Origin of the sequence: uncultured Alistipes sp. (assembly GCF_910580175.1) — a bacterium.
Classification (GTDB): domain Bacteria; phylum Bacteroidota; class Bacteroidia; order Bacteroidales; family Rikenellaceae; genus Alistipes.
On record NZ_CAJTXD010000004.1, the window covers coordinates 1 to 57,671 of the forward strand.

At 56.3% G+C, this 57,671-nt stretch carries 47 protein-coding genes, 2 tRNA genes and 1 pseudogene (1 of these 50 running past the window's edge); 21 read left to right on the forward strand and 29 right to left on the reverse strand.

Translation table 11 applies throughout. The features are described from left to right. Positions 1-33: 33 nt before the first annotated feature. From QZ298_RS05885 to QZ298_RS05920, 8 genes and pseudogenes are all read right to left on the reverse strand, one after another. A complete protein-coding gene (locus QZ298_RS05885) occupies positions 34-606 on the reverse strand; it encodes a fimbrial protein (protein WP_296006638.1) in 573 nt (190 codons plus the stop codon). Positions 607-640: 34 nt separating this feature from the next. Beyond that, positions 641-1,507: a FimB/Mfa2 family fimbrial subunit gene (locus tag QZ298_RS05890; protein WP_296006641.1), complete on the reverse strand. Its 867-nt coding sequence runs from the start codon at positions 1,505-1,507 to the stop codon at positions 641-643. Between the two features lie 20 nt (positions 1,508-1,527). Next, positions 1,528-2,865 (reverse strand): hypothetical protein, encoded by a 1,338-nt coding sequence (locus tag QZ298_RS05895; protein WP_296006644.1) that lies wholly within the window; start codon positions 2,863-2,865, stop codon positions 1,528-1,530. 8 nt (positions 2,866-2,873) lie between these two features. Then, a complete protein-coding gene (locus QZ298_RS05900; RefSeq protein ID WP_296006647.1) occupies positions 2,874-3,584 on the reverse strand; it encodes a hypothetical protein in 711 nt (236 codons plus the stop codon). 11 nt (positions 3,585-3,595) lie between these two features. Continuing rightward, complete coding sequence (locus tag QZ298_RS05905) at positions 3,596-4,420, reverse strand: hypothetical protein (RefSeq protein ID WP_296006648.1); 825 nt, start codon at positions 4,418-4,420, stop codon at positions 3,596-3,598. A 385-nt stretch (positions 4,421-4,805) separates the two neighbouring features. After that, positions 4,806-5,177, reverse strand: a pseudogene (locus tag QZ298_RS05910) (ORF6N domain-containing protein); the annotation flags it as partial. 17 nt (positions 5,178-5,194) lie between these two features. Next, the gene (locus tag QZ298_RS05915) at positions 5,195-6,976 is read right to left on the reverse strand and encodes a hypothetical protein (protein WP_296006653.1); all 1,782 of its coding nucleotides are present in this window, start codon (positions 6,974-6,976) and stop codon (positions 5,195-5,197) included. A 15-nt stretch (positions 6,977-6,991) separates the two neighbouring features. Further along, on the reverse strand, positions 6,992-7,534 hold the full coding sequence (locus QZ298_RS05920; protein WP_296006656.1) for a DUF3575 domain-containing protein: 543 nt from the start codon (positions 7,532-7,534) through the stop codon (positions 6,992-6,994). 249 nt (positions 7,535-7,783) lie between these two features. On the opposite strand from QZ298_RS05920, the gene QZ298_RS05925 reads away from it, so the two are divergent. After that, positions 7,784-8,047, forward strand: a complete 264-nt coding sequence (locus tag QZ298_RS05925; RefSeq protein ID WP_296006658.1) for a hypothetical protein — start codon at positions 7,784-7,786, stop codon at positions 8,045-8,047. 416 nt (positions 8,048-8,463) lie between these two features. Here QZ298_RS05925 and QZ298_RS05930 read toward each other — a convergent pair whose 3' ends face one another. After that, positions 8,464-9,264 carry a hypothetical protein gene (locus QZ298_RS05930; RefSeq protein WP_296006662.1) on the reverse strand — a complete coding sequence of 267 codons (801 nt, stop codon included), beginning with the start codon at positions 9,262-9,264 and terminating at the stop codon, positions 8,464-8,466. Between the two features lie 12 nt (positions 9,265-9,276). Continuing rightward, entirely contained in the window at positions 9,277-9,828 is a 552-nt protein-coding gene (locus tag QZ298_RS05935) for a hypothetical protein (protein WP_296006666.1), read from the reverse strand. Positions 9,829-10,893: 1,065 nt separating this feature from the next. Here QZ298_RS05935 and QZ298_RS05940 point away from each other — a divergent pair. From QZ298_RS05940 to QZ298_RS05960, 5 genes are all read left to right on the forward strand, one after another. Next, positions 10,894-11,511, forward strand: a complete 618-nt coding sequence (locus QZ298_RS05940) for a hypothetical protein (protein WP_296006667.1) — start codon at positions 10,894-10,896, stop codon at positions 11,509-11,511. Further along, entirely contained in the window at positions 11,508-12,290 is a 783-nt protein-coding gene (locus QZ298_RS05945) for a nucleotidyl transferase AbiEii/AbiGii toxin family protein (RefSeq protein WP_296006670.1), read from the forward strand. Before QZ298_RS05940 ends, QZ298_RS05945 begins: the two co-directional genes overlap by 4 nt. A gap of 70 nt (positions 12,291-12,360) precedes the next feature. After that, positions 12,361-12,816 (forward strand): ORF6N domain-containing protein, encoded by a 456-nt coding sequence (locus QZ298_RS05950; protein ID WP_296006674.1) that lies wholly within the window; start codon positions 12,361-12,363, stop codon positions 12,814-12,816. 158 nt (positions 12,817-12,974) lie between these two features. Then, positions 12,975-13,937, forward strand: coding sequence for an Abi family protein (locus tag QZ298_RS05955; protein ID WP_296006677.1), 963 nt, complete (start codon positions 12,975-12,977; stop codon positions 13,935-13,937). Positions 13,938-14,182: 245 nt separating this feature from the next. After that, positions 14,183-14,404, forward strand: a complete 222-nt coding sequence (locus QZ298_RS05960; RefSeq protein ID WP_296007117.1) for an ORF6N domain-containing protein — start codon at positions 14,183-14,185, stop codon at positions 14,402-14,404. Between the two features lie 1,184 nt (positions 14,405-15,588). On the opposite strand, the gene QZ298_RS05965 is transcribed toward QZ298_RS05960, so the two are convergent. The 4 genes from QZ298_RS05965 to rd form a co-directional block, all read right to left on the reverse strand. After that, positions 15,589-16,359 carry a hypothetical protein gene (locus QZ298_RS05965; RefSeq protein WP_296006680.1) on the reverse strand — a complete coding sequence of 257 codons (771 nt, stop codon included), beginning with the start codon at positions 16,357-16,359 and terminating at the stop codon, positions 15,589-15,591. A 1,372-nt stretch (positions 16,360-17,731) separates the two neighbouring features. Then, the gene (locus tag QZ298_RS05970) at positions 17,732-19,276 is read right to left on the reverse strand and encodes a hypothetical protein (protein WP_296006682.1); all 1,545 of its coding nucleotides are present in this window, start codon (positions 19,274-19,276) and stop codon (positions 17,732-17,734) included. 430 nt (positions 19,277-19,706) lie between these two features. Further along, on the reverse strand, positions 19,707-20,315 hold the full coding sequence (locus QZ298_RS05975) for a superoxide dismutase (RefSeq protein WP_296006684.1): 609 nt from the start codon (positions 20,313-20,315) through the stop codon (positions 19,707-19,709). 44 nt (positions 20,316-20,359) lie between these two features. After that, positions 20,360-20,521, reverse strand: a complete 162-nt coding sequence (rd, locus tag QZ298_RS05980; protein WP_296006687.1) for a rubredoxin — start codon at positions 20,519-20,521, stop codon at positions 20,360-20,362. A gap of 193 nt (positions 20,522-20,714) precedes the next feature. Between rd and QZ298_RS05985 the strand changes: the two genes are divergently transcribed. Beyond that, positions 20,715-22,091, forward strand: a complete 1,377-nt coding sequence (locus QZ298_RS05985; RefSeq protein ID WP_296006689.1) for a tryptophanase — start codon at positions 20,715-20,717, stop codon at positions 22,089-22,091. Positions 22,092-22,216: 125 nt separating this feature from the next. Here QZ298_RS05985 and QZ298_RS05990 read toward each other — a convergent pair whose 3' ends face one another. The 4 genes from QZ298_RS05990 to QZ298_RS06005 all read right to left on the reverse strand — a co-directional run bounded on the left by QZ298_RS05990 (position 22,217) and on the right by QZ298_RS06005 (position 29,073). Beyond that, positions 22,217-23,212 (reverse strand): aspartate-semialdehyde dehydrogenase, encoded by a 996-nt coding sequence (locus QZ298_RS05990; protein ID WP_296006692.1) that lies wholly within the window; start codon positions 23,210-23,212, stop codon positions 22,217-22,219. 31 nt (positions 23,213-23,243) lie between these two features. Next, the gene (locus QZ298_RS05995; RefSeq protein ID WP_296006694.1) at positions 23,244-25,658 is read right to left on the reverse strand and encodes a transglycosylase domain-containing protein; all 2,415 of its coding nucleotides are present in this window, start codon (positions 25,656-25,658) and stop codon (positions 23,244-23,246) included. Between the two features lie 107 nt (positions 25,659-25,765). Further along, the gene (locus QZ298_RS06000) at positions 25,766-28,723 is read right to left on the reverse strand and encodes a hypothetical protein (RefSeq protein ID WP_296006696.1); all 2,958 of its coding nucleotides are present in this window, start codon (positions 28,721-28,723) and stop codon (positions 25,766-25,768) included. A gap of 2 nt (positions 28,724-28,725) precedes the next feature. Further along, complete coding sequence (locus QZ298_RS06005) at positions 28,726-29,073, reverse strand: translation initiation factor (RefSeq protein ID WP_296006699.1); 348 nt, start codon at positions 29,071-29,073, stop codon at positions 28,726-28,728. A gap of 199 nt (positions 29,074-29,272) precedes the next feature. On the opposite strand from QZ298_RS06005, the gene QZ298_RS06010 reads away from it, so the two are divergent. Further along, positions 29,273-30,355 carry a DUF4435 domain-containing protein gene (locus tag QZ298_RS06010; protein ID WP_296006701.1) on the forward strand — a complete coding sequence of 361 codons (1,083 nt, stop codon included), beginning with the start codon at positions 29,273-29,275 and terminating at the stop codon, positions 30,353-30,355. A gap of 192 nt (positions 30,356-30,547) precedes the next feature. Here the strand turns inward: QZ298_RS06010 and QZ298_RS06015 are convergent, their stop codons facing one another. After that, a complete protein-coding gene (locus QZ298_RS06015; RefSeq protein WP_296006704.1) occupies positions 30,548-31,813 on the reverse strand; it encodes an aspartate kinase in 1,266 nt (421 codons plus the stop codon). Positions 31,814-31,835: 22 nt separating this feature from the next. After that, the gene (locus QZ298_RS06020; RefSeq protein WP_296006707.1) at positions 31,836-33,968 is read right to left on the reverse strand and encodes a prolyl oligopeptidase family serine peptidase; all 2,133 of its coding nucleotides are present in this window, start codon (positions 33,966-33,968) and stop codon (positions 31,836-31,838) included. A 163-nt stretch (positions 33,969-34,131) separates the two neighbouring features. Between QZ298_RS06020 and QZ298_RS06025 the strand changes: the two genes are divergently transcribed. Further along, positions 34,132-34,962, forward strand: coding sequence for a 2,3,4,5-tetrahydropyridine-2,6-dicarboxylate N-succinyltransferase (locus QZ298_RS06025; RefSeq protein WP_296007120.1), 831 nt, complete (start codon positions 34,132-34,134; stop codon positions 34,960-34,962). Positions 34,963-35,033: 71 nt separating this feature from the next. Here QZ298_RS06025 and QZ298_RS06030 read toward each other — a convergent pair whose 3' ends face one another. Both QZ298_RS06030 and QZ298_RS06035 read right to left on the reverse strand, forming a co-directional pair. Then, entirely contained in the window at positions 35,034-36,059 is a 1,026-nt protein-coding gene (locus QZ298_RS06030; protein ID WP_296006710.1) for a glycosyltransferase family 9 protein, read from the reverse strand. Next, positions 36,046-36,648: a DUF4254 domain-containing protein gene (locus QZ298_RS06035; RefSeq protein ID WP_296006713.1), complete on the reverse strand. Its 603-nt coding sequence runs from the start codon at positions 36,646-36,648 to the stop codon at positions 36,046-36,048. Before QZ298_RS06035 ends, QZ298_RS06030 begins: the two co-directional genes overlap by 14 nt. A gap of 74 nt (positions 36,649-36,722) precedes the next feature. On the opposite strand from QZ298_RS06035, the gene QZ298_RS06040 reads away from it, so the two are divergent. The 4 genes from QZ298_RS06040 to QZ298_RS06055 all read left to right on the forward strand — a co-directional run bounded on the left by QZ298_RS06040 (position 36,723) and on the right by QZ298_RS06055 (position 41,389). After that, complete coding sequence (locus QZ298_RS06040) at positions 36,723-37,733, forward strand: glucosaminidase domain-containing protein (RefSeq protein WP_296006716.1); 1,011 nt, start codon at positions 36,723-36,725, stop codon at positions 37,731-37,733. Positions 37,734-38,051: 318 nt separating this feature from the next. Continuing rightward, positions 38,052-38,738, forward strand: coding sequence for a hypothetical protein (locus tag QZ298_RS06045; protein ID WP_296006718.1), 687 nt, complete (start codon positions 38,052-38,054; stop codon positions 38,736-38,738). 48 nt (positions 38,739-38,786) lie between these two features. Next, positions 38,787-40,916, forward strand: coding sequence for a S9 family peptidase (locus tag QZ298_RS06050; RefSeq protein WP_296006721.1), 2,130 nt, complete (start codon positions 38,787-38,789; stop codon positions 40,914-40,916). A 2-nt stretch (positions 40,917-40,918) separates the two neighbouring features. Then, positions 40,919-41,389: a methylated-DNA--[protein]-cysteine S-methyltransferase gene (locus tag QZ298_RS06055; protein ID WP_296006724.1), complete on the forward strand. Its 471-nt coding sequence runs from the start codon at positions 40,919-40,921 to the stop codon at positions 41,387-41,389. A gap of 60 nt (positions 41,390-41,449) precedes the next feature. Here the strand turns inward: QZ298_RS06055 and gltA are convergent, their stop codons facing one another. The 3 genes from gltA to QZ298_RS06070 all read right to left on the reverse strand — a co-directional run bounded on the left by gltA (position 41,450) and on the right by QZ298_RS06070 (position 44,897). Beyond that, positions 41,450-42,844, reverse strand: coding sequence for an NADPH-dependent glutamate synthase (gene gltA / locus QZ298_RS06060; RefSeq protein ID WP_296006726.1), 1,395 nt, complete (start codon positions 42,842-42,844; stop codon positions 41,450-41,452). A gap of 69 nt (positions 42,845-42,913) precedes the next feature. After that, positions 42,914-43,795, reverse strand: a complete 882-nt coding sequence (locus QZ298_RS06065) for a sulfide/dihydroorotate dehydrogenase-like FAD/NAD-binding protein (protein ID WP_296006729.1) — start codon at positions 43,793-43,795, stop codon at positions 42,914-42,916. Between the two features lie 25 nt (positions 43,796-43,820). Beyond that, complete coding sequence (locus tag QZ298_RS06070) at positions 43,821-44,897, reverse strand: DUF1573 domain-containing protein (RefSeq protein ID WP_296006732.1); 1,077 nt, start codon at positions 44,895-44,897, stop codon at positions 43,821-43,823. A 124-nt stretch (positions 44,898-45,021) separates the two neighbouring features. Between QZ298_RS06070 and QZ298_RS06075 the strand changes: the two genes are divergently transcribed. Together QZ298_RS06075 and QZ298_RS06080 are read left to right on the forward strand one after the other, a co-directional pair. Continuing rightward, positions 45,022-45,095, forward strand: a tRNA-Asn gene (locus QZ298_RS06075). 213 nt (positions 45,096-45,308) lie between these two features. Further along, a tRNA-Val gene (locus tag QZ298_RS06080) sits at positions 45,309-45,383 on the forward strand. Between the two features lie 243 nt (positions 45,384-45,626). Here the strand turns inward: QZ298_RS06080 and QZ298_RS06085 are convergent. The 3 genes from QZ298_RS06085 to QZ298_RS06095 are packed head-to-tail and all read right to left on the reverse strand — an operon-like array spanning position 45,627 to position 51,540. Continuing rightward, positions 45,627-47,015 carry a TolC family protein gene (locus QZ298_RS06085; RefSeq protein ID WP_296006736.1) on the reverse strand — a complete coding sequence of 463 codons (1,389 nt, stop codon included), beginning with the start codon at positions 47,013-47,015 and terminating at the stop codon, positions 45,627-45,629. After that, positions 47,012-50,107 (reverse strand): multidrug efflux RND transporter permease subunit, encoded by a 3,096-nt coding sequence (locus tag QZ298_RS06090; protein ID WP_296006739.1) that lies wholly within the window; start codon positions 50,105-50,107, stop codon positions 47,012-47,014. The genes QZ298_RS06085 and QZ298_RS06090 overlap by 4 nt, the downstream gene beginning before the upstream one ends. Beyond that, a complete protein-coding gene (locus QZ298_RS06095; protein WP_296006742.1) occupies positions 50,104-51,540 on the reverse strand; it encodes an efflux RND transporter periplasmic adaptor subunit in 1,437 nt (478 codons plus the stop codon). The genes QZ298_RS06090 and QZ298_RS06095 overlap by 4 nt, the downstream gene beginning before the upstream one ends. A 280-nt stretch (positions 51,541-51,820) precedes the next feature. Between QZ298_RS06095 and QZ298_RS06100 the strand changes: the two genes are divergently transcribed. The 3 genes from QZ298_RS06100 to QZ298_RS06110 are packed head-to-tail and all read left to right on the forward strand — an operon-like array spanning position 51,821 to position 53,475. Next, complete coding sequence (locus QZ298_RS06100; protein ID WP_296006744.1) at positions 51,821-52,279, forward strand: DedA family protein; 459 nt, start codon at positions 51,821-51,823, stop codon at positions 52,277-52,279. Positions 52,280-52,283: 4 nt separating this feature from the next. Further along, the gene (locus QZ298_RS06105; RefSeq protein ID WP_296006747.1) at positions 52,284-52,733 is read left to right on the forward strand and encodes a GNAT family N-acetyltransferase; all 450 of its coding nucleotides are present in this window, start codon (positions 52,284-52,286) and stop codon (positions 52,731-52,733) included. A gap of 16 nt (positions 52,734-52,749) precedes the next feature. Beyond that, positions 52,750-53,475, forward strand: a complete 726-nt coding sequence (locus tag QZ298_RS06110; protein ID WP_296006750.1) for a DUF5131 family protein — start codon at positions 52,750-52,752, stop codon at positions 53,473-53,475. A gap of 93 nt (positions 53,476-53,568) precedes the next feature. Here the strand turns inward: QZ298_RS06110 and QZ298_RS06115 are convergent, their stop codons facing one another. Beyond that, the gene (locus tag QZ298_RS06115; protein WP_296006753.1) at positions 53,569-54,090 is read right to left on the reverse strand and encodes a ferritin; all 522 of its coding nucleotides are present in this window, start codon (positions 54,088-54,090) and stop codon (positions 53,569-53,571) included. 201 nt (positions 54,091-54,291) lie between these two features. On the opposite strand from QZ298_RS06115, the gene QZ298_RS06120 reads away from it, so the two are divergent. From QZ298_RS06120 to QZ298_RS06130, 3 genes are all read left to right on the forward strand, one after another. Continuing rightward, positions 54,292-55,407, forward strand: a complete 1,116-nt coding sequence (locus QZ298_RS06120) for a hypothetical protein (RefSeq protein ID WP_296006756.1) — start codon at positions 54,292-54,294, stop codon at positions 55,405-55,407. Positions 55,408-55,474: 67 nt separating this feature from the next. Beyond that, entirely contained in the window at positions 55,475-56,884 is a 1,410-nt protein-coding gene (gene rlmD / locus QZ298_RS06125) for a 23S rRNA (uracil(1939)-C(5))-methyltransferase RlmD (RefSeq protein WP_296006759.1), read from the forward strand. Positions 56,885-56,978: 94 nt separating this feature from the next. After that, positions 56,979-57,671, forward strand: the 5' portion of a protein-coding gene (locus QZ298_RS06130) for an SIMPL domain-containing protein (protein ID WP_296006762.1). 3 nt of this gene lie beyond the right edge of the window; the window shows 693 of its 696 coding nt (coding positions 1-693); the start codon lies at positions 56,979-56,981; its stop codon lies off the right edge, out of view.

Consider the following 57,671-nt stretch of genomic DNA (forward strand, 5'->3'; position numbering starts at 1 on the left):
GCTTATGGGGTCAAAACAACCTGGCCGCAGGGGTCATCCGCGCCTGGGTTTTCCAACCAGGCGCAGGAGTGTGATCTTCACGTTGGTTCGTCCTTCGTTGATCTTTGCGTTGGCATGCCCCGTCATCGCGAAGCCTCCGGGGCGCAGGGCGTGGGTCGAGACTTCGGCATGCGGGCCGTTGTAGGAGAGGATGTCGGTTTCTGTTTCGTGCAGCAGCGATTCTTTCGTCGTTACCGACGATGCTACGGGCCGGTTGGCCACGATGATGAAGTCGTAGTTTTCTCCCGGCGTTGCATCCGGCACGACAAGTGAGATAGGGGTCGTCGACGCCGCGGTTATTTCCGCGGCCGGGAGACTGCGCCGCAGTTTGATCTCGCCCGCGGCGTCGAATACGAAGACCGTTGCTTCGTTGACTTCCTTTTCCCATACTTCCGTATGTCCCGATTCCGGGGTGCGTGTCGCGGCGGGTGCTGCGAACGAAAGACGGATGTCGCCGTACGTTGTTCGCGGGGTTTCCTCGCTTCGGTGCAGGATATGCGTCGTCTCGTTGCAGGCCGTCATGGCGAGGGTTGCGCTGGTGACCAGCAGGATAAGGTTTTTTTTCATCTTGAAAAGTGTTTTGTTAAAGATTGGTCGTTTTTTAAATTCCGAATTGTTCGTCTTGGATGATCTGGCCGTTCCAGTCGCTGACCCGGATCGTGGTGCCGCTGCTGTGGATCGAGATGTCGATGTTGATTTCGACATCGCGGCCGAGCATTTTTTCGGCATAGTCTGCGAACTCCTGGATATTCGTTTCATAGAGGGTCGTGTAGGCGCATGCTGCGTTGTCGCAGTATACTCCTACGCACAGCGGTGTGTCGGGCAGGAAGAACGGCGTGTAGAACGATCCCGAGAGGCTGCCCCGGTCGTAGGTCAGGGCCGGACACAGAAGTTTGGATTCGCCCGTCGGGCGGTTGTCCATGTCTATGCAGTTGTAGTTCCGGATGCCGAAGTAGTGGTCTTCGCCGTAGGGAAGATCTCCCAGGCCCGTGACCCGGACGTTGATTTTGAATACCGATTTGAAGAAGTGGATGTCCATGTGCAGGGAGTCGCCCTTTACTACCGGGGTCGAGCATACGCCGTACATCAGTTCGTCGGCTCCCGTTTCGTCGGTTGCGATCGTCGTCGTGGCGTAGTTCCCCGGGATGAGCGTTGTGCGGGATCCGGTGTTGGCCCAGCTGATGAACGAGTAGTCGCCGCGCGGGATATAGGTCTGCATGGCGCCTGTGTCGCGCAGGAAGTCTTCCCGCAGCAGCGTCGTGTCGCGGTAGAGCTTTCCCGTTCCGTTGTTGTAGATCAGCAGCCGGATGTTCTCCACTCCGTCGAGTGTCTCCGTGTGTCCGTTGTCGTAGTGATAGACCAGATGCACGATCGCCTTGCGTTTGATCGAGACATCGATGTTTTCATGCAGCTCGCAGCCTGTCAGCAGGATGCCGCCGAGCAGGAGTGCGCAAAGTGTTTTTTTCATGGGTGTTGAGCGTGTTTATTTCATGGTTTCATGGTGATGCTGACAGGGATACGATAGAGCGTCGATGGGCTTGCGACAAAACGGCCGTATGTGTTGAACACCAGTTCCGGGTTATCCTCTTTGTGTATGGAGATGTCGAAAACATTGTCCACAGACCACATATAGCTGCTCAAAGAAGCTCCTATGACGATCGTTGCATACGAAGCGCGACGGGTCACGGGCGGCGGAAGCGGATATATTTCGTATCGGGAGTATTCGTATCGGAATTTCAGTGGCTCGCTTACCCGGTAGTCGGCTTCGATCTGCATGCGATGATCGTGAACGACATAGGGCGTAGGTTTGTCGTTTACCAGAAGCCAGTACTTGTAATCCAAGGTTACCGAGGTGCCGCGGGAGATGTTCACGAGGCGTCTTTTGAGGTTTACTTTCAGGTCGCACGGGCAGTCGCAGGAGGTAGTGATCGTGTAATGATCCTCGCGCGACAGCACGTTTCCTGCGTTGTCGAGCCATTCGGACACTTCGAAGTTGTACTTCGAATCGTTTACCAGGCGCAGGGTGACCTCCTCGCCATCGGTGTCGTATTCTCCGGTTCCGGAGATTGTGAAGCCCTGATCTACGTCGCTTGTCACTTGGATGTCCCGGATGACCTCCATGTACGCGCGTCCTGTGGCGGATATGCCGTCGCTGGAAGCCTCGACTTCGAGCAGGTGCATTCCGAGTTGTGCCGGACGATACTGGATCGTCGTTTCGGCGCCGAGTTGCAGTTCGATGTCATTGATGATGTGGCCTTCGTGGAGAAGATCGCCTTTGCCGGAGACGCAGGTGACCCGGACTTGGAACGGCCCTTCGTTCTCGGGGCTGTGGATCGACAGGGCAAGGGGAATCGTCTCTCCGGAGGGGAGGTTGACGATCCGTTTTTCCGAGGCGATCTCCACGTTCAGGGGTTGGGGTTCTCGCACTTCGAATGTCAGTTCTTCGGAGTTGCTGAAGACTCCTTCGGCGGATTTCGCTTGCAGGAGCACTCGGAGCATCCCGGCCTTTGTCGGCGTGATGTTCAGTTGTGCCGATGCGCAGGTCAGGGTGAACCACTTCCTGAATGTCTGTAGGGGCGCTCCGTCGATCGTGACGGAGGCGCTGCCCTGGGGTATCGTGATATAGAGTTGCGGAAGTCCCTCGGCGCCGGATTGTTGTACGGATATTTCGGTCGGGATGGTCTTGTTTCTTTCGTAGGCGGTGTCGGCTACGGTTATGCGGAGTTGCGGCGCCGGGTCTGTGAGGTGGTAATCCGTTTGCCCGCATCCTGCGACTGTGGCGGCCAGCCATAACAGGCAGAGAAAAAGTGGAGATGTCGTTTTCATGGTACGGTCTATTTGGTGACGATGATTTCGAGAACGCAGAATTGGGTGTTGTAGCCGTCGCTCACGGAGAACTGCAGGCGGTGGATGCCTCGCTCCTCGGCCGTGTAGTAGAGGATTTGCGGGGTATTTACCGGGCATAGGAAGGAGCCGCCGTCGGGAATGTTCAAAGCTCCGAATTGCAGCTTTCCCACGCCTGCGAGTTGTGCCAGCGTAATGGGCAGTTGCAGCAGGGAGAGGGATTTGTTCACGGACAGTTCGATTTCTATGGGTTGGGAGATAGACGCGGGTGACTCGCACTCTGCCGCGATGTCGAGTGCTGTGTTCTCCATGACTTCCAGATGCAGGGTGCTGCGGTTGCTCTGCTCGCCTCCTTTTGTTGAGCGGATTTCGAGGGTGACTTCGAGTGTTCCGCTTTGCTGCGGCGTGAGAGCCAGGATTTCCGTCGGGGAGCAGAGCGTAGACCACGATCCGTCCGTAGGCACGGCCTGGGCGTTCATTTCGAGTTTGCAGTTCCCTTGGGAGATGAGGGGGCATAGCTGGAGGGTTCCCGAATGTACGGATTCGGAGACCTTGAGTTGGAAATAAGCCGTCTGCTCGACGACGTAGGTGTGTTGCAGGGCTATGACCTGGAATGCGGGCGAGGTGTCCGAAAGCAGGTATGCCGTGTCGTTGCAGGCGCAGGTCAGCAGGACGATCCAAGATGCGAAAAGTTGTTTCATGTCTCGATGATTTAGCGATTCCGGATAGGGAAAGAGGTTGAGCGTGTCGGTAGGTTCTCTGGATTGAGGACTTCGCATGTGATTTCGACTTCCTGGCTGCATGCTTCGTCGCTGATGCGGAATATGATGTCATGCTGTCCCAGGCTGGTCGGTTGGTATTCGATCCGTAGGGGTACCTGGCCCGAATGTACGGCGATGCGTTCGCCGCTGTGGAACTCCCGTCCGTATATGCAGTAGCCGCTGCCGGACGTGTTGCGGAACTCCAGCCCGTAGTCGCCCGTGAATCCCGCTTTGGTGATGATGAAGTCGATATCCAACGTCTGGGTAGGGGGCAGGGGGGCGTGGCTGTACTCCGTCTGCACATCGATGGGGGAGGAGTTCAGGACGCACACCTCGGCGCTTTTGCTTGCCGTGATGCGTCCGTCGGCCGTGATGACCGTGAAGTCGATTTGGAATGTCGGGTCGGCGACCGCGAACGAGAGGGGTGTGACGTTGAAACGAAGCGTACGGCTCGATTCGGTTTCGTTGCATACCGAGTAGGAGATTTCCATACGCTTGTTCAAGGGTATATATCGGTCGCCCAGAGTCAGGTTGATCTTCCCGAGGCTGTTCGAAACGATGAGAAAGCAATGATCCGACGTGGCGTATCGCTCCTCGATGGTGAGGATCATTTCGAAGGGCATATCCGTAGGATGGATATTTCCGGCGTCGTAGGCGATATTGATACTTACTTCCGCACTGTCTTTCGAAGCGGAGGCAGGAGATTCGGTTTTCTGACAGGCACCCGTCAGAATGAGCGCGAGGCTCAACAAAGGAATAAGAACTTTAGTTTTCATGGCGGTTGGATTTTTGCATAAACCAGTCTTCGGGAAGCAGTTGGAGAATTTCATCGAAACGTGATTTGGGGAAGACCCAGCCTTTGACTCGTTCGCCTTGCCATGTAAGCCAGGAGTTGTGGCGTGCGCCGATTGCCAGAAGCAGCTGCGCATTCTCGGTATTCTCGGTGAAGATCACCACGGCTTTGCGAGAGTAGTCGCGGATTTTGATTTCGTAGGATAGATGTTTTGTTTGGGGCCGTGAATGCCGGCATCCCAAGCGTCGTTCCACGTTGCTCAACCGATGCACTATCGCTTCGTGCCGTGCGTCGAACTTTCTCTCCAGCCATTGGAGCCGCTCGTTATACCGGCTTCCCAACTCCGCCACTATGTCCGCATTATTAGCGATCTGATTACGCAGCGTAACGAACGCCCGCATAATGGATATATTGATCTCGACAGCGATCTTGCTGTGCAGCACACCCGAAAGCATGGCAACGCCTTCTTCAGTAAATGCAAAGGGAGCATACTTGGGATACTTCCCCCGTCCGTCCATTTCTAAGGTCACAATTTGTGACCTTATTCTGTCTGACAGCGAGTTATACTCGTCATCAGTCAGCTCGAACATGAAATCCGCAGGAAAACGTTCGATGTTTCGGCGTACTGCTTGTTTGAGTGCTTTGGTCTCCACGTTGTAGAGTTTCGCCAGGTCGAAATCCAGCATGACCTTTTGGCCGCGCACTTCGTAAATCTTATTCTGAATGATCTGTAGTTCCATAGTTGTCGTATTATTATTTATTGTGTTACTTGTACGTTGTTTTGTTTGTAGAGCAGTTGGATTTCCGGATCCAGGTTGCCTCGGAACTTCAGCACGGGTTCTTCTTTGATCGCTTTGAGGTAATACTCCAGTCCTTCTGCCGGGCGGTTGAGCCGTGAAAGGGCGATGGCGCAGAGATAGTTCGTGCGGGCGCATGTTTCGTTTGCGGGCAGGTGTTCCAGGATTTCGAGTGCCGCCTCGTCGTAGCTCAACGACAGCAGTACGATCGCCAGGTTCCGGCATTTGTAGGGATTCAGTGTGCGCAGTGCTCCGACATAGTCGCGTTGCCGGAGTTGTTCCACGCCGTGCATGTAGGTCGTATCGAGTACGGTAAGTTGGATCGTATCTTTTACCATGTCGACACGACGCAGATTGTAGCGGAAGTCCACGGCCCGCAGCTGGGGGTAGAGTACTTCTTTCATGAAGGCGTGTTCCCGCGGGTATTGTTGACGGATTGCGGCTTCCGTCGCATCGAGGTTGCGGCTGTCGTCGATCATCTTCGTGATCTGCTGCCAGTGGGGAACGTCGCTGTTGTGGCGGATCAGGCGCTTGAGCAGTGTCCAGTCTTCGCCGATCGAGCGTGTTTTGATGAGTGTGTCGACTTCGCGGCCGAACTTATGGGTCAGATGTTGTTTGATGGCGCGTGCGCGTGCTGCGGAGATGCGGTTGTTCGTCGCCAGGCTGCCGTCCGGGGAGGACGAGGCGGTGATGGTGATCGAGTCGACGAAAAATTCGTATTGGTTGATCAGTGTATCCATCAGGCGTTCGATCCTGGAAAGTTGCATCCGGTTGTCGCCGAGTGTATCCACGATGTCGGATTTTCCGACATGGAACGTGAGATAGTTGCGGTCGTGCACCTCGACATACTTGTCGATTATTTGGATCATGTAGCGGGGTGTGTTGTCCAGCAGCGACAGCATCGATGTTACCGTGTAGGTCAGTGTATCCGAGTTGGCCAGGGCGTAGGTGCTTCGGTCTATGGCATCGATTTGGCCCCGGAAGTAAAGATGCAGGCGGTGCGTATCTTTTCCGGGATGGTATTTCTGCGTGTAGTAATACTGGATTTCTCCTTTGTGGATCAATACGGAATCCAGCCGCGAGTCGGTAAGATACGGGAACGAAAGGGTCTCCTTGTAGGTCGTGGCGAGTTTCCGGGCGCGGGTCTGCTGGGAGGTGCCGATCAGGTGGTTGTAGGCGCGGTAATACTTCGCGGCCAGGGATGTGGAGGTCGTCAGCTCCGAGGTGTCGCGTACGATGCGGTTCAGGTATCTGTTCATCTGCCAGTATTGGCGTTTCTGAAGTTCGGAGAAAAGCTCACCCCGTATCGACAACGGTTGCAGCGCCTCTTCTGTTTGATTGTTCTCGATGACGGGTGTGAGCTGGAGTCCCCAGCTGCTGTTTTGCAGCTCAGCGGGTATGGTGATGATGAAGTCGAGGGCGATTTCCCCGTTGCGTTCGGCCACGGTTTTCGATCGGGCCACCACGTAGACCGTTCGGATGTCGCCGCCTTTGAGTGTGACTTCTCCCTGGTCGTCGCGTTCCGCTTCGGCCAGGTATACGCTGTCCTTACCTCCGGAAATTGCGATCTTGTGCAGTTCTACGGCCCGTTCGACATCTTCGACTTCGGGTGTCTCGATCGGTCCGTTGCTGGGCAGGTGGATATCGTCCGTGGGGGTGCGGCGTTGCAGTTTGTGCGTCATGGCGCAGGAGAGCATCGATGCGCTGATTGCCAGGGCGAGGAGTGTGCGGTAGGGTTTCATGGGAAAGGGCTGTTATTAAAATAGGTAGGAAAAGGAGAGGTTGAGCTTGGTCGGCAGGAGCATCAGTCGGTGATGCCGATAGGTGTATTCGTCGTCGAATTCTCCGATGTATTTGGCGTATTTGCGTTCGGTGTAGGGAGTGTAGATCAGCCCGGCACCCACTTCGACCAGGAAGTTCCAGCGGGTATTCAGCAGTATGGAGTATCCCCAGGAGAATCCGACGCCGTATGCGTTTCCCTGGAAATACCTCTGCCCGTGTCCCAGTTCGTAATTGGCGAAAAACAGCGAGGGCGATATGAAATGACCGATGTAGCGTTCGATCATCCAGTATCGCCAGCCAGGTTGAACAGCTATGTGCCGCCATTGGGTGTTGCCGAATTTGAACGGGTTGACCGAGACCGGGATGTTGACGGTGTTGTGCAGGTCGACATTCACATCGATTGCGACATTGATGTTGCCGGCGGCCCATCCGGTAAGGTTGGTCGAGACGGCTGTAAATTGTGCATGCGATTCCGTATAAACAAGAATCGAGAGACATAATAGGAAAATGTGTTTCATGTGAGAAAAACTGTGTTTTTTTGCAAAAGTATGTTATAAATAAGGTGTTTACAACTTATTTGAAATATTATTTTTAAAATCGCCGATATGGATAATATTCTAATATCGGTTTTTGTATGGGTTTGTCAGTGTTTTACATGTGCTGACTGTGGGTTCGGAGTGGATTTATTGTGTTGAATCTTAATACTGTGGGATTGAAAAACGAATTATGTTTCAGTTTTTTTTTATTTTTGCCGAAAACTCGATCCCATGAAAAAAATAGGGTTGTTGGTGGAGGATGCGGATCATCGGGCCTTTTACTCCATCAAATACACGTTCATCCGTAACGGGCTGTTGAATATCTCCAATAACGAAGTCTTCAAGTGCATGCTTGATGAATACGTCGCCAATCATCCGGAGATTCTGCAAATTCCCGATTTTACTTACGACAACTATATCGCCAAGAGCCAGCGTGCGGCCGATAGGCGGGGCGAGACGATTCGTCGCCGCCGGGGACGTGCGAACGACGAATAAGCTGCGTCGTCTTCTACAACGGCTATTTTCCACTATTGCGGATGTAGATGGGTACGGCAAGGGATTCAATCCCTTGCTGTTTTTTTTGCTTGGATTACCTTTTGTTGGGCGGGTTGGAATGTCGTGTTCTTTGATGCGTGAAATTATTACGCAGCAGCCCCGGAATTATCCGGGGCTGCTGCTACCTTGCGGTATGTTGTCGAACGATAACTCATAGAGGGATGCGGCGAATTTACGCATCCGATGTGTTGTTCGTTCGTGAATAAGCTTTGGTAGTTGGATTTTTGGTGCTTGTAGTGGGGAATTCTTTGGGTAATTTATTCTTTAGCATTCATGGAGAGTGCTTTTCTGCGTATAAAAATAGGGAGAAATCAAAATTTTTCTCCCTATTTGTTGACAGAATCAAGTAAAATGGATTAGTCTGTCATTTCCATTTTTAATAGTTCTAAACTACGAAGCTTATTGAATTTTTCATTGATTGGCTCAATTTCTGTTATTAATGAAGTTCGATGCTGGCTAATCTGTTGCCGTATATCTTGAACGCGGCGGATTACTTTCAGAAAGAAAGCGATAAAGTTTACAAATGGCAATAGTGAAGCAGTAATAATAGTTAGGTCGTTAGCTGATTGCATGAAAGTCTTGAAAACATCCCAATTTCGAATACATAACCATAAAATTATACATACAATCATTCCGCCCGTAAATTCCCAAATAACAACTTTAAGACTGCAAAATAAACGAGACTCATACAAGAACCATCCGCCAATGGAGTAAATCAACGTTAGCAAAGTCATTAAAAATGCTAAACTAATGGCGTTAAAGGGAGCCAAGAAAATCAGGGTGCAACAAAAAAAGAATATCATCAAACTCAATCCAGAGAAACATCTGAAATTGCATTTCAGATTAGAATTAGCCGTAATGTCGTCTGTGATTTGCTCTATTTTCTTTTCTAATTTTTCATATTCGCGTTTAACTTCCTCGATTTTATTGGTTGTGCTTTTCCCGTCGACATCGGTCGAATGGGTATTGTCCAAAGTTGTTCTGTTGACGGATATGGTAGATTTTAACTCCTGAAAAGCGTTGTCGAGTAATTGCGTTATATTGAATACTTTGTCTGACAAAATTCGCGTATAACCTTGCGCTACCTCGACCGCAACGAACGCGATGTTTAAGCCTGCTGCGAGTTGTATGAGGGTTAGAAAGTCCGTGAGTTCCATTTAGAAAAAGAATTAATCTGCAAAGCATTTGTTCAAATCTATCTTTTCTGCATGGCTTCTCTCGATCTGGTCAAAAAAAGCAATGAGATTTTCTGCCCCTTCCGGATGATTGAAATTACAATTCGCAGTTCTTTTCTCAATATCCGTTTCTACCCGATAGGCATTCGCATCTCCGACCGTAAAGTGAACCGGATTTTTTTGAGGGTCTTTTTTTAAATAAGGTTTGGCGGGAGTTTTATGTATTTGTATGTCTGTGTTGTCAAGAGAAGTATAATAGGCTAACCGTTTAAACAGATTAGAATTTTTTGCGCTTTCTGTGTTGAAATCATTTAGTAGAATTCGAACTTGGCCAGCTCGTTCTATAAAATCGCTCAATGCTGCAATATATCGTGGATCATTAGGTACATCACTGCACAGAGATCCCGCGAATATCCGAATGATTTTATTGGAACTTTGGAAAATCTTAATCAAGACCTCCAAGGCGTGATCTTCGTCACTATTCGAAAAATTCTTGTTGATCTTGTTGTTTGCCAATTGAGAAATATATTCGATATATTTTTTCATAATTGGTATTAGTGCGTTAGTTAATACCGTATACAAAAATACAAATATATTTGGAATAAATCCCGTTTCCTGAAAAAATATACTCAAACTTATTGAATTTATGGTCAGAGAAAGCAGTTTGCGTATTAGTTGAATATGGTGGACTTTTGCTTGATCTTGATTTTTCGTGTGCTAAAGCTGGTTTTATTGTCGGTAATAATGCTACTTGCCGAAGAGGGGTGTCCAGGGGCGTCTAATTATGGATGGCAAATAGGTAGTAGAGTTGTTTGCATTCCTAATTGCATTTCCCATGATTCGGTGCCGTTGTTCGGGGGCTTTTCAATACGTTGCCTTTCTGCAAAAAATATTTTTGCGAAAAAACAATACGTTGCCTTCCTGCAAAAAATACGTTGCCTTCCTGCAAAAACGGCATTCCGATACGTTGCCTTCTTGCAAATTATACCTATAATATATATTTATCAAAGAATTTATCTTTGATAAATTCACTATGCAATATGGATAAATATATTTTACAATTATGTTGTACAATCAAAAATATATACTCTACAGTAAGTAACGATAATACGCGCGCGCGAGTGCGCGCGAGAGAGGGTAAGGAATTTGGAGGTCTTTGGATCGGGAAATTGAGCTTTTTTCGATGTGTTGAAATGTGAAGGGAAGAAGTGGCGGATTCCCGCGTAATATGTTGCATGTACGCAAAAAACCGGGTACGGCGTAAGCCGTCCCGGTCTCTTCTATAAAGGTTTTTTTGGAATCGACCCTTTGCGAGCCTTCTTCCCTTCGCAGACAAAAGTAGAATTCCTTTTTCATTCTGCCAAAAAACGGAGCGAAAATTTCTGAAGTGCGTAATATTATAATATCGATAGATGATTAAGCGCCTGAAAAATAATGTATTATTATTTGTGCAACCTCATTTGTCTGTTCTATTGTGATACGCTTTCTTCTCTTCACGTATCAACATGGGTGCGATTGCAGGAGGGCAAAGATGTCTGCTGTCTGCGGCTATGATTTGTCTTTATTTCTGAAATGCACTATATTTGCAGCATTAAGGAAATAAAATAGCAAATGACTTATCTGGAATTCAGAACGCAGCTATTCGATTTGGGATGCTTCAGCATACGGCAGGTGTATGCGTGGCAGCCCGATTTCGATCGCAATAATCTGACACGATGGATCAAGAAAGGGTTGCTCGTTCGGCTGCGGCAGGAGTATTTCGCTTTTCCCGAATATCTCCGACGACCGGATTTCGCGCAATATATCGCCAATCGGATCTACCGACCCTCTTATATCAGTCTGCATACGGCTCTGTCGTTTTATGGGTTGATTCCGGAGGCTGTCGTGCAGATAACGAGCGTATCGACGCTCAAGACGGCAACTTTCCGCAATCCGTTCGGTAAATACTCCTATAAAAGCATCAAAAGCGATCTGATGTTCGGATACGAACCTCGTCCGATGGCCGATGGGCGAACGCTCCTTTTCGCAACGCCGGAAAAGGCGTTGCTCGATTTGCTCTACCTGTATCCGTTTTACGACAAGGAAGATGAGTTGATGCAATTGCGGCTCGATGACGATTATATGCAGGAGGAACTGAATCGGGACCGGTTCGGCGAATATCTCGGTCGGTTCCGGAGCAAGGCTCTCGAAAGGCGGACAGCGGTGCTGATGAAAATTTACGAATTATGATCGATATGGATTTCGTGCGGGGATACTTTCCTCCGCAGATGCGCGAAAATGCGCTTTTCGATAAACACATGCTCAAGGAGTATCTCCAGCTGATGATTTTGGATTTTCTCTCCTCGACGCCCTACATGCGGAAGATGGCCTTTATCGGCGGTACGAACTTGCGGCTCATCAAAGGTATCGACCGTTTCTCCGAAGATTTGGATTTCGACTGCAAGGAGATGGACAAGGAGGAGTTCATGCAGATGACCGACGAGGTGCTGACTTTCCTGCATCGCAGCGGACTCGCGGCCGAAGCGAAGGATCGGGAGAATCCGAAATTGACCGCGTTTCGGCGCAACATCCATTTTCCGCAGCTGCTGTTCGATCTCGAACTGACCGGACACCGCGACGAACGATTCCTGATAAAGATCGAAGCCCAGGATCAAGGTATATCTTATGTCCCGGTGATTGCGAACGTAAAAGGGTGCGGCTTTTTCTTCCCTTTGCCTGTGCCGCCCGACGGCGTACTCTGCGCCATGAAACTCGCGGCATTGCTTGCGCGCAGCAAGGGACGCGATTTCTATGATGCGATGTTTCTCTTGAGCAGAACCGCTCCCGATTTCGATTTCTTGAAAGCTCGTTGCGGAATCGGCTCGTCCGAAGAGTTGAAAACGGCCGTGCGGAAGATGCTCGAAACGACCGATCTGAATGTCAAGAAGCGCGACTTCGAGCACCTGTTGTTCGACCGGAGGAATGCGGACAAAATACTGCGATTCGGCGAATTTATTCGGACTATGTAGGTCTGTTCGCAGAAGCTTCTCTTTCTTCAACTCGTATTGAACGCTTTCTTCCCTTCACGTATCAACATGAATGGAACGATTGAGCTGGGGTGGTATTCGGGATGAGACTGGCGATTCTGAAAAAAGGTATTTCTGCGGCCAAAAGGTCATGCTGGATCGAGACCTCGCAGAACTCTATGGAGTGACGACAGGAAATCTTAATAAAGCTGTTAAGCGCAATATTGAGCGATTCGAGGGTGACGACTTCATGTTTGAATTAACGAATGACGAGTATAACTCTCTGTTAAACAGTATGCGATTCCAAAATGGAATAGCATCGCAAGCAAAGCGGCCTAAAGTATTTTTGCCCTATGCTTTTACCGAGCAGGGTGTCGCTATGCTTTCGGGTGTGCTGCACAGCAAAATCGCTATTCAGGTAAATAGGGCTATTATGCGTGCTTTCGTTACCTTGCGTAGCCAGGTAGCCAGCAATTCGGGTATTGCGGCCGAGTTGGAGGGTGGTGTGGTTGTTTCTCGTACAGAGTAAATAGTGATTGGTCAGTAATCTGTTGGCTTTTTTGTTGCATCGTCTCTGTCTTTTTATTGATATGGGTTAAACAGATTGAGTTGCAATCTTAAATTTAAACGTGTAAAAATGTTCTAATTTGTTATTGTAAATAAATAATTCCGTATCTTTGAGCCGTTATGGCACGATATGACAAACCAGTATTGACTTTTGAAGAGCAAATTGCGTTACTGAAACGGGACGGATTGCGTATTGATGATGAGCGTCGGATGATTCGGCATTTATCGAATATCAATTATTTCCGGTTGTGTGCATATATGCGTCCGTTTCGGCAAATCGTTAATAAAGAGGAGGGGAACTTTAAAGAGGGTACTTCATGGGATGATATTTACGATTTGTATCGGTTCGACCGCAAGTTCCGTCTGCTGATATTCGATGCCATCGAACGCATAGAGGTGGCTTTGCGTACGCAGATCGTCTATCAACTCGGGCGGAAGCATGGTGCGCATTGGCAAGACAAGAGCGAGCTTTTTAAGGTTGTATGTTATGTTGATAAGAAAACAGGGGAAAGGCGTACATATTGTTTATACAATGAGTTGCAAAATCATATCGATGGAGTTTGGACTGATACCAGTTGCTGCGACTCGTTCAAACGTTATAGCCGAAAATATTCGGATCCGAAGAATCCCCCTTCTTGGATATGTATGGAGTTGATGTATTTCAATGAGTTGTCCAAGATATGCAAATATTTGAGCGATCGACAGGATGTTGTAGGGATCGCGGAGTATTTCGGCATACAGTCCGAGAAGGTTTTTTGTTCGTGGCTGCATGCGATCAATTATGTGCGGAATATTTGTGCGCACCATGCCCGTTTGTGGAATATTCGTTTGAGCATTCAGCCCGAGAAATTTTCTTACAAGGGCGAAGATAAGATTTGGCTGTCAAATGAAGAAGTAGATACTATTCAAAGTTCCAGAATCTACTATTTTTTGTGTGTCATCTTGTATTTGCTGCAGACCGTGAATCCGAATAGTAAGTTCCGAAAGCATTTTTTCGATTTGCTGGAGGAATATCCGAATATCGATGTCGGATATATGGGATTTCCGAAAAACTGGAGAGAGCATCCGCTTTGGAAAAAATAAATTGTAATTTCTTTTTATTTTTTTGGAATAAAAGAATTTTTACGTATCTTTGCTCCTACAAATTCGGTATAGTTCTTGTTACTATAAAGATAACAAGCCTCCCAGGCGAGCTTTCGGGCAGCATACTTGGGGGGCGTTTTCTATTTAAATCACTTTCATTCAGTTTGTTGCGAGTAGAGGTTCGGGACGCAGCAGGCTTTGGATTGAAGAATTTAGGCAAATTGTATGCCAAGGGCGACAATTTCATGTTTCAGCTTACATATCAAGAGGTTGAAAACTTGAGGTCACAAATTGTGACCTCAAGTTTGACTTCAGCATATGAAACATTCAATAATTGCGGTGGTCGACGTTATTTACCTTTTGTTTTTACGGAGCAAGGCGTCTTCATGTTGTCGGCTGTTTTGAAGAGTCCCACGGCCGTCAAGGTCTGCATCACGATTATGGACGGCGTTCGTTTCGTTGCGTAGCCAGGTAACATAAATCCATGTTGCTTTGGCGGCCGAATCGTTCGATTTTGGTAAATAGGAATGGCGATTCGATTATAATAATCGAATGTATTTCTTTAAACACCAATGTTTTTCATTCGAAATAGCAAATTTCGAAATATAAACGAATCTCTTGTCCTGGGCACTGTAAAAGAAAATCGCAGCTGATTGTCAATCGGTTGCGATTTTTCATTTCTGTTTTGCACCACATTTGCACCACTCATTTCCCAGATTGAGATTTTACACAGTTTTGACAGGGCACAATCTCCATTACCAGCAGATCGCTATCCAGAACGGTTATATTCCTTTGTCCAATTTTATCGCATTGGCAATAGGTTTGCACTCAATAGCATCGCATCCTGTTGTTTCAAGGCGTCTCGTTGCTAATATCAACTTACATCTTTTCTCTACATATAGTGATTTCATCGTGTCTGTGTTGTTCGGCTTATCTGACCCTCTTTTATGCACAGAGAAACCATCAAATATTTGTGAGAATTGTTATAATAAATACGCTTAGTCATATCGATTTTATGTTTAGTTCGATATTTACGCGGACACTTATTTACCTTGATACCTTATTATAAATCAATATTATAAGGTAGTCAGATGTCTGCTGTTTCGCTTTCAATCCAACCGTTTGAGGCAGGTCAATAGTCATCGGCATTTTCATCAATCTTAATCATATAGTCAACAACAGTGGCCATGCTGTTGCTTTCGGCTTCGAACGATTAGCTTTCTACATTCAATTTCGGAATGTAAGTTGCTGCCTTATTTGTGAGATTCGGCATTGTGACGAGGGATGCGAACAGCATTATTATATGCTCTCTATATTTCATTCTCAATAAAAACGAAATAAAAAATATCCGTATTTTGGATATTGAGATGTTGCTCCATTTGATTTCGGCATAAACGTTATGCGCTTTTTCAGTTCATCAATGTATCTCGTGTGGCGTTGCACTTGTGGGTAGGCGCAACTTACATATCCTAAAAACATGTAGCGCTTGTGATCGTGCTCGATGTGGCAGCTTATATGTTGAAAGTTTGGGGCATTGGAGTAATGGTTTTTTCGATCTATGGGTGTTGTGTTTCGGTAGATGTGTGGTTTTAAACAACAGCGGCACATCGATCGATGTGCCGCTGTGGCTAAATAAACTTTTTACAGTCTACTAAGACATGTGTGTTTCTTCTTCTTTTTTGTGAAAAGTATAAACGGCTTTTCCGACAATAATCCGTGCCGGATGTATGGAGAAGAAAACTTTGCTTTCTCCTTCTATTTTACGTAAAGTCGTCGATATAATTACCAAGTTATTCGGGCTTGATTGCTGTTCACAATCTTGATATTCGGCTTTGTAATTTTTAATACGGGTTTCACGGCAATCGGTTTCCATTTTCTCTTTCGAGTAGAAACTTTTGGGGTAGTCGGTTTGTAGCTGTTTAAAAGTGGAGCCGTCCATGATTTTTTTAACTTCCGCCATGATTTTTTCTTCATCGAACGGAAGCATTGCCCATGTTCGTCGTACTTTGTACTTGGCATAGTCGCCTTTAGCGATGGCCTTATCAAGTGATTTGCCTTCGCGTTTGAGTACTAAAACTATTGGTTGCTCGAAAGTTAGTGTGTCAATGGTGTCAGGATTTATTTCTTCTGTAAAGAGAATATCGTCGTTGCGGATTCCGCATAGCAGCATTGACCATCCTTTGATCCAGAATTTTCGGTAACACCTCGATTCTTTGTTGCCTGTTTTGAGCTTGTTGAGGGATGCGCTTGAAGTCATGATCTGCTGGGGATTTTGTGGTATTGAAGACCCCGCACTGGCGACATCCACCGGTTCGATCTTTGTTTCCTCGGAGTGATAAAAGAAATTGATTATTTGTTTGACAACAAGAACAAGAAAGACTATGCTGCCGATAACGATAAAGGTAATATTCATTAGTTCCATATGGTTTGCTTTTAAAGCACAATGGGAATACCCGTACGCTCCGGATCTTCGTAAATGAATTTTTCTATGTTATTTTGCATCCATGCCTGGATACCTCTTGCTGCAATAGTGAGCAAGATTATGGTTCCTATTGCAATTTTGCATTGGTCGGTATAGGTAAAGGCCATTATAGTTATAATGGCAAGAGCAATTCCCAATACAATACTCCATCGAATGAACTTGGAAGTTAGTATTAAATTTTTCCGCTCTAATCGCTTTGAAATCGTTGTGTCACAAAGCAGTACTATTACTTCAACGACAAATAGAACCAGAGTGGCTGTTATCCTATTGCTTATAGTGGAGGGTGTAATGAATGCACGTACTATGCAAAGAGTCCAAAAAACTGTACGTAAGAACGGAACAACCCAAAAGTGAAAACATTCCCACTTCTTTCTCTTTTTTGTAGTTAGTGCTTGAATGACTGGCCAGCTCGTTTTTGTGAATAGCTGTGCAATTTTGTTAAAAAATCGTAATCCCACAGTTGTAATTTTTGACCGAAACGTAGCGGTGCAAGACGGCCTTACACAACGCGCGTATTCTTGTAAAAAGCGCGCAAATGTACGTAAAGAGTATGGAACTACCAAAGAGGACATGGTTTTGAGCCTTTCTGTGCTATTAAAACGCCTTTATTTGTGTTGTTTTGGCCCATGTGGGCAAAAATCCCGCCATTCTCTGATTCGGTGCCGGGCGATCGGAGAGGGTGGTAGCTTCACAAATGTAAGCAAAGTGGACGCCAATTCCAAATATTAGACTCATAAAAAGCTGAATTATTGATGTTAGTGTCTGGTTTCTATATGAAGCCGGGCACCGTAAAATCTCCGGTGCCCGGCAGTACATGGACGTTGTTTCGATTTCGTTGTTTGGCCGTATTCCCCTATTTATCTGTTAGTTGTCTTTTATACACCGTACCATGCCGCTCAGGACTCGGGTTTCATATTCCGGGGGTGTTTCCGGGAGGATTAGGGGCGTGTCGCTTTGGCATTTGGCTCGTACTTCGTAGTATCCGTTTGCATAGACATAGATTGTGATGCGGAGGTTGTTGCGCCACGCATTATCCGTGCATTCCGGGCAGTATGACGAGGACGTCCAAAAACAAAAACAGCAGGGAATCTCACGATTGCCTGCTGCCCCCGGAGGTTGCCCTCCTAAAACTACTAACCCAAACTTAAATAAATGAAGAAACCTCACTGCGGTTGCTGATCCGCAGTTGACATAACAAATAACAAAGCCCGTGCCAAATGAAGATCCGGGAGTCCCGGATCGACGGAAACGACCGTTCAGGGCATCCTTGTGCCCGAATCTGATGCTATTATCGCCGGAGAGCCTTGTGCCCTTATAGGGCTTTCTGTGCGATTTCTTCGTTCGGGAGTACTTCGTAGACGTTCTTCGACCGGACGCTGTACCGTGTCCAGTCGTTGAAGTTGCAATGGCGCGTTACCCATCCAGGATAGGGGCTCCATACAATTTTACGGAGTTGCAGTCCGCTTTTTTCGGCCAGTTCGGGGTCGGCCGAAAGCACTACGACGTGCCGTTGTTCGGCGGTCAGCATGCGTGCCGCTTCTTCGAGAGCTTCGGCGGTGGCGAAATGCCGGTTGTCGAATCTCTTCGGCATGTAGAATCTCGTTTCTATCACGCGGGCTTCGATCACATATTGCGGCCAGCTGTAATAGGTCTTTTCGTCTGCGAGGTTCAGTGCCACGACGTCCCCTTTTTCTTCGCAGTAGCGATCCATCATTCGGTAGAAGTAGATGTCGGCAGGGTCTTGCACCAGTACAAAGAGGATCGCTCCGGCGTTGAACGCCAGCATGAGGCCCACAAGCCACTGTCGTAGCCGGAGGGGGGCGGTTTGCCGTAGTTCTTGCCAGAATAGTGTGATGAAATAGGGCGCAAAGAAGAATGCCGGGAAGAAGAACCGCACTTCCTTGTGTCCCAGGAAAAAATGCACCAGCAGGAACGGTATCAGTATCCACGTAACGATGTGTCGGCGGTGTGTCCAGAAGAAGCGCAGCATGGCCGCCCAGACCAGCAGTCCGAAAAGGATGCCTCCCTCGGTCAGCGAGGTTGTGAAGTAGTACCACCACGGTTCAACGCCGAATTTGAGCATGTGGCCGTGCAGGATGTTCTCGCGCAGGTAGTTGATCGGAGTCAGCGTCCATTGGCCGTAGAACCAGCGGTCGGCGAGCAGTCCGAGGGCCAGCATGCTGCATAGGCCCGGCACCATGCCGATGAAAAGTTTCGGACGGCGGCAGAAGATCAGCATCCACAGACCATAGCCCAGCAGGGCGAATCCGCTTTGGTAGCGCACGATGAACGTGGCGCCGGCGAGCGTTCCCAGCAGCAGGCCCCAGCGGAGTTCATGTCTGCGGTCGGTCGAGGCGTAGTGCAGCGTGAGACCTGCCAGCAGCAGCAACAGGTTGCCGGTCAGCATTTCGGCGCTGAAATGCACATGCAGGTAGGCCAGGAACCAGAGGAATAGTCCGAGGGCCAGAAAGAGCCGTTCTTGTTGTTCATCGTCCGTTTCGCGGCGTACGACGCGGCCGAAAATTACGAGTGCTCCGATCGAAAGGGCGCCGCTGAACAACTGGAGCAGAAACACCAGAAAGTAGGGCGAGTAGAGGCCCGCCGCCAGCAACAACCGTCCTAAGCACCACACGATCCACGGCTGCACGCCCGAGCGCATCATCAGCGGGTACTCCCAAGCCAGATGTTCGACCGTCGGGGTGCCGAACAACTTCATGTGGGCGTATTCCAGAATCTGGTAGTGTTCGTCGTGGTGGTAGTAGCCGTGGCTGAACCAGGCGTAGAGCAGGGTCAGGAATGCGCCGGCAAGAAGGATTCCCCGGCGGCTGCAAAGGATTTTTTTAAGTTCGGGCGACATGTAGCAGGAAATTCGGCGACAAAGATACGAATAAGCCGAATACAAAACCAAACTTGTTTGGATTTTGTTGAGGCGGAAATATCTAAAACAAAGTTAAAGATACGAATAAGCGAGGGCAAAAGCAAGCTTGCTTGCATTTTGCCGAGCGAGAGTATCTTGGGCAGGGTCAAAAATACGAATAAGTTGAGCACAATGCTGAATTTAAACGTACCATTGTCATAAAAACGGCATCTCGAATCCAGGCGTCGTGGTTTGCTGCCGGCGTCGTTGTATCCTATTTTGGCTCCCACCCCGCACCCCATCCTTGGGGGCGGTCGGAATGTCGAAAGTATTCGAATTTTCACACTATTGGTGCATCAAGGTGTATAACATGAAATAGAAAAACCGCTTTCATGCGAAAGCGGTTTTTCCATCGAGTTTGCGGCTCCGGTTATTTCTTGGCGTAGCGTTCGGCGACGGTCTTCCAGTCGATGCAATTCCACAGCGCGGCTACGGCGTCGGCGCGGCGGTTGCGATAGTCCACATAGTAGGCATGTTCCCATACATCGATGCACATCAGCGGCTTCAGCCCTTCGCGCAGCGGGTTGCCCGCATTCGGCGTGCTGACGATCGTCAGTTCGCCCGAGGGTTTTGCGGCCAGCCATACCCAGCCCGAGCCGAACAGCCCGACAGCGGCACGGCTCATCTGCGTTTTCATTTCGTCGAACGACCCGAAGCTGCGGTCGATGGCTTCGAGCAGGGTGCCCTGGGGAGCCTGCTGCGGCTTGGGCGAAAGTTGATCGAAGTAGAATTCGTGGTTCCAGGCTTGCGCCGCATTGTTGTAGACGGCGCCTTCGGCCGTCAGTACGATGTCTTCGAGCGGTTGCCCGGCATAGGGCGAGTCGACGAGCAGTTCGTTGAGTTTGTCGACATAGCCTGCATAGTGTTTGTCGTGGTGGTAGTGCAGTGTCTCCTCGGAGATGTGGGGCGCCAGTGCATCGTAGGCGTAGGGAAGGTCGCGCGGTGCGAAGCGTGTCGCGGTGGCGGTATCGGTGTGCATAAGAAACAGCGTAAAAAGAGGTAAGATCAAAGGATTCATCGGTTTCAGTCTATCGGTTCGAAAACATCTTTCGGTTCGCCGCATACGGGGCATATCCAGCCCTCGGGCAGTTCTTCGAACGGGGTGCCGGGTGCGATGCCGTTGTCGGGATCGCCGATCTGGGGATCGTAGATGTATTCGCAGACGGTGCAACGATATTTTTTCATGGCAGTAAATGATTATAAGATTCGGGATTCTGCCAACAAATAAAGTGCCCGAATCGGATTTCCCGAAAAATATTCGTAAATTTGAAAAAGGACGGGGTGCGTGCTTGCCGTTCCGTGCGGATGGAGTGGTGCGCCGCCTTGCGCTGTCCTTGAAAACTTTACGACCGACCGAACCTTTAAAAAACTTTTTGCTATGGAACTTCCCTACGCTGAACCTTATCGCATCAAGATGACCGAGGCCATCCGCACTTCCACGCGCCGGGAGCGCGAGGCTTGGATCCGCGAGGCGCATTACAATCTTTTCAAGCTGCGCAGCGACCAGGTTACCATCGACCTGCTGACCGATTCGGGCACCGGTTCGATGAGCGACCGCCAGTGGGCCGCCATGATGACCGGCGACGAGAGCTACGCCGGTGCGTCGTCTTACTTCCGGCTCAAGGAGTGCGTCGAGCGCATCTTCGGGATGCCTTGGTTTTTGCCCACCCACCAGGGGCGTGCTGCGGAGAATGTCATCTTCTCGGCTCTCTTGAAGGAGGACGACATCGTGCCGGGCAATTCCCATTTCGACACCACCAAGGGGCATATCGAGTTCCGGCGCTGTCATGCCATCGACTGTACGATCGACGCCGCGGCCGATACGCAGCTCGAAATTCCGTTCAAGGGCGAGATGGATATCGCCAAACTCGAACGCGTGCTGCGGGAGAATCCCCGTGAGAAAATTCCCTGCGTGGTGCTGACCATTACCAACAACACAGCCGGCGGACAGCCTGTGTCGATGCGCAACATCCGCGAAACGGCCGAGGTGTGCCGTCGCTACGGTGTGCCGCTGCTCCTCGACTCGGCCCGCTTCGCCGAGAACGCCTATTTCATCAAGACCCGCGAGGAGGGCTATGCCGACAAGACCATTAAGGAGATCGTCCGCGAAATCTACACCTACGCCGATCTGATGACTATTTCAGCCAAAAAGGACGGTGTGGTCAATATGGGCGGTTTTGTGGCGATGCGCTCCGAGGAGCTGTTTCGCAAGGCCATGTCGTTCAACATCATGTATGAAGGTTACATTACCTACGGCGGCATGTCGGGACGCGATATGGATGCGTTGGCGGTGGGTCTCGACGAGAATACCGAATTCGAACAGCTCGACGCCCGCATCCGTCAGGTAAGGCTTCTGGGCGATCTGTTGGACGAGTATGGCGTGCCTTACCAGCGGCCCGCGGGCGGCCATGCGATCTTCATCGACGCCAAGAAGGTGCTGCCCGATTTGCCGAAAGAGCATTTCATTGCCCAGACGCTGGGGGTGGAACTCTATCTGGAGGCAGGCATCCGAGGTGTGGAAATCGGTTCGATCCTCGCCGACCGCGATCCCGAGACGCACGAGAACCGTTATCCGGCGCTCGAACTGCTGCGTCTGGCTATTCCGCGCCGCGTTTACACCGACAACCACATCCGCGTCATCGCAGCCGCCTGCCGCAACATCTACGAGCGGCGTCATGAAATCACATCCGGTTATCGGATCACGTTCGAGGCGCCGATCCTGCGCCACTTTACAGTGGAACTGGAGAAAATATGAAATCGGGGATAGGCCTGGAGTAGAAAGGAGACCGCACCTTCCAGAAGGTGCGGTCTCCTTGTACATAAGCGTTGCCGATTGTGCCGGAGGCCGTGTCCCGCAGTCGGAACCTGCGACGCAGGTTTTTATTTCATCAGGGTCTCCAGAATCTGTACGGCGTTGAGCGCGGCGCCTTTGCGGATCTGGTCGCTCACGCACCAGAACGTCAGCCCGTTGTCGCAGGCTAGGTCTTTGCGGATGCGGCCCACGTAAACTGGGTCGTGCCCGGCGACGAAGAGCGGCATGGGGTATTGCTTGTTGGCCGGATTGTCCGTCAGCACCACGCCGGGTGCGGCAGCGAACGCGGCGCGCGCCTCTTCGACCGAGAGGGGGCGTTCGGTCTCGATCCAGATGCTCTCCGAATGGGCGCGCATGACCGGCACCCGCACGCAGGTCGCCGAGACCTGCACGTCGGAGTGCATGATTTTGCGCGTCTCGTTGAACATCTTCATCTCTTCCTTGGTGTAGTCGTTGTCGGTAAAGACATCGATGTGGGGAATGACATTGTAGGCGAGCTGGAAAGCGAATTTCTCGACCGTGGGTTCCTCGCCGGCGCTCAACTGGGCGTGCTGCCGCTCCAGCTCGGCCATCGCCGCGGCTCCGGCACCGCTGGCCGACTGGTAGGAGGCCACGCGGACGCGGCGGATGTGCGACAGCCGTTCGAGAGCCTGCAAGGCCACGACCATCTGGATCGTCGTACAGTTGGGGTTGGCGATGATCCGTCGCGGCGCCTGCCGGGCATCGTCGGGGTTGACTTCGGGCACCACCAGCGGAACATCGGCATCCATACGGAAAGCGCTCGAATTGTCGATCATTATCGTGCCGTGCCGGGTAATGGTCTCCGCATATTCGCGCGACGTGCCGGCGCCGGCCGAGACCAGGGCGAAGTCGATCTCCTTGAAATCGTCGTTATGTTGCAGCAACTTGACCGTGAGTTCCTGCCCGCGGAACCGGTATGTGCGGCCGGTGCTTCGCTCCGAGCCGAACAGCACGAGACGGTCGATGGGCAGCGGCCGTTCTTCGAGAATTTTCAGAAACTCCTGGCCAACGGCGCCGCTGGCCCCTACGATTGCGATTTTCATAGCTAATTTCTTCGGTTCTTATCAGTTTGCGTCAGTCGAAAAATTGTTCGTCTTCCACTTTCTCCTCGATTTCGAATTGTTCCTCGTCTTCCTTTACCCAGCTGCAATCGTAGCGCGGCATCAAGCCCGGACGGGCGAAGGTGTCGAGCCGCGAGATGCCCAGCGTGCCGTCGTTGTAGACCTGCCGCAGGAAGTCGCCCACGATGGGCAGCGCCACCACGCTGCCTTCGCCGCGTGCGAGCAGGTGCACCGACTGATCCTCGCCGCCGACCCAGGCACCGGCTACGATGCGCGGTGCCACGCCCACGAACCAGGCGTCGCGGTTCTTGTTCGAGGTGCCGGTCTTGCCGCCGATCTCCACGTCGTTGAATCCGTATTCCCATTTCAGACGGGCTGCCGTACCGCCCAGCACCACGCCGCGCAGCATCGAAAGCATCGTGTAGGCGGTGCGTTCGTTGATGGCGTCCTGCGACTGGGGGATGAACGAGGCGATGAGGTTGCCCTGGCGATCCTCGATGCGTGTCACGAAGATGGGGTCGTTGTGCACGCCTTGGTTGGCGAAGGTGGCGAAGGCGCTCGCCAGTTCGAAGACGTTCGACTCGGAGGTGCCCAGACACAAGGCCGGCACGGGGTCGATGTAGCTGCGGATACCCATGTTATGGATGAAGTCAGCCACGGCGGCGGGTTCCTTGGCTTGTTTCATGATCCAGGCCGAATAGTTGTTGCGGCTGCGTGCCAGGCCCCACGAAAGCGGATGCAGCTCGCCGGCTTGCTCGACCTTGCCCGCTTCCTTGGGCGACCAGGCCGTGCCGTTGGCCGTTTCGATCGTCACGGGGAGGTTGGGTACCGGCGTGCAGGGGTTGAGACCCAGGTGGCCGATGGCGAAAGTGTAGACGAAAGGTTTGATGGTCGAACCGATCTGGCGCTTGCCTTGTTTGGCCATGTCGTATTTGAAGTAGCGGAAACTCGGCCCGCCGACATAGGCTTTGACGAATCCGGTGCGGGGGTCGAGCGCCACGAACGCGGCGCGCATGATGCGCTTGTGGTGGAGGATCGAGTCGCGCGGCGTCATGAGCGTGTCGCGCTCCCCTTTGAACGTGAAGACCTTCATCGAGCAGGGCCGGTCGAAAGCCGCTGCGATTTCGCGCTGGCTGGCTCCGGCGTTCTTCATCTCGCGGTAGCGATCCGAGTAACGCACGGCGTGGCGCATGATGCGTTCGCGCTCCTCGCGCGTGGCATCGACGAAGAGCGTCCGCGTACGTTTGTACTGGGCGTCCATCTGCGGCTGGATCACGGTTTCAAGCTGTTTTTGTACCGCTTGCTCGGCGTAGCGCTGCATGGTGGAGTTGATGGTCGTATAGATCTTCAGTCCGTCGCGGTAGATGTTGTAGGGCGTGCCGTCGGCCTTGCGGTTCTTGTGGCACCAGCCATAGATAGGATTTTCGTCATACTCCTTGATGGCCTGTTCGTAGTCCCACTGGTTGTAGAACTGGTTGCGGCGCGGCCGCGAGGCGTTCATTACCAGACGCAGCATTTCGCGGAAGTAGGTCGCCGTGCCGTCGTTGTGCGACACGGGTTTGTAATTCAGTACGATGGGCAGCGCGGCGATCGAGTCGTATTGCCCGCGAGTCAAAGCGCCGGCCGCCTTCATGCGCGAGAGCACGAGGTTGCGGCGCGCCAAGGCCCGTTTCGGGTTGCGCACGGGCGAATAGAACGTCGGGGCGTTGACTACACCCACCAGCATGGCTGCTTCCTGCACGTTCAGTTCGTGCGGCTCCTTGTTGAAGAACGTGTGGGCCGCCGACTTGATGCCGAAAGCGTTGGAGCCGTATTCCACGGTGTTGAGGTACATGGCGGCGATCTCGTCCTTGGTGTAGTTGTATTCGAGTTTCAGGGCTGTGATCCACTCCTTGAGCTTGGACGATATGAGTTTGGCCGTGCGGGCCACGCGGCTGCGGTTGTGAGCCGTGTCGCGGGGAAAGAGATTTTTGGCCAGCTGCTGGGTGATGGTCGAGCCGCCGCCTTGCGAGAAGTTTTGCAGCGCCACGGTTTTTACGGCCACGCGGGCCAGCGAGGGGATGTCGATGCCCGAGTGGTTGCGGAACCGGATGTCTTCGGTCGATATGAGCGCCGCGATGATGGGCGGTACCTTGCGGTCGCCCAGGACGATGTGCTGCGCCGGGTCGTCGGGAAAGAGGTCGGCGTATTGCACGTAGGAACGGTTCTGCACGAAGAACGACCCGATGGTCTTGCCGTCCTCCGAATAGATTTCCGTGGCCAGGTTGCTGCGCGGATTCTCCAGCTCCTCGAACGAGGGCATGCGCCCGAAGACGCCCAGTGCGGTCAGTATGAGCAGGACGGCCAGCAGGGCGAACGGCGCGAAGGCGATCGTCCAGATCCAGCGTATGGTTTTGGGACTGACATCCCGATGTTTCTTGTATGCCATAGCGACGAATATTTGATGCGAAGATAGGGAAAATCGAGTTAACAATTAAAAATCGGGGCCTAAAAAAACCGATAGTCCTGCAAGGGAGTCGCTGTCGGCGGTCGTTTTTAAAACGGCAGCCCGACCGAGGCGGTAAACCACAGCCCGCCGTTGGAGGGGTGGTAGAACGAGAGTTTGACGCTCGACGTGGCCGAGTCGGGTTGACGGAAAAGATTGACGTCGAAAATCAGGTCGCCGCCCGCCGACCAGATGCGGCGCCGGATCATGCGTCCGTCCGACAGGCTGCGCCCCGGCCGGTAGTCGCGGAACTCGGCGTAGTCGCCCCCGACGTTGAGCCGGATCCGCTTGAAGTAGATCAGCGATCCGATGCCGCCTTCGGGATACCAGACGGGCAGTTGATAGTCGAGGGCCGCCGCCATGTAGTTGTTGGCCAGGATGTCGGCCGAGGTGTAGCCGCGCGGGATCAGGCGGGTCGAACGGTAGCTCAGGGGAGCATAGCCCGAGGGGAATTTGTAGCCGCCGATCGAAGTCTGGTAGTTTGCGGCCAGCCTGATGGAGTGGTGGGGTGCGAAGCCCGGGAGGTAGCATTGGGCGTAGGCCGAAATCAGATCGCTGAAGTAACGGTCCGACGGGTTGAATGTGTAGCCGGCGCTGAGCGTGTAGCCCCAGCGGGGCGCGAAGTCGCGGTGGGCCAGCTGCACCCGGTCGGAAAAGGCCGCGCCGAAAGAGAGTTTGTGCAGCCCCTCGTGGAACCCGATGTGCTCCAGGTTGGTTATGTTGTGGTCTTTCCACTCGATGCGCCCCAGGTTGGCCACCATGCCGTTGGAGTAGTTCCAGCCGGTCGAGATCGAGAGCTGCCGCGTGTGGTAGCCGCACTGGAAGTAGAGCGGCAGCGTGGCCGACAGGCCCACGGAATAGTATTTGTCTGCGGCGGGCCGTTTTTGGTATTCGTAGGAGCCGGTCGCTTCGTTGTACTGGCTCAGCGAATAGAAAACTTGATTGCCGCCATAGGCCGCGTCGAGGTCGAAACGGACGCCCAGTCCGAAATAGCGCGCTCCGAGCCGGAAGACCGAACCTTCGCGTCGGTTCCAGCCATAGGAGACGAACGCTTCGGTATTCGACAGCAGGTTCTGCGACAGGAGCGTGGCGCCGATGTTCACGTCGATGACATGCTCGTCGACCGCCGCAAAGGGGTCGAACGCCAGCGGCATCCAGCTGTGGACATTGACCAGATTGGGGGCTTTGCGGTAGCGCCGCGTGCGGAATTCGCGGGCTTGCTGCACCGAATCGGCCGCCGTGAAGCGCACCGTGTCGAGGTTCACCACAGGCCAGCGTTTGCGCGGCGGGTTGACGACATTGGCCGGCAGCGGGGCGGGGCGCACGGGGATCAGCGCGCTGTCGGCCACAGGTTGTGCCGCGACTCGGTAGCCCCGCCGGTCGTAGGTCGTGGCCAATATGGCCTCGCCGGCCGGCGCCGGGTCGAACGAGCCGTAGGCGGAAGTCGTGATGCGGTATTCGCACCGGGTCGTGAGGTCGTAGCAGTGGATTTCGTCCTTGCCCGAGGCGATCGAGCCGTAGTAGAGTTTTCCGCCGCCCGCCCGCAGGTTCGAAAGGCTGATGTAGGCGCCCCGGGTTACCGGCTGCACCCCGGTTTCGTCGACATGTCCGATCCACATGCCGCTGTCGTCCGTGACCAGTGCATACCAAGCGTCGTTCGCGTCGTCCCAGGCCAGGCCGTGGATTTCCGACCGGTCGGGGGCGGCGAAGCGCCGGCGGGAAGCGTCGGCTTCCTGTACGACGATTGTATAGCGCCCGCTGTAATCGTATTCGACCCACCCCAGCCGGTCGCCTGCTGCGGTCGGATAGAGCGCCCGCCGCTCGCCCGATATGGTGCGGGGGCGTTCGTCGTCGAGCCGCATGCAGCAGAGTTGCGAATTGACCCGCTGTTCGAAGAGTTTCGACCGCCGGTATTCCGTCCACCAGACGATTCCGTCGCCAAGCGACGGTCGGGTCGAGAGGCTGCCGACGTAGGCCACGAGCCGTTCCTGTTCCGTCGCAGGGTCGATCTCGACGAACCGCGCCGGGCGGTCGTAGTCGGTTTTCACGGCAAGAATATGCCCGTCGGGCAGCGCCAGCGGCCAGCGGTAGACGGTGTAGTTCCGTTCGGGAAGCCGGCACAGGGGTGCGGCGCTGTCCTCCGTCTTCGGCAGGGCGGCCCAGTAGGCGTGCAGGTCGTCGAACGTTTCGCGTAAAAGCTGCGAGACGTCGGTTTTGTAGAATTTCTTCAAGGCCACATGGGTGGTCATCAGCACGTAGGGATTGCGGGCGCTGTACCAAGCCACCTTGTCCCAGATGTTTTCGTCGTATTTTTCGTAGGCGTAGGAGCAGATTTGGTAGCCCAGTTCGTAGTGGTCGGGCACATGGCTGAGGTACGAGCCGCAGAACCAGCGGTCGAGGTTGCGGCGGTCGCGGCCGATGTTGTCCAGGGCGCGGTAGGCCATCGAGAATGAGGGTTGCAGTCCGCGGCCGAACGACGACATGGCCGTTTCGGACATCACGGCGTCGCCCTCCATGACCCAGATGGGTATGCAGAGCAGGCCGATGGTCGACCCCTGCTGGCCGAGGATGTAACTCAACGCACGGATGACACCCCGGTTCAAGTTGTTGTACTGCACGGCATGGCGGTATTCGTGGGCCGCCAGTTGTTTGTACCAGGGCATCGAATAACTTTCGATCGAAGGCGAAGAGAGGAATTCGACGCGTTTGGGCAGGTACATGACCAGACCGTTCGACCGGAAATTCTCGGGGTGCATGACGAACGGGATGCGCATCGGGCCGTGACGGAATCCGTAGCCGATATCGGGCTGCACGGTGCGGATGTAGAAAAGCGTGCGGGCCGCGAGGTCGGATACCGTGTCGGGATAGATCATCCGCACGTCGGGCGTGCGGATGGTCGACCACCGGAGGTTCGCAGGATCGGAACCCCAGGTGTAATACTGGGCCTGAAGCGACTGCGTTGTCAGTATGGCGCAGCCGGCGAAGAGTATGCGCAGGAGTTTTTTCAAAATCAGCCGCCGGCTTTTTTGCAGCGGTAGCCGCTGCGGATAAGAATGTCGATCACGCGGTCGCGGTGATCGCCCTGGATGATGATTTCGCCCTCCTTGGCTGCACCGCCGACGCCGCATCGGGTTTTCAGCAATCGTGCCAGTTCCTGCAAGTCGTCGTTGCGCCCCACGAATCCGCGCACGAGCGTGGCGACCTTGCCGGCCCGCTGTTTGCGGTCGAGCCACACGCGCAAATCCTGCGCGGCGGGCGCGAGGGTCTCCGGTTCTTCGTCCTGCCGGGTGGTGTATGCGAAGTCGGGATCGGTCGAGTAGACCGTTCCGAGCCGGGATTTCCAGTCGTTGTCCGCCATTTTATTCAGTAAACAAAGTGAAAAACGCGCTTTTTCTTCTTGGTTCCTGTTCGAAAGGTAGGTATCGAACGTCGAAAGGGCGCCGTTATTTTGTGCAAAAGTACGAAAATATTTATCTTTACGGAAAAGAAGGCCGTGTGAAATAGAAGCAAGGCCCTACGAGAGGGTAACGCCGGTATCTCAAGGCATGGGGTTGGTTATGAACAAACTGCGCAAAAAAACATTCGTCGCACGTCCGGGAGCGGACGAGCCGCTTCCGCAGCCGCTGCCGGCCGATCCGTCGCAGCGGCTGGTGCGGGTCTTCGTCGAGGGATATGAGGACGTAGCTTTCTGGCGCGGCATCTTCGACCATTTCCGCAATCCCTATCTGCGGTTCGAGATTTCGGTGCCCAACCGCGACGATCTGCCCAAGGGCAAGAAGGTGCTGCTGAACATGATCCCCGAGTCGGGCGACGACCTGCTGTTGTGCGTCGACTCGGACTTCGACTATCTTTTCGCCGGGTGTACCGAGCAGTCGCAGACGGTCAATTCGGCGCGGCACATGTTCCACACCTATGCTTATGCCACGGAAAACTACCTCTGCTATGCGCCGTCGCTGCATAACGTGTGCGTCAAGGCTACGAAAAACGACACGCGCATCTTCGATTTCGTGGCTTTCATGCGCGATTATTCGACGACGATCTATCCGCTTTTCGTGTGGTATGCCTATTCGGCGCAGTTGGCTTCGGAGCATGTTTTCCCGTTGATCGATTTCAAGTCGGCCGTGCGTCTGGGCTATCTGGACATCGCCGACAACGGGGCGAAGACCCTCGCTTGGCTGGCCCGCAATGTGGAGAAGCGCGAACGCCTGCTGCGGGAGCGCAATCCGAAGATGATCGAGCCGATGAAAGCGTTCGAAGAACAACTTCGGGCACGCGGGCTGACGCCCGAGACGACCTATCTTTTTATGCACGGGCACACGTTGATGGACAACGTGGTCATGGTGCTGCTCAACTCCGTGTGCGAGAAACTGCGCCAGCTGTCGATTGCCAAAATCGCCTCCTCGACCAAACAGGGCGTGGCGCTGCGCAACGAAATGTCGAACTACACCAACTCGCTGCGCTCGATCCGCGATGTGTTGCTGGACAACGAAAACTACACGCGCTGTACGCTTTACAAACGCCTGCAACGCGACATCCAACGCTACATCGCCCGCACGATCGTGGACATGAAGCGCCAGGGAGAAATCCGTGACGACACCTTCTGGACGATCCTGCGGAAGTTCAAGGCTCATGAAATGTGATAAGGGCGGGCCGAAAAACCGAAAAACGAAGATCAAGGAGTATTAAAATCTTGCAAATCAAAACTATATAAGTTTCGAACCCTCGAAGTCTCTGAATTCCCCTCTCCGTTTCTGATTGCGGTATATATAAATTAAGGAGGAACGTTGTCATTATTCGTTCCTCCTTTTTATTTTTCGGTCACTTGAAAAATCCTATTGCCGGATTTCGGCTTTCCGTACGATCCTCACGGTCGATTGGGTCGCTTGGCGGATGAAGACCTGCGGGCCGCAGGCATGACGCCGCCATAGTTCCTCGGTATATCCGCGCACGGTAAGCAGTTCCATCCGTTCGATCTTCATCACGTCGAAACCTTCCGCACGCAGTGCAGCGACCGCTTCGTCGATATGCCACGAGTCGTCCACGCAAAGACTCAGGTTGACGGCCGAATTGTGGATCAGGTTGGCTTTTACGCGGAACAGCTCCAGCAGGGCGAAAATCGCGGCGAACTTTTCCTCCAGAACGAACGAGAAGTCGCGCGAGCGGATCGTCAGCAGCACCTGGTCTTTCTTCAGAATCAGTATCGGCACGTCGACCGGCGCCGACATGCCGCGGATCACGGTGCCGGGCTTGCGCTTGTCGCCGAAAGGCCGCACGTAGAGCGGTATATTCTTGTTTTGCAGGGGCTTGATCGTCCGCGGATGGATGATCTGCGCGCCGCTGTATGCCAGTTCGATGGTGTCCAGGTAGTTGAGTTCGGCGATCTGCACGGCATCGGGGAAGATCTTGGGATCGGCGTTCAGCACGCCGTCGACGTCTTTCCACACGGCCATCGATTCGGCGTCGAGGATGTTCGCCGCCACGGCTGCCGAGTAGTCCGAACCCTCGCGTCCGAGGGTCGTCGTCGTTCCGTCGGGGGCACCGCCGATGAAGCCCTGACCCACGAAAATCCGCTCCTTGCACCCCTCCACTTCGGCCCGCAGGCGCGGTGCCGAGGCGTTGAGGTCGACTTCGGCATCTTTGTGGCGCTGCTCGGTAACGAGCGCCCGGCGCATGTCGATCCAGCGGTTGGGCACCCCGGCATAGGCCAGGTATTCAGAAATGATGGTGGTCGAGATCAACTCGCCGAATGCCACGATGCGGTCGTACCATAGTTCAGCATCTTCGGGGCGGTAGCTCTCCGTCGAGGTCGTCTGTTCCAGCTCGGCGAACAGCGCATCGACCCGCGGCAGCGATGTAGGGCCGTGCCAGAGGTCGTCGATGATCGCGGCGTGGTAGGTGCGCAGGGCGGCGATCTCCTCGGCGATCTTCTCCCGGTCGGCGCGCTGCACGCCGGCGAAGACCCGCTCCAAGGCGTTGGTCGTCTTGCCCATGGCCGAGACGATGATGAACAGATCGCGCTCGTCGCCGATGATTTTCAGCAGATTGCGCACGCCGTCGGCATGCCGCACCGAGGCTCCTCCGAACTTATAGACTTTCATGTGAACAAGCGGTCGTGTGAGACTATTTGCAGGGTTTATACGCTACGCCGATGTTTTGGAACGTGAACGCATACATGTCCGTAGCTTCGTCGATGCGCTTGGAGGTGGGTTTGCCTGCACCGTGACCCGCGTTGGATTCGATGCGGATCAGCACGGGGGCTTCGCCCGCCTGGCAGTGCTGCAATTCGGCTGCGAATTTGAACGAGTGGGCTGGCACCACACGGTCGTCGTGGTCGGCCGTCATCACGAGTGTGGCGGGGTAGGTCACGCCCTCCTTTATATTGTGCAAGGGGGAATACTTGTAAATATATGAGAATTGTTCTTCGTTGTCCGACGAACCGTATTCCACGGCCCAGCCCCAGCCGATGGTGAACTTGTGGTAGCGGAGCATGTCCATCACGCCCACGGCCGGCAGACAGACGGCATAGAGATCGGGGCGCTGCACCTCGCAGGCGCCGACCAGCAGGCCGCCGTTCGAGCCGCCGTGGATGGCCAGCTTGTCGGACGAAGTGTACTTCTCTGCAACGAGGTATTCGGCCGCTGCGATGAAGTCGTCGAAGACATTCTGTTTGTTGGCCAGCATGCCGGCCTTGTGCCATGCTTCGCCGTACTCCGAGCCGCCGCGCAGGTTGGCTACGCAGTAGATGCCGCCCTGTTCGACGAACATCAGCGCCGAGGGGTTGAACCCGGGCGTGAGGTTGATCTGGAAGCCGCCGTAGGCATAGAGCATGCACGGATTGGTGCCGTCGAGCTTCATGTCTTTGCGGCGGGTAATGAACATCGGTACGCGCGTGCCGTCTTTCGAGGGGTAGAACACCTGCTCGGTAATGAAGATTTCGGGGTCGAAGCGCACCTCGGGGGCCTTGAACAAGGACGATTCGCCCGTGGCGATGTCGTAACGGTAGATCGTGGCGGGCGACGTGTAGTTGGAGAGGGCATAGTAAAACTCCGTGTCCTCTTTCTTGCCTCCGAAGCCGCCGAGCGAACCGATGGCCGGCAGCTCGACTTCGCGGATCAGCTTGCCGTCGAAGCTATATTGGACGACCTTATGCTGGGCGTCCTGCAAATAGATGGCGAAAAGGCAGTCGCCGCCCGTCGAGACGCCTTCCAGGAGACACTCCTTTTCGGGAATGACGACCTCGGGTTTGCCGGGACGGTCGAGGTCGAGTTTCAGCAGGCGGCGGTTCGACGCGCCGTCGTTGGTGGTGTAGTAGAACTTGTTGTCGCGGCAGTCGACGATTTCATAGTCGGCCTCGAAGCCGGGCAGCAGGGTGCGGAACTTTTTTTCATTCGTGCGGCGGCAGAGGATTTCGGTGCCCGAGGTGCCCTCCGAAGCGATCACGAAGACCCACTTGCCGTCGTCGCTGGGCCAGGCCGAGAAGTAGCGCAGCGGATGGGCCGCGTCGTTGTAGACGAGCTTGTCGGCCGACTGCGGCGTACCGAGGGCGTGGTAGTAGACTTTCTGGAACTGGTTCTGCGACGAATAGACCCCTGCTTTCGGGGCGTCGTAGGCGCTGTAATAGAATCCCTTGGAGTCGGGCGACCATGTGGCGCCCGAGAACTTTACCCATTCGATGCGGTCGCCGGTCGGCTGGCCCGATGCAACGTCGAGCACCCGAATCTCCACCCAGTCCGATCCCGATGCGGCCACAGCATAGGCGCAATATTTGCCGTCCTCGGAGAACGAGACTCCCGAGAGGGCCACCGTGCCGTCGTCGGACAAGGCGTTGGGGTCGAGGAAGACGCGGCCATTGCCGTCGGGCGTATCGGCGCAGTAGAGCACCGACTGGTTCTGAAGTCCGTTGTTGTAAAACCAGTACCAGGCGTCGCCGTGTTTGGCGGGGATGCCCTGCTTGGGGTAGTTCCACAATTCGGTAAGCCGTTGGCGGATGGCCTCGCGGAACGGAATCTGCGCCAGGTAGTCGTCCGTCACGGTGTTCTCGGCCTTGACCCAGGCTGCCGTGGCTTCCGAGGCGTCGTCCTCCAGCCAGCGGTAGGGGTCGGCCACGGCGGTGCCGAAATAGTTGTCGACCGTCTCCCCGCGCTCGGTGTCGGGGTAGGGCAGGTGCTTGATCGTTTTCATCTGTGTGCAACTGGTTGCGAGCATCGCGGCACCGCCCGCCAGGAGCGCGGCCGCACGTACAATAGAGGTCATGGTCAGGGTATTTGCGTAATTTGAGACAAAGTTAAGAAAAAAAACGTAATTTTGGGCGAGAATACGGGGTTTCGGCGTGCGATGTCGAACCGGGCAGGTGTCGGGACAGGCGTTGCAGGCCCGGGATGCTCCCGAATTCATAGAGAACTTATAATATTCTATGGTGTATAACGAACTCAAGCAACTGATCGAACGGGCGTGGGAAGACCGCGCCCTGCTCAAGGACGACGCACAGACGCAGGAAGCCATACGCCGTGTGGTGGAGTTGGTGGACAAGGGCGAATTGCGCTGCGCCGAACCGGTCGACGCGGAAAAGAGCGAATGGCAGGTTAATGAATGGGTCAAAAAGGCCGTGATCCTCTACTTCCCGATCCAGCCCATGCGCAAGATGCGGGCGGGCGAACTGGAGTGGTTCGACAAGATGGAACTCAAGCGCGATTACGAGGCGTTGGGCGTGCGGGTCGTGCCCCATGCCGTGGCGCGCTACGGCGCCTACATCGCTCCGGGAGCGATTCTGATGCCTTCCTACGTGAATATCGGGGCCTATGTCGATACGGGGACGATGGTCGACACGTGGGCCACGGTGGGTTCGTGCGCCCAGATCGGCAAGCACGTCCATCTGTCGGGCGGCGTGGGCATCGGCGGCGTGTTGGAGCCGGTGCAGGCGGCGCCGGTCATCATCGAGGACAATTGTTTCATCGGCTCGCGCTCGATCGTAGTCGAGGGCGCGCACGTCTGCCGCGAGGCGGTGTTGGGTTCGAACACGGTAATTACCGGTTCGACGCACATCGTCGATGTCACGGGGCCGGAGCCGGTAACCTACAAAGGTTATGTGCCGCCTCGTTCGGTGGTGGTGCCGGGGAGCTACCGCAAGCAGTTCCCGGCGGGCGAATACAGCGTGACGTGTGCCTTGGTCATCGGCCGCCGCAAGGAGTCGACCGACAAAAAAACGTCGCTCAACGATGCGTTGCGCGACTTCGGAGTATCGGTATAACCGGCAAGGAACCCGTAGGATGACGGTTCGTTGTCCGAAAAAACGGTTGACGGGCGGTTTCGAAGCCTTCGTCAGCCGTTTATCGTTTTTTCCACTTCCTCTACGATCATGCGGGGCGAGATGGCGCGCAGACAGCGGTAGTCGCCGTAGCGGCAGGGCTTGGCTCCGTAGGTCGAGCAGGGGCGGCACGGCATGTCGGCCTGCAACGCATGCTGCGGGTCGCAGCCCCAGCCCAGGAATCCCAGTCCGGGATGGGTGGCGCCCCACACCGAGACTACGGGTGCGGCTACGAGCGCTGCGAGGTGCATGACGAGCGAATCCATCGACACCACGCAGTCCAGGTGGGCGATCAGGTTCATTTCGTCGGCCAGCCCCATTTTGCCGTAGAGCGCCGTGACATTGGGGTAGCGGCGTTCCATTTCGGCGGCGAATTCCGCTTCGGCGCCGGGGCCGCTATGGATGAAGATGCGGTCGTAGCGCGAGGTCAGCATCCGCACCGTTTCGCGGGCCAGGTCGTCGGGGTAGGTCTTGCCCTGCTGGGCCGAGAAAGGCGCGAAGCCGATCCAGCGGCCCTGCTTCTCGCCCATCGGATTGGGGCGTTCGGCCGCCGCGACCGAGGGCGCCGGGTCGTCGAACTCGAAGCCCAGACGCCGGAAGACGTCGCAATAGCGCAATATCGTATGCCGCAGCGGCGCCGCGCAGGCTCCGCCTTGGCGGATGAAGTGGCGTTTCTCGGAGTGCTCCTTGCGGATGCGGGCGATGGGGATGCCGTGCAGGCGCATGATGTAGCGGAACACCTCGGAACGGATCACGCCATGCACGTCGGCCACAGCGTCGATGCCCATGCGCTGCGCCTTGCGGGCCAGCCGCCACATCCCCACCAGCGAATGGTGGCGCCCCTTGGTGTCGGCTTCGAGAAACTCGATGTCCAGCCCTTCGAAGAAAGGCCGGAAAAGCCGCGGCGTGGCTACGGTAATGCGCAACTCCGGATACGCCGTGCGCAGTGCGCGCAGCGCATGGGGCAGCATCGCCACATCGCCCATGGCCGAGGTGCGGATGACCAGCAGATGAGTCGGCAGTTTTTTACTTTTTGCCATAGAGCACCGGGTTGAGCGCCGGGTCGTTGTACATCTTCATCTGCTTGTAGGTCTTCATCAACTTGCGCCCCGCTTCGATGTCTTCGATCAACTCTTCGATGGCCTGCGACAAGTCGGTCTGCTGCATGAGCAGCACGTCGAGCTTCTGCCGGCAGGCGGCGCGGTGGGCGTCGTCGACGTCCGTGCGCTCGGTCTCGCGGGCCATGTGATAGATCTTCAGGGCCAGAATCGAGAGCCGGTCGATGGCCCAGGCCGGGGTTTCGGTGTTGAGCCGGGCGTCGGGCGCAGGCGCAATATCCTTGTATTTGTCGAGCAGATAGGAGTCGACGTATTCCACCATGTCGGTGCGGTCTTGATTCGATTTGTCGATCCGGCGTTTGATCGTCAGCGCCTCGGCGGGGTCGATCTGGGGATTGCGGATGATGTCCTCCAGGTGCCATTGCACCGTGTCGATCCAGCTCTTGTGGTAGAGCAGGCAGTCGAGCGAGCCTGTCTGATAGGGATTTTCGATCGGGCGGTCCACATCGTCCCAACGGTGGTAATCGTCGATCGCACGGTTGAAAATCGCGTTCGCATGCTGGGTAAACATAGTTCGATAGGTTTTAATATTGTGATTTTCGTAGGAAAATCATACCTTTGTTGGGTAAACTTAAAACAAAGATAATGATTTTTTCCAGAACTGCAATATGGGTTGCAGGAATCCTGCTTTCGACTCTTTCAGCTGCTCAGGCGCAGCCCCGCCGCACGAACCGGCTGACGCGCGAAGAATATATCGACCGCTACAAGTCGATCGCCGTGGCCCAGATGGAGCGTTATGGCATTCCGGCCAGCATTACCATGGCCCAGGGCATCCTGGAGTCCGACAGCGGCAACAGCCGGCTTTCGCTCGAATCCAACAACCATTTCGGCATCAAGTGCAAGCGCAACTGGACGGGGCCGAAAGTCTATCACGACGATGACGCCAAGGACGAATGTTTCCGGGCCTACGAGTCGGTCGAGGCGTCGTACCACGACCATGCGGTGTTCCTCGATACGCAGCCTCGCTACGATTCGCTTTTCGCCTATTCGGCGACCGACTATAAGAGTTGGGCGCGGGGTCTGAAGGCGGCCGGCTATGCCACGGCGCCCGACTATGCGCAGCGCCTGGTGCGGCTCATCGAGAGCCACAAGCTCTACCTGCTCGACCAGCCCGACGGCGAACGGCTCTATGTCTCGGGCGTGCGCGGCAAGAGCGATCCCGACGAGTGGTTTGCGTCGCAGAGCAGCGTGAGCGGCCACGGCACGCTCTTCGATCCGGACAACTTCCGCGTGACGATCAACGCCCACGAGGGCTACAACGTCTATGCGACCAACGGCGTGCACTATGTCCTGGCTAAAGAGAACGACACGTTCGAGAGCATCGGCAAGAAATTCCGCATTTCGGCAGGCAACTTGCGTAAGTTCAACGATCTGAAGCGCAGCCGGCGCGTGCAGCCCGCCGCCGGCGACGTGATCTACATCGAGCGCAAGAAAGCTGGTTGGGGCGGCAATGCCCGCCAGCACATCTGCCGCGAGGGCGAGACGGCCCATGCCGTGGGGCAGTCCTATGCCATCCGCACCCGGTCGCTCGAAAAGCTCAACCGCCTGAAAAAGGGCGTGCGTCTCGAATCGGGCCGCGAAATACGGATCAAATAGATATGGACAAATCTTATTTTTTCGAAATTCCAGTCGAAAATATCATTGAGGAATCGGAAACCAAAACCCGCGGATTTTGCAATAAGCGATATCTTGTGTATGTTCATCCGTATGATTCTTGCCGCAAGATTCATGTGAATACATACTATCGGATTCAAGGGCAGACGGCTGAATTGTGCATTCATTATGACCGCGGATTGTGCGGATTGACGGATTACGAAAAATTGAGTAGGAAAGATATCGAAAGACAGGCCTACGATTCTTGGATGGATGGGGCGAAGTGATTTTTAAGTTTTAACGATTAGTTTCTTGATTAATATGGAAGTTCCTCCGCTCAGAGCGCGGATTCTCGAAACCGTGATCCGCAAGTCGACCTTGAAGCAGAAGGTTTTCGACAACACTTTCGCAACATTCAACCTCTTGAAGGATACATTGTTGGAGATGGCCTCCGAAATGGACGACGCCCTCGACGGCAAGCTCGACCGCCGCGTGCGGATCGAGTACCGCGACCGGGGCAAGTTCGAGGTGCAGCTTCAGGTGGCCAACGATTTGCTGATCTTCCAGATGCACACCGATGTCTTCGACTTCGGGCCGGAGCATCCCGTGCGGCAGACACCTTATGTGCAGGGCGGGCCGGAGAATGCCTATTGCGGAGTGGTCAACATCTATAATTTCCTTTCCGATTCGTTCAAGTTCAACCGCAATGCCGACGAGGGTTACCTCATCGGGCGGCTCTTCATCAACCGCGAGCGCCGCTTCTTCGTCGAGGGCAAAGGGCAGACTTCGGTGCGGGCTGACGCGTTCGGCAGTGCCGAGATCGACCGCGACGCTCTGGTAAAGGTGCTCGAAGAGGCGATAGCCTTCGCTTTGGACTTCGACTTGTTGACCGTGCCCTACGATATTTCGGCTCGGGTTACCGTCGACCAGTTCAATACCAAGATGGATAATTCCAAGTTCGTGACCGGCAAGCGCTTGGGTTACGAATTCGATACGCAAGACATATAATTTCAGGAGTGCCCGTCCGCAAACGGTGCTTCCTTGTTGTTCGCTGCCATGAAAAAACTGGTTTTTACCTTTTTCGCCGCCGTTGTTTGCTTCGCAGGCTTCGCGCAGAACGAGTATGCTGAAATCGCCCGCCTGCGCGCCATGAACGGTCGCGTGGCCGGCATCCGCTCGATGAACGACGGCGAACACTATACCGTCGTCGAGGACGACAATATTGTCCGATACAGCTATGCCGTCGCGGAGCCGGGCACGAAGTTGCTGCCTCGGACGCCCGTCGGCTTCGGGATCGTCGACTATGCCTTTTCGCCCGACGAACGATGCCTGCTCGTCGCCGCGGGCCGCACGCCGATCTATCGGCATTCCTATACCACCGATTATTATCTTTTCGACGGTACGGCGCTGCGGCGCATTCTGCCCCAGGCCGCCATGCCGCGCGATGCCTCGTTCTCGCCCGACGGCTCGTCGATCGTCTACTCGGATCGCAACGACCTCTATCTCTACGACCTCGCTTCGGGGCAGACCCGACGCCTGACGTCCGACGGCGAGTGGAACGCCGTTATCAACGGCACGACCGACTGGGTTTACGAGGAGGAGTTCGGTATCACGCGTGCCTATGCCTTTTCGCCCGACGGGAAGCGGCTGGCCTACCTGCGGTTCGACGAACGCGACGTGCCCACAGCGCAGATGATGCGCTTCGACGGCAAGCTCTATGGCGAGGTCTTCTCGTTCAAATACCCCAAGGCCGGGGAGACCAACTCCACGGTGCAGCTCTTCGTGGCCGACCTGGAGACGGGGCGCAGCGAGCGCATCGACACGGGCGGCGAGAGCGACCAGTACGTTCCGCGTCTCGGTTTCACGCCCGACGGGCGGCTGTGGTTCCACCGCATCGACCGGCGTCAGAATACGTTCGAAGTCCTCCTTTGCGAACCTCATGGAGCGCAGCGTACGATCTACGAGGAGCGCGCGCAGCAGTATGTCGAGCGGGTCGGCGACAACACGGTAACGTTCGTCGACAAGGATCGTTTTCTGGTGCGGCAGGAGAGCCATACGGGTTTCATGCACCTCTATCTCTACGGCATCCGCAGCGGGTTGATCGCCCAAGTAACCAAGGGCGATTGGGAGGTAACCGAGGTTGTGGGCGTCACGCCCCGGCGGGTGTGGTATCTTTCGACCGAGACGTCGCCGCTGCGCCGCAACCTGTACAGCGTGGCGCTCAACGGCAGGGATAAACGCCGTCTCACTGCGGGCGAGGGTTTCTATACCATCGCTCCGAGCAAGGGGATGAAATACTATGTTTCGACCTTTTCGTCGGCTTCCGTGCCCAACCGGGCAGAGGTTTGTACGGGCGAGGGCCAGAGCGTGCGCATCTTGTTCGACAGCCGGGCGTTGCAGGAAGAGCTGGAGACCGCGCGCCGCCCCGTGAAAGAGTTCTTCGCCTTTGCCACCGAGCGCGGCGACACGCTCAACGCCTACATCGTCCGACCCCGCGATTTCGACCCTGCGAAGCGTTATCCTGTGTTGTTGACGCAGTATTCCGGCCCGGGTTCGCAGACGGTCTGCGACCGTTGGTCGCTCGACTGGGAAGATGCGCTGGCGGACAAGGGTTACATCGTCGTCTCGGCCGACGGCCGCGGCACGGGATTCCGCGGCGAGCGGTTCAAGAAGCAGACCTACGGCCGTCTGGGAGCGTTGGAGGTCGAGGATCAGTTGTCGCTGGCGCGCCACATGGCCGCCCAGCCGTGGGTCGACGCCGGCCGCATCGGCATCTACGGGTGGTCGTACGGCGGTTTCGTGGCATTGAGTTGTGCGCTGAAAGGCAACGGGCTGTTCAAGATGGCGATCGCCGTGGCTCCCGTCACGTCGTGGCGCTACTACGATACGATCTACACCGAGATCTATAACAACCTGCCGCAGTACAACGCCGCGGGTTACGATGAGCATGCCCCGATCCGCCTGGCCCGGCTGCTCGACGACAAACGCACCCGCCTGCTGCTGATCCACGGCATGGCCGACGACAACGTGCATTTCCAGCATACGGCCGAAATGGCCCGCGCGCTCAACCGGGCCGGCAAACGCTACGACATGATGGTCTATCCCGATCAGAACCACTCGATGATGCCCGACGACACGGGCAACGTGCGGCAGAAGATGATCGACTACACGTTCGAACACTTGTAACGATGGAGGTTTCCGGCTGCTGGTTCGAAACACCCCTCGGGCCGATGACGGTCATGGCGACCGACGAAGCGGTGACCGCTGTCCGGTTTGGTACTTCCGGCGATGCTGTCGCTCCGGAGGAGAAGTTGCCGCCCATATTGGCTCGGGCCGTCGGGGAGTTGCGCGAATATTTCGCAGGCGTGCGGCGCGATTTCACGTTGCCGCTGGCGCCGGCCGGCACTCCGTTCCAGCAGCAGGTGTGGGCCGCCCTGCGGGAGATACCCTATGGCGAGACCTGCACCTATGGACAGATCGCCGCGCGCATCGGCCGCCCGAAAGCCTGCCGGGCCGTGGGCATGGCCAACAACCGCAATCCGATCGCTATCGTCGTGCCTTGCCACCGTGTGGTCGGCAGCTCCGGTGCTTTGACGGGCTATGCGGCAGGACTTTCGGTCAAGGAAGCGCTGTTGCGGCTGGAAGCGGAGGCCAGATAGAAAATTTTACCCTTGCTGCAAAGTCGTGCAGGGGTAATTTTCGGAGCGCACGTTTCTTGTTTATTGTCCGTCTTTCTCTTTAATGTATGCGTCGATCGCCCTTGCGGCCGTGCGTCCGGCTCCCATTGCCAGGATTACCGTGGCGGCACCCGTCACAGCGTCGCCGCCCGCGAAGACCCCTTCGCGCGAGGTCGCGCCTTGGGCATCGGCCGTGATGCAGCCGCGGCGGTCGGTCGCCAATCCCTCGGTCGTGGCGGCCAGCAGGGGGTTGGGCGAGGTGCCCAGCGCCATGATCGCCACATCGCATTCGATGTCGAATTCCGAACCGGGTTTCACGACCGGCGAGCGGCGTCCGCTCGGGTCGGGTTCGCCCAGTTCCATCTCCACGCAGCGCATGCCGCGCACCCAACCGTCGTCCGTGCCCAGAATTTCGACCGGGTTGGTCAGCATCCGGAAGCGGATGCCTTCTTCCTTGGCATGGTGCACTTCTTCGGCACGTGCCGGCAGTTCCTTTTCGCTGCGGCGGTAGACGATCGTCGCCTCGGCGCCCAGACGGCGGGCCGTGCGCACGGCATCCATCGCCACGTTGCCGCCGCCCACGACGATCACACGCTTGCCGACGTAGATCGGCGTGTCGTACTCCTCGTCATAGGCGCGCATCAGGTTGGCGCGGGTCAGGAATTCGTTGGCCGAGACCACGCCGTTGAGATTCTCGCCCGGAATGTCCATGAAGCGCGGCAGCCCGGCGCCCGAACCGATGAATACGGCGTCGAATCCCTCGTCGTCGAGCAGCGAGTCGATCGTCAGCGTGCGCCCCACGATCACGTCGGTTTCGATTTCGACGCCTAAGCGGCGCACCTCGTCGATTTCGCGCGCCACGATCTTCTCCTTGGGCAGCCGGAATTCGGGGATGCCGTAGACCAGCACGCCGCCCACCTTGTGGAGCGCTTCGAAAATCTTCACTTCGTAGCCCATCTTGGCCAGGTCGCCCGCGCAGGCCAGCCCGGCCGGGCCGCTGCCGATGACGGCTACGCGGCGGCCGTTGCGGGGAGCCGTCTCCCCGGCGAAATGCGGTTGTCCCAGTTTCCAGTCGCCCACGAATCGTTCCAGTTTGCCGATGGCGACCGGTTCGCCCTTGATGCCGAGGATGCACGAACCCTCGCACTGGGTCTCCTGAGGGCAGACGCGGCCGCAGATCGAGGGCAGCGAGCTGTCGCGCGAGATGACGGCGGCCGCACCGGCCATGTCGCCCCCGTGCAGGGCGGCGATGAATCCGGGGATGTCGATCCCCACGGGGCAGGCCGCCACGCAGCGGGGATTCTTGCAGTTCAGGCAGCGCGACGCTTCGAGCGTCGCCTCTTCGGGGTCGTAGCCGTAGCAGACTTCTTCGAAGTTGGTTGCGCGGCGTGCAGGGTCTTGTTCGCGCACGGGAACGCGCGGTATCTTATTTGCCATAGATGTGCTGATGGTTGACAGCGCCGATTTGTCGTTCGAAGCGCGAACGTACCGGCGCCGGGTTCGAATTTACTTGTCCAATCCTATTTTGCATGTGTGGCCGGCTGCGCGCTCGGCCGCGATGGCTGCTGCGCGCTGCTCCTGGGTGCGGTACATGCCCTGGCGGCGCATCGCTTCGTCGAAGTCGACTTGGTGGGCGTCGAACTCGGGGCCGTCGACGCAGGTAAAGCGCGTGCGTCCGCCCACGCTCACACGGCAGGCGCCGCACATGCCCGTGCCGTCGACCATCAGGGCGTTGAGCGACACGGTGGTTTTCAACCCGTACTTCTTGGTGGTCAGCGCTACGAACTTCATCATGATCATTGGGCCGATGGCCACGCATTCGTCGTAGTGTTCGCCCTCGGCGGTCAATTTTTCGAAAAGTTGCGTTACCAACCCTTTGAAGCCCTCCGAGCCGTCGTCCGTGGCGATGTAGAGGTGCTCGGCCGCGGCCCGCATCTCGTCGGTATAGATCAACATCTCCTTGTTCTTGGCGCCGATGATGACATCGGCCCGCACGCCGTGTTCGCGCAGCCACTTGACTTGCGGGTAGACGGGGGCCGTGCCGACTCCGCCGCCGATGAATAGGTAGCGCCGCTTGCGCAGTTCCTCAAGCGGCAGCTCGACGAATTCGGAGGGGCGGCCCAGCGGTCCGGCGAAGTCGATCAGGGCGTCGCCGGCCTCCAGGGAGCAGATTTTGCGTGTCGAGACGCCGATCGTCTGGGTAACGATCGTCACACTGCCTGCCGCGGCGTCGAAATCGGCGATCGTCAGAGGGATGCGCTCGCCTTGTTCGTCGGCCCGTACGATAACAAATTGTCCGGGCAGCGCCGCCCGGGCGACGCGCGGCGCGAGGATTTTCATAAGCCAGATGCCTTCGGCGAGACACCGCTTTTCGAGAATGGGATACATTTATTTGAGATTGGGTTTTACGCTTCTATTCTTCGATGATGGCGTTCATGCGCAGCCGTCGCATGGGACGTTCGGGATCGTTGGTAATCAGCAGCAGATGGTCGGTCAGGATGCCGTAGTCTTGCACCGAGGGGTCGAGCAGCAATTCGACCGTGCAGCTGCCGCCGGGAGCGATCGTGCAGCCCGGCTCCAGCACCACGGCGATGTGCCCGTCGTTTTCCACGGCACGGACGATCAGATCGCTGCCGCCCGAATTCGAAAGCACGAAAGTCCGGCGTTGAACGGGGGCCGAGTGCTTCACGGGGCCGAATTTGACGATCGTCGGGTTGAGCCGGGCCTGCGGCGCGGCACCCTTGCCCGGCTGGGCGGGGTTGTCGATGCCGATGGCATGGGCCACCAGCGAGATGTCGCTCTTTTGCCCGTCGATCCACACCTCCAATGCGTCGCGCAGCGTACCGTAGTGCGGTTCGCCGGCGGGCAGCGTATAGGCGAGGTTGATTTCGCCCTGCTCGCCCGGTGCTGCCAGACGGGGATAGGCTGCGGCGAGCAGGCCGCTCGAAATCCGGGGCCGCAACTCCAGCCGCACCGGTCGGTCGGACGTATTCGCATAGCCGACGGCCGTCTGCTTGTGCTCTCCTTGACGAATATAGGTAAAGGCGCAAAGCGTTTTGTCGAGCCGCAAGCCGCCGCCCGCGTCGATCGGGTAGAGTTCGTCGAGGGTTTTTTTGCGCGGGACGACATCGCCGCGGATCGTGAGCACAGCCATCCGCGTTTTTTCGGAGGAGTAGACGCTCAGTTCCTTTTCGAAGACACCGGGTCGGTTCATGGGGTCGAACGTCACTTTGATGCGTGCCGTGCCGCCCGGCAGGACAGGCTTGCGCGAGAACTCCGGTACGGTGCATCCGCACGAAGTCGTCACGTCGAGGATCACCACGGGCTTGTCGCTGCGGTTGACGCCCTCGAAAACGTGGCTGACGCGTCCGTCGCTCTCCTCGATCGATCCGAAATCCTGCTCCGCAGGTTCGAATACCAGCTGGGCATGCGCTGGGAACGCACACCATAGCAGTGTGAATGCGAGTGCGATATGTTTTTTCGAAAGCATCGTCGTCGATCGGTTCGGATATGCAAAGGTACATTTTTTGCGAAAAATTCGCACAATAATTTTGCGGGAATCAAAATTTGCTATATATTTGCACTCCGAAACGGTTACAAGCCGGCTTCGAAATGCCTGAATAGCTCAGTTGGTTAGAGCACATGACTGTTAATCATGGGGTCCTAGGTTCAAGTCCTTGTTCAGGCGCAGATGTGCGAGGGTTGCACAAGGTTCTTTCATAGAGAGGTAACGGTTCGAGGAGTAGCAGCCGAAGTCGGGATGTCCGATGGAGGACGACGGGCGAAAGGCCGGGCTTCCGTAAGCGGAAGCGTTCGAGCGGCGAAGAAACGAAAAATTTTCGACAGAAAATTTGGAGTTCGCGAAAATTGAATTACCTTTGCAGTCCCAAGCCATTTTTAGGGGAGCTTAGCTCAGCTGGTTCAGAGCGTCTGCCTTACAAGCAGAGGGTCGGGGGTTCGAATCCCTCAGCTCCCACAAATTGAAAATCAAGCACTTGCAGTTTTGCAGGTGCTTTTTTGTGCCGAATTTTTGCCGAATCCCGAAAAATAGACCGCCTTTGCGGTGCGTTGCGGTGCGTTGTGGTGCGTCTTCGGTGCGTTGTAGAACACACCCTACTTGCAAAAAACTCGTATCGACCGCTTTTATGGTTGTGTATGAATACGCAAAGCGATCGATATCTGTCGATCGCTTTGCGGTTTTCCGAATCCGGCGGGTGGTTTACTTCGTCGGGCGTTGCCAGCCGCCGCCGAGCGTCTTGTAGAGTTGCACCAAGGCCAGATGTTCGTCACGAATGGCATTGCTCAAACTGGTTTGGGCGTCGAAGTAGCGGCGTTGGGCGTCGAGCACGTCGATGTAGTTGATGCTGCCGGTGCGGTATTGCAGTTCGGCCAGTTCGACATATTTGCGGGCTGCGTTGCGCGAATGGGTCTTCAGCACCGTTGTCTGCCGCACGTTGCGATAGGTCGACACGGCGTCGTCGGTCTCTTTGAATGCTTCCAGAACCTTCTGCTCATACTTCAGTCGGGCTTGTTCGTAGGCCGCCAGCGCTGCTTTGTAGGCCGCTTTTTTGCGTCCGAATCCGAAAAGCGGGGCAGCAAGTTGTCCCGCAACATAGGAAAACGGCGAGCGGAAGAATCCGTTCAGGGCGTCGTTCTCCCATCCGCCTTGCAGCGTGAAGGTCAGCCGCGGAAACCGGTCGGCGTAGGCCATGCCTACCGCTCCCATCGCTGCACGGAGTTGCTGTTCGGCGGCCCGTATGTCGGGGCGGCGTTGCAGCAGCTGCGACGGCAGTCCCACAGGCAGCGAGTCGGGCGCCAGGGTCTCCGGTTCCGCTTCGCCGCGCGGGATTTTTTCGCCCGGATAGGTGCCCATCAATAGACATAGTGCGTTTTCCGTAATTTCGATGCGGTTCTCCAGATTGGGGATGAGCGTCGCCGTGGTGGCATACTCCACTTGCGCCTGCTGGTAGACGATTTCGGAGGTCAGGCCTCCCTCGAAGCGCAGTTTCGCTTTGGCGACTCCCTCGCGGCGTGTCTCCAGCGTGCGGCGTACGATGGCCAGTTCGTTGTCCAAAGCTACAAGGCGGAAATAGGCCGATGCCGTCTCCGCGACGAGCACCATCCGCATGGCGCGCTCGTCTTCGATCGAGGCCAGCCATTCGGCTTCGCCCTTGCGTTTGGCCCAGCGCAGGTTGCCCCACAGGTCGAGTTCCCAGCTGAGGGCCGCCTTCAGCCCGAATTCCGGGTCGCGCTTGGGCGATTCTCCGGCGTAGTCGTTGGTTTCGTGGTCGGCCAGCGCGTTGAGACCCAGGTTGGGCAGCCGGCCGGCTTTCCGAATGCGGTACAGCTCGCGCATTTGTTCGATGCGTGCGGCGGCAGCACGGATGTTGCGGTTGCTTTCGAGCGTGCGGCGGATGAGATCGCAGAGCGTGCTGTCGCCGTAGAACCGCCACCACTCCATGTCGGCGAGCGTCAGGGTGTCGACAGCCCCCGGAACCACGGTTTGCGGAAGATTCAGTTCCGGAGCCTGGCAGTGGCGTACGGCTGAGCAAGCGTAGAAAAGCGGCGCGGCGAGTGCTGCGAAGATGATCGAACGTATCTGTTTCATCGTTTCATTTTTTCTTTCAATCTGTACACCCATACGAAGAAGAAGGGCACGAAGATGATGCCCACAGCAATGGCAACCAGCATGCCGAAGAAGACACCCGTGCCGATGCCTTGGCGGCTGGCCGATCCCGGCCCCGAGGCGAAGACCAGGGGCAGCAGCCCGAGGATGAACGAGAGCGACGTCATGACGATCGGGCGGAAGCGCAAGTGCATGGCCGTGAGGGCCGCCGCCACGGCGTCGCGACCTTTCTCGACCTCCTCCTTGGCGAATTCGACGATGAGGATGGCATTCTTGGCGACCAGCCCCACCAGCATGACCAGGCCGATCTGGAAATAGATGTTGTTCTCCAGCCCGCAGAGCCAGATGCCGATGTAGGCGCCCAGCCCGGCGATGGGCAGCGAGAGGATCACGGCGATGGGCACCGACCAGCTCTCGTATTGTGCGGCGAGGAACAGGAAGACGAACAGCAGCGCCAAGGCGAGCACCAGCCCCGTGTTGCCGCTTTCGTGCTTCTCCTGGTAGGAGAGGCCGCTCCATTCGATGCCGATGTTTTCGGGCAGATGTTCGCGTACGATACGCTCCAGCGCCCGCATGGCCTGCCCCGAGCTGTATCCGGGGGCCGCCTCGCCCGTGATGGGAGCCGCGTAAAACATGTTGAACCGCTTGATCGTTCCGGCACCCGTGGTGTAGTGCGTCGTGCCGAGCGCCGTGACGGGGATCATCGCGCCGTCGGCGCCGCGCACGAAGAAGAGCCGCAGGTTGTCGCGGTAGGCCCGGTAGGGGGCTTCGGCTTGGATGTAGACGCGGTAAATGCGGTTGAACATGTTGAAGTCGTTGACGTAGAGCGATCCCGTGAAGGCTTTCATCGTCGAGAAGATGTCCGACATGGGAACGCCTTGCAGGCGGGCCTTGTCGCGGTCGACATCGTAATAGAGCTGCGGGATGTTGTTCTGCATCGAGGTCGAGAGTCCCGCCAGCTCGGGCCGCTCCGCGGCGTAGCGCATCAAGGTGTCGACGGCTCGTTGCAGATCGGCGTAGGTGGCGTCGCCGCGGGCTTCGAGCACCATTTCGAAGCCGCCCGACGTACCCAGACCCGGGATGATCGCCGGGGTCGAGAGGTAGACTTTCGATTCGGGGTAGCGCGTCAGTTCGCGGCGCGTGCGTTCCATGACGGCGGCGATGCCCTCCGAGGAGCGCTCGTCCCACGGCTTGAGGATCACTGTCAGCTGGCTGCGTGCTTGGTTCGAGCCGACGCGGGGACTCGATCCCGTGACATTGAGTACGTGCTCAACATCGGGATCGGACAGCAAGAACTCCATTGCCCGCTCGGTAACCGCGCGTGTCCGCTCGATGGTCGCACCCTCGGGCAGTTCGAGTTCCACGGTAAAGTAGCCTTGATCTTCCTTGGGCATGAAGCTCCGGGGCACCAGTTCGTTCATCAGCCAGATGCCGACCAGCGCGATGCCGAATGCAGCGAACATCCGGCGCGAGTTGCGGAGCGTCTTCTCGACCAGCCGGCCGTAGAATCGGTTGCCGACGGCCAGGCCGAAGTTGATCGAGCGGAAAAAGCGGTTCTTGGGCTTGCCGCCGTCGGGTTTGAGAAACAGCGAGCACATCACGGGGCTGAGGGTGAGGGCCACGACGGTCGAGATGATGACCGACACGGCGATCGTGATCGTGAATTGGCGGTAGAGTTGTCCCGTGATGCCGGGCAGAAAGCTGACCGGCACGAAGACGGCGCACAACACCAGCGACATGGCGATCAGGGCGCCGCTCAGGTTGCTCATGGCTTTTTTCGTCGCTTCGTAGGGCGACAGCCCCTCCTCGTGCATGATGCGGTCGACATTCTCGACTACCACGATGGCGTCGTCGACCACGATGCCGATGGCCAGAATCAGTCCCAGCAGCGTCAGCATGTTGAGCGAGAATCCGCAGGCGAGCATCACGCCGAACGTGCCGATGAGCGAGATCGGCACCGCTACGACCGGGATGAGCGTCGCGCGCCAGCTTTGCAGCGAGAGGTAGACGACCAGAATTACCAGCAGCAACGCCTCGAACAGGGTTCGGTAGACATGATGAATCGAAGCTGCGATGTAGGTGGTCATGTCGAACGGAATGGCATAGCGGATGCCTTCGGGGAAGTTGCGGCCGATCTCCTCCATCGTCTCCTTGACTCGCTCGGCGACCTCCATGGCGTTGGCCCCGGGCAGCATGTTGATGTTCAGCACCGCGGCGTTTCCGCCGTCGATGCCGCTTTCGGTCGAGTAGGACGAGGCTTCGAGCGAGATGCGCGCCACGTCTTTCAGCCGGATGATCGAGCCGTCGGGGTTGGCCCGCACGACGACCTGTTCGAATTCATCGACCGACGAGAGGCGCCCTTGCGCCGTGATCGGTATGGTAATGTCGACTCCTGCGATCGGGGCCTCGCCCAGCACGCCGGCGGCCGATTCGCGGTTCTGATCCTTCAGTACGGATTGCAGGTCCTTGACCGTCAGTCCTAAGTCGGCCAGTTTGTCGGGCTGCACCCAGACCCGCATGGCATAGTAGCGGCTGCCCACGTTCGAGACGCTGCCCACGCCCGGCACGCGGCGCAGCAGATCGAGGACGTTGAGCGTCGCGTAGTTCGAGAGGTAGATTTCGTCGAATTTCGGGTCGGAGGAGAGCAACGTTATGGTCATCAACTTGCTGGCCGCCTGCTTTTCGACCGTGATGCCGTTCTGCACCACCTCGGCCGGCAATCGCGACTCGGCTTTCTTTACCCGATTCTGAATCTCCACGGCGGCCAGGTCGGGGTCGGTCGAGATGTCGAAAGTTACCGTTGCGGAGAAGCCTCCCGAATTGGAACTCGACGATTCCATGTAGATCATGCCCGGCGTGCCGTTGAGTTCCTGCTCGATGGGTGTGGCCACGGCCTGCGTGACGGTCTGCGCGTCGGCGCCCGGGTAGGAGGCGGCCACGCGCACCACGGGCGGCACGATCTGCGGATACTGGTCGATGGGCAGCAGCGTCAGGCCGATCGTCCCGACGATGACGATGACGATCGACAGCACCGTCGAGAAGACGGGATGGGCGAGGAAAAAGTTGCGTTTCATGGCTGCGCCTCCTCCGGGGCGGCGTGGGGCATGGAGGGAGTCTCCGAACCGGAAGAATTTTCGGAAGCCGGAGGATTTCCCGAGCCGAAAGATGCGGTGGATATAGCCGTCGTGTCGGACACGGGGGAGTTCTCGGATACCGGGGGATTGTCGGCCGGTTGTGCAGAGTCCGTGTTGCCGACCGTCGGCGTGTTTTTCGAGGTCGGTTCGACTTTCATACCATGAGAGAGCTTATGGAACCCTTCTATGACAATTCGTTCGCCTGCTGCAAGTCCGCGTTCGACGATGGTGTTGTTTTCTATTTCGGGGCCGGTTTCGACGAATCGTTTTTCAACGATGTCATCGGCTCTCACAACATATATATAGGCGCCGCCGTTTTCTATTACCAGGGCTTTCGTCGGTACGACGACCGCATCTTCGCGTACGTCCATCAGCAGTTTGACGCGTGTGAACTGCCCCGGCAGCAGGATATGATCGGGGTTGGGCATTTCGGCCCGCACGGAGAAGGTGCCCGTCTTGGGGTCGATCTGCGGGTCGGCGAAGTCGACCAGACCGCGCAGCGGGTAGGTCGAGCCGTCGGCCAGCGTTACTGTGATGTAGGGATCCCACGTGCGCGTGGTGTCGCGGTGTCCGAGGTTGACGTTGCGGGCTTTCGAGCGCAGGTATTCGAGCGAGGTCATGCTGAAGTCGATGCGCACCGTGTCGCTCTTGACCACGGTGGCCAGCAGCGATTGCCCGCCCGGCCCGACCAGCGCGCCGATGTCGGCGTTGCGTTCGGAGATGTAGCCCGAAACCGGCGACCGCACGGTGGTGTAGCCCAGCGTAAGTTCCGCCTGCGTCAGGTCGGCTTCGCACACCACCACATCGGCCGCGGCGCTCTCGTAGGCGGCCACGGCGTTGTCCAGGTCGAGTTGGCTGGCGGCGTTCTGTTCGTAGAGGGGGCGGATGCGGTTCAAATCGCGTTGAGCTTTCAATGCTTGTGCCTTGGCCTTGTTCAGCTGGGCTTTTGCGCGGTTGGCCCGGGCGCGGTAGAGTTGCGGGTCGATGATGAACAGCGTCTGCCCCTTTTCAATATAGGTGCCTTCGGCAAAGAGCATCCGTTCGAGGTAGCCCTCCACGCGGGCGCGGATTTCGACGAATTGCTGGGCACGGATGCGGCCTACATATTCGCCGTAGATGTTGACGTTCTGTGTCGTGACGGGTTCCACCTCCACCACGGGCAGCATTTCGGGAACGGGCCGCGAGCGGAGCACGAAAACCACGGCGGCCGCGATGATCGCCGCGGCACAGAGCGTGCCGGCGATCCAGCGGCGGGTGCGGCGCGGCAATTTCCCGATGCGCGCGGCGCATGCACCGCCGAAACGTCGCAGATAGGATGCGTAGGTTTGCAGCAATAGCTTTTCGGGCCGTATTTCCTTTCCTTGGTTTGCCATAACTTTTTGTTTTATGTCGTCTTCCGGTGTCTCGGTCGGGCATGGAAGATGCGGATGACGCCTCAAAGATACGAATAAGCGAGGGCAGAAGCAAGCGTTAGCTTGATTCTGTTGAGCGGGAGTATCTTCGGTGTAACCAAAGATACAAAGACATACGGTTCGGGTTCCGAATTTATTGTGCAAATGTGTGGCCGTTTTTTGTTTTCGGGCCGATGGGATTTCGGGTAAAAAAAGTAATTTTGCTGGACGATGCCTTGCTGCCGGGGTGTCCGCTGCAAATATGGAAGTCGTTTTGCAAATATTGGTCGACTGGGGTTATTGGGGCCTTTTTCTCTCGGCGTTCATCGCCGGAAGTATTTTGCCGTTCAGTTCCGAGGCCGTCATGGCCGTGTTGCTCGGCATGGGGGCCGACCCGGCAGGATGCCTGGCCGCCGCTTCGGCAGGCAATACGCTCGGGGGCATGACTTGTTATTGGATCGGCACGCTGGGCCGTTGGGAGTGGATCGCCAAGTTGGGCGTCGGCCCCCGGCAGCTGGCCCGGGCACGGAAGTTTCTGGCCGGACGGGGCGCCGCGATGGGCTTTTTCGGCTTTCTTCCCGTGATCGGCGAGGCGATCGCTATCGTTCTGGGTCTCATGCGCAGCAATCCGTGGGTCACGGGCGGCGCGATGCTCGTCGGCAAGGCCCTGCGCTATGCTTTGATCCTGCTCTCCTACGAGGGGATCGTTTCGTTGTTTTGAGCCTATGGAAACTGCAATCTTCAAGACCGACACCCCGCCGTGGGAGCTGCTTCTGCTGGGCGACGAATCGCCCGAATCGGTGGCTGACTACATCGACCGCGGCGATTGCTACGTGGCCGTCGCCGAGGGGCGCACCGTGGGCGTCTGCATGCTCGTGCGCACCCATCCGTTCACGGTCGAGATCGTCAATCTGGCGGTCGACCCCGCTTTCCAGCGCCGCGGGATCGGCTCCGATCTGATTTTCCATGCGCTGCGCGTGGCCCGGGAGGCGGGGCATCGCCGCATCGAAATAGCTACGGGCAACGTCGAAAACGGCCCGCTGCACCTCTATCGGTCGTTCGGGTTCGAACCCGTGGAGGTCGAGCGCGACTACTTCCCGAAACATTATCCGGTTCCTATTGTCGAGGCCGGCGAAGAATGCCGTGATCTGGTGCGGCTGAGAATGGAGTTGTAATCTTTACCGATCCGTTATGTCCGTATCGTGGAACCCGTGGCACGGCTGCTTCAAGATCAGCGAGGGGTGTCGCCATTGTTATGTCTACCGGCAGGATGAACAGCATGCGCTGGACAGCACCCAGGCCCGTAAAACCGCCGCGTTCGATCTGCCCGTGCGCCGCAGGCGCGACGGCCGGTTCAAGATTCCCGGCGGCGAAATGGTCTATGCGTGTTTCACGTCGGATTTTTTGCTGGAGGATGCCGACGCTTGGCGTCCTGCGGCTTGGGAGATGATGCGGCTGCGTCACGACCTGCGGTTCATGTTTTTTACCAAGCGGATCGAGCGGCTCCGCGACGCGCTGCCGCCGGACTGGGGTGCGGGATATGAAAACGTCATCATCGGCTGTACGGTGGAGAACCAGGCCGAGGCCGAGCGGCGCTTGCCCTTGTTTTTCGATACCCCGATCCGCCATCGGATAATCGTGTGCGCTCCGCTGCTCGGGCCGTTGGAGTTGACGCCCTGGCTCTCGCCGGCGGTCGGAGAGGTCTCCGTGGGCGGCGAGTCGGGGCCTCAAGCTCGCGTGTGCGATTACGATTGGGTGCTTTCGCTCCGGCGGCAGTGCGTCGATGCCGACATCCCGTTCCGCTACCACCAGACCGGGGCGCGGCTGCTGAAAGAGGGGTCTCTCTACCGCATCCGCCGCGAATACCAGCATGCGCAGGCCCGGCAGGCGGGAATCGATTATAAAATAGAAAGGTAAGGAGCCTGTAAATTCATCGTATCCGGATTCTCCATCAAAAACGTCCGACCTTTCGAAGGCCGGACGGTAATGCGGGAGGAAAGTCTCCGGGACTTATTCTGCCGTTGCCAGCGGCGAGGGCTGTGCGTAGACGCGGGTCGCCAGTTCCTTGTCGAGCGTGTAAAGGCCGAACTTGTTGCCTTCGACGGCTTCGAACGATTGGATCATGCCGCGGGCGTTCTCTTCTTCCTCGATCTGCTCGTCGATGAACCATACGAGTTTGTTCGACGAGGCGAAGTCTTTCTCTTCGGCGGCTATGGCGGCCAAGTTGTGGATCATCGCAGTGACTTTCTTTTCATGCTCCAGCGTCTGCTTGAACATCTCCAGCGGCGAGGCCCACGTGGCGGGCACTTCGGCGATAGGCAGCAGCGTGACCTCGGCGTCGCGCGAAAGGAGGTAGTTCATGAAGATGCGGGCGTGATCCTGTTCTTCGCGGAACTGGATGTAGAACCAGTTGGCCACGCCTTTCAGCCCCTTGTTCTCGGCGTCGAGCGACATCGAAAGGTAGAGGTAGGCCGACCAGAATTCGGCGTTGATCTGTGCGTTGATCGCCTCGTGCAGTTTTTTGCTTAACATAGGAATATTTTTTAGAGTTACTATTCGGCAGCGGGTCGGGCGGAGCCGTTGTCGGATCGCCCGTTTCCGGATGCGAAGGTACTAAAAATTTCGTTGGGTGTTCGGTTTATTTCGTAATCAGGCGATATTGCTTTTCTTTTGCTTCGTGTTTTTTTGCGGATTATGCCTATCTTTGACTCCGCAAACCGTATCGATTTTGCCATGAAGCGTTTTTGGGTGTTGCTCTTTGCTGCGGCGGCTTTCGCAAGTTGTTCGCTTTTGAAGGTCTCGGTCTCGTCGGGCGATCCGCTGCCCCGGCGCGATGCCGAAACCCGGTTGCTGACCCGCGGGTTCTACTACGATTTTTCGTCGGAGGTGGCCCGTGCGGCCGATTCGATCGTCGAGGCGGCGCCCGAGTTGGCAACCCGTCTGGCGGCCGTGAGATGGAAGATCCGTGCTACCCGCGCAGGCGTTTCGGCCGCCATGCAGAGCATTCCCGATGTGGCGCTGGCCGACATGTGGATTCTCTGCCGGAGGATGGACGAGGGGTTCGCTGCGATGCCCGATTCGTTGCTTTTCGGGGCGCAGAGCGATCTGGCGCGTGCCACGGCGGCGCGGCTCGACGGACGCATCGGGCGGCTGGCCCGGCAGGCGCTGACCGGGGAGCGCTACGAGTTGATGGTGCGGTTCGTCGAGCGGTTCGTCCGGGAGCATCCCCTCGCCGAGCAGGGCGTCGAGCCGGCCAACACCACGCTTGCGTGGATCGAGTTCCTGCGCGAGCAGGGCGTCGAGGCGGATCATACGACCGGCACCATCGCCGAGGTAATCGCCGATATCAACGACCGGTTGAGCGGTCAGACCCACCAGTTGGCCAACAGCGTCGGCTGGTCGAAAGAGATGTTGGAGATGGAGTTGCGGCAGGACAGCCTGCACGTGCAGCTGGGGGCGCAGCTCGATTCGTTGGAGCGCGACTTCGGCCGTCTGGTGCTCGTGGCCGAGCATCTGCCCGAGATTTCGGATCGCATCATGATGGGGCTGAACAGCGAGGTGGCGCAGTTGGTCGACACGATGAATGCGTTGGTCGACAATGCGTTCGTCGACTTCGGGCGTCAGCGCGAGGCCTTGCAAGGTTACGTCACGCAGGAGCGCCAGGCTTTGGTGGGGCAGTTGCGCCGCACGGCCGAGGAGTTGTTGGCTTCGACGATGGATGCCGTGCCGGGGATCGTCGGCCGGGTATTGTTGTACGTTGTCTTGGCATTGGTCGTGTTGGTCGGCGGGCCGTTCGCGCTGGGTTTCTGGCTGGGCGGCGTTAGGCAGAAGTTGAAAACGAAAAATTGAGAATCGAACGGAGGTTCGGAAGCGCCCGCTTTTTGTCGCTGCGGGTCGTCATTTTATCTTAAATGCTATGGCACGAAAAAAAGCGAATTACCCTTTGATCGAAGGGCTTCAAATAACGACCCTTGCTGCCGAGGGCAAGGCCATGGGGCGTTGGAACGAGCAGGTGGTTTTCGTCCCGATGACCGTTCCGGGCGACGTGGTCGACGTGCAGATCCGTCTTAAACGCCGTCGGTTCATGGAAGGATATGTAGTCCGTTACGTAAAGAAGTCGCCGTTGCGGGCCGAGCCTTTCTGCCAGCACTTCGGGGTCTGCGGCGGTTGCAAGTGGCAGAACCTGCCCTACGAGGAGCAGCTGCGTTTCAAGACCGGTCAGGTGCGCGACCAGCTCGCGCGCATCGGCAAGGTCGAGCTTCCCGAAATAGCCCCGTGTCTGGGGTCGGAGCATACGCAGTTTTACCGCAACAAGTTGGAGTTCACTTTCGCCGACCGGCGTTGGCTGACGCACGAGGAGGTGGCGGCCGGCGGCGACATCGAGGCCGAACCCGCCGCAGGATTCCACATCCCCTCGATGTTCGACAAGGTGCTGGACATCCGCAAATGCTGGTTGCAGCCCGAGCCGTCGAACGCTGTCCGGCTCGAAACCAAGCGTTTCTGCCTGGAGCACGGCTATACATTCCACAATGCCCGGACGCATGAAGGGTTGATGCGCAACCTGATCGTGCGTACCGCTTCGACGGGCGAAGCGATGGTCATCGTGGTGTTCGGCGCCGACGACCGGCCGAAGATCGAGGCGCTGCTGGATCATCTGGCCGCCGAATTTCCGCAAATCACGTCGCTTTTCTATGTCGTCAACACCAAATTCAACGATTCGACGGGCGACCTCGATGCGGTGTGCTACCGCGGCAAGGATCATATCGTCGAACAGATGGAGGGTCTGCGTTTCAAGGTCGGCCCCAAGTCGTTCTACCAGACCAATTCGGCCCAGGCCTACGAACTCTACAAGGTGGCGCGGACGTTCGCTGCGCTGAAGCCCGACGACGTGCTCTACGACCTCTACACCGGCACAGGCACCATCGCCAACTTCTGTGCGCGCTATTGTCGCCGCGTGGTGGGGATCGAGTATGTGCCCGAGGCCATCGAGGATGCGAAGATCAATTCGGCGATCAACGGCATCGAAAATACGGCGTTTTATGCGGGCGACATGAAAGAGGTGCTCGACGATGCGTTCGTCGAGGCCAACGGACGGCCCGACGTCATCATTCTCGATCCGCCGCGTGCCGGGGTCGACGAGCCGGTCATCGGCGTCATCCTGCGGGCCGCGCCCGAGCGGATCGTCTACGTGAGCTGCAACCCCGCCACGCAGGCCCGCGATCTGGCTTTGCTGGACGGCGCCTATCGCATCGAGGCCGTGCAGCCGGTGGACATGTTCCCCCACACGCATCATGTCGAAAACGTGGTAAAATTGGTGCGCCGTTAGGGCATGCGTATAAATTTCGAGGGCGCCGACGTACTAAATCGGCCTTTGCGGCGTTTATTTTGCAGCGTTAGCAGAAACATAAAACCGAGAGATCATGAAAAAGTTCGTTTTGTTCGCCGCCGCGCTCTTTGCCGCGGCCGCTTCGATGGCTCAGAGCACCGAAGCCTATCCCAGTTATATTCAGGTCAACGGCCGTGCCGAAAAGGAGGTCGTGCCCGATGAGTTCTACCTCTCGATCGTCATCAACGAGCGCGATTCGAAAGGCAAACTTTCGGTCGAGAGCCAGCAGCGCGACATGATCGCGGCGCTTCGCCGCCAGGGCATCGACGTGGAGAAGCAGCTCAAGGTGGCCAACCTGTCGAGCGAATTCTTCAAGAAGAAGAGTTCGGTGGCGACCGCCAAATACCAGTTGCAGCTCGGTTCGGCTGCCGAGGTGTCGAAAGTATGGCAGGCGCTCGACAACCTGGGCATCTCGAACGTCTCGATTCTCAAGGTGTCGCATTCGCGCATCGACGCCCTCAAGGAGGAGGTGCGCGTCGAAGCCATCCGCAATGCGCAGCAGAGCGCCCGTACGTTGGCCGAGGCGATCGGCCAGCGCATCGGCAAGTGCTTCTACATCTGGGATTCGAATAACGACATCTTGCCCGCATATTACAACAACGGGCTGACCATGCGCAGCATGAAGATGATGGATACCGCGGCTGCCGAGGGCGCCGCCGAGGAGGAGCCGCTCGACTTCAAGACCATCAAGCTGCAATACAGCGTCCAGACCAAGTTCGTGCTCGAA

Bases quoted from the DNA above. Each gene is read 5' to 3' on its own strand.
- QZ298_RS05885 (WP_296006638.1), bottom strand. From the start codon at position 606: ATGAAAAAAAACCTTATCCTGCTGGTCACCAGCGCAACCCTCGCCATG.
- QZ298_RS05890 (WP_296006641.1), bottom strand. From the start codon at position 1,507: ATGAAAAAAACACTTTGCGCACTCCTGCTCGGCGGCATCCTGCTGACA.
- QZ298_RS05895 (WP_296006644.1), bottom strand. From the start codon at position 2,865: ATGAAAACGACATCTCCACTTTTTCTCTGCCTGTTATGGCTGGCCGCC.
- QZ298_RS05900 (WP_296006647.1), bottom strand. From the start codon at position 3,584: ATGAAACAACTTTTCGCATCTTGGATCGTCCTGCTGACCTGCGCCTGC.
- QZ298_RS05905 (WP_296006648.1), bottom strand. From the start codon at position 4,420: ATGAAAACTAAAGTTCTTATTCCTTTGTTGAGCCTCGCGCTCATTCTG.
- QZ298_RS05915 (WP_296006653.1), bottom strand. From the start codon at position 6,976: ATGAAACCCTACCGCACACTCCTCGCCCTGGCAATCAGCGCATCGATG.
- QZ298_RS05920 (WP_296006656.1), bottom strand. From the start codon at position 7,534: ATGAAACACATTTTCCTATTATGTCTCTCGATTCTTGTTTATACGGAA.
- QZ298_RS05925 (WP_296006658.1), top strand. From the start codon at position 7,784: ATGAAAAAAATAGGGTTGTTGGTGGAGGATGCGGATCATCGGGCCTTT.
- QZ298_RS05930 (WP_296006662.1), bottom strand. From the start codon at position 9,264: ATGGAACTCACGGACTTTCTAACCCTCATACAACTCGCAGCAGGCTTA.
- QZ298_RS05935 (WP_296006666.1), bottom strand. From the start codon at position 9,828: ATGAAAAAATATATCGAATATATTTCTCAATTGGCAAACAACAAGATC.
- QZ298_RS05940 (WP_296006667.1), top strand. From the start codon at position 10,894: ATGACTTATCTGGAATTCAGAACGCAGCTATTCGATTTGGGATGCTTC.
- QZ298_RS05945 (WP_296006670.1), top strand. From the start codon at position 11,508: ATGATCGATATGGATTTCGTGCGGGGATACTTTCCTCCGCAGATGCGC.
- QZ298_RS05950 (WP_296006674.1), top strand. From the start codon at position 12,361: ATGGAACGATTGAGCTGGGGTGGTATTCGGGATGAGACTGGCGATTCT.
- QZ298_RS05955 (WP_296006677.1), top strand. From the start codon at position 12,975: ATGGCACGATATGACAAACCAGTATTGACTTTTGAAGAGCAAATTGCG.
- QZ298_RS05960 (WP_296007117.1), top strand. From the start codon at position 14,183: ATGTTTCAGCTTACATATCAAGAGGTTGAAAACTTGAGGTCACAAATT.
- QZ298_RS05965 (WP_296006680.1), bottom strand. From the start codon at position 16,359: ATGGAACTAATGAATATTACCTTTATCGTTATCGGCAGCATAGTCTTT.
- QZ298_RS05970 (WP_296006682.1), bottom strand. From the start codon at position 19,276: ATGTCGCCCGAACTTAAAAAAATCCTTTGCAGCCGCCGGGGAATCCTT.
- QZ298_RS05975 (WP_296006684.1), bottom strand. From the start codon at position 20,315: ATGCACACCGATACCGCCACCGCGACACGCTTCGCACCGCGCGACCTT.
- rd (WP_296006687.1), bottom strand. From the start codon at position 20,521: ATGAAAAAATATCGTTGCACCGTCTGCGAATACATCTACGATCCCCAG.
- QZ298_RS05985 (WP_296006689.1), top strand. From the start codon at position 20,715: ATGGAACTTCCCTACGCTGAACCTTATCGCATCAAGATGACCGAGGCC.
- QZ298_RS05990 (WP_296006692.1), bottom strand. From the start codon at position 23,212: ATGAAAATCGCAATCGTAGGGGCCAGCGGCGCCGTTGGCCAGGAGTTT.
- QZ298_RS05995 (WP_296006694.1), bottom strand. From the start codon at position 25,658: ATGGCATACAAGAAACATCGGGATGTCAGTCCCAAAACCATACGCTGG.
- QZ298_RS06005 (WP_296006699.1), bottom strand. From the start codon at position 29,073: ATGGCGGACAACGACTGGAAATCCCGGCTCGGAACGGTCTACTCGACC.
- QZ298_RS06010 (WP_296006701.1), top strand. From the start codon at position 29,273: ATGAACAAACTGCGCAAAAAAACATTCGTCGCACGTCCGGGAGCGGAC.
- QZ298_RS06015 (WP_296006704.1), bottom strand. From the start codon at position 31,813: ATGAAAGTCTATAAGTTCGGAGGAGCCTCGGTGCGGCATGCCGACGGC.
- QZ298_RS06020 (WP_296006707.1), bottom strand. From the start codon at position 33,968: ATGACCTCTATTGTACGTGCGGCCGCGCTCCTGGCGGGCGGTGCCGCG.
- QZ298_RS06030 (WP_296006710.1), bottom strand. From the start codon at position 36,059: ATGGCAAAAAGTAAAAAACTGCCGACTCATCTGCTGGTCATCCGCACC.
- QZ298_RS06035 (WP_296006713.1), bottom strand. From the start codon at position 36,648: ATGTTTACCCAGCATGCGAACGCGATTTTCAACCGTGCGATCGACGAT.
- QZ298_RS06040 (WP_296006716.1), top strand. From the start codon at position 36,723: ATGATTTTTTCCAGAACTGCAATATGGGTTGCAGGAATCCTGCTTTCG.
- QZ298_RS06045 (WP_296006718.1), top strand. From the start codon at position 38,052: ATGGAAGTTCCTCCGCTCAGAGCGCGGATTCTCGAAACCGTGATCCGC.
- QZ298_RS06050 (WP_296006721.1), top strand. From the start codon at position 38,787: ATGAAAAAACTGGTTTTTACCTTTTTCGCCGCCGTTGTTTGCTTCGCA.
- QZ298_RS06055 (WP_296006724.1), top strand. From the start codon at position 40,919: ATGGAGGTTTCCGGCTGCTGGTTCGAAACACCCCTCGGGCCGATGACG.
- gltA (WP_296006726.1), bottom strand. From the start codon at position 42,844: ATGGCAAATAAGATACCGCGCGTTCCCGTGCGCGAACAAGACCCTGCA.
- QZ298_RS06065 (WP_296006729.1), bottom strand. From the start codon at position 43,795: ATGTATCCCATTCTCGAAAAGCGGTGTCTCGCCGAAGGCATCTGGCTT.
- QZ298_RS06070 (WP_296006732.1), bottom strand. From the start codon at position 44,897: ATGCTTTCGAAAAAACATATCGCACTCGCATTCACACTGCTATGGTGT.
- QZ298_RS06085 (WP_296006736.1), bottom strand. From the start codon at position 47,015: ATGAAACAGATACGTTCGATCATCTTCGCAGCACTCGCCGCGCCGCTT.
- QZ298_RS06090 (WP_296006739.1), bottom strand. From the start codon at position 50,107: ATGAAACGCAACTTTTTCCTCGCCCATCCCGTCTTCTCGACGGTGCTG.
- QZ298_RS06095 (WP_296006742.1), bottom strand. From the start codon at position 51,540: ATGGCAAACCAAGGAAAGGAAATACGGCCCGAAAAGCTATTGCTGCAA.
- QZ298_RS06100 (WP_296006744.1), top strand. From the start codon at position 51,821: ATGGAAGTCGTTTTGCAAATATTGGTCGACTGGGGTTATTGGGGCCTT.
- QZ298_RS06105 (WP_296006747.1), top strand. From the start codon at position 52,284: ATGGAAACTGCAATCTTCAAGACCGACACCCCGCCGTGGGAGCTGCTT.
- QZ298_RS06110 (WP_296006750.1), top strand. From the start codon at position 52,750: ATGTCCGTATCGTGGAACCCGTGGCACGGCTGCTTCAAGATCAGCGAG.
- QZ298_RS06115 (WP_296006753.1), bottom strand. From the start codon at position 54,090: ATGTTAAGCAAAAAACTGCACGAGGCGATCAACGCACAGATCAACGCC.
- QZ298_RS06120 (WP_296006756.1), top strand. From the start codon at position 54,292: ATGAAGCGTTTTTGGGTGTTGCTCTTTGCTGCGGCGGCTTTCGCAAGT.
- rlmD (WP_296006759.1), top strand. From the start codon at position 55,475: ATGGCACGAAAAAAAGCGAATTACCCTTTGATCGAAGGGCTTCAAATA.